The sequence below is a fragment of the Hyphomicrobiales bacterium genome, from assembly GCA_016125495.1.
GTDB lineage: Bacteria > Pseudomonadota > Alphaproteobacteria > Rhizobiales > RI-29 > RI-29.
In genome coordinates, this window is record WGLQ01000020.1 from 1 (window position 1) to 57,671 (window position 57,671).

At 65.1% G+C, this 57,671-nt stretch carries 53 protein-coding genes (1 of these 53 running past the window's edge); 10 read left to right on the forward strand and 43 right to left on the reverse strand.

Annotated features, from left to right (window positions below; genetic code table 11):
• The 14 genes from GC150_14190 to bchF form a co-directional block, all read right to left on the reverse strand.
• The coding region (locus tag GC150_14190) for a 5-aminolevulinate synthase (protein ID MBI1386051.1) at positions 1-174 on the reverse strand (174 nt) is incomplete at its 3' end.
• An 81-nt stretch (positions 175-255) separates the two neighbouring features.
• Complete coding sequence (locus GC150_14195; protein MBI1386052.1) at positions 256-1,242, reverse strand: DUF3623 family protein; 987 nt, start codon at positions 1,240-1,242, stop codon at positions 256-258.
• Positions 1,169-2,236, reverse strand: a complete 1,068-nt coding sequence (gene acsF, locus GC150_14200) for a magnesium-protoporphyrin IX monomethyl ester (oxidative) cyclase (GenBank protein ID MBI1386053.1) — start codon at positions 2,234-2,236, stop codon at positions 1,169-1,171. The genes GC150_14195 and acsF overlap by 74 nt, the downstream gene beginning before the upstream one ends.
• Positions 2,233-2,532 (reverse strand): hypothetical protein, encoded by a 300-nt coding sequence (locus tag GC150_14205; protein ID MBI1386054.1) that lies wholly within the window; start codon positions 2,530-2,532, stop codon positions 2,233-2,235. Before GC150_14205 ends, acsF begins: the two co-directional genes overlap by 4 nt.
• 5 nt (positions 2,533-2,537) lie before the next feature.
• On the reverse strand, positions 2,538-2,996 hold the full coding sequence (locus tag GC150_14210) for a phosphonoacetaldehyde hydrolase (GenBank protein ID MBI1386055.1): 459 nt from the start codon (positions 2,994-2,996) through the stop codon (positions 2,538-2,540).
• A 119-nt stretch (positions 2,997-3,115) separates the two neighbouring features.
• Positions 3,116-3,838, reverse strand: coding sequence for a PH domain-containing protein (locus GC150_14215; GenBank protein MBI1386056.1), 723 nt, complete (start codon positions 3,836-3,838; stop codon positions 3,116-3,118).
• Positions 3,835-4,623 (reverse strand): photosynthetic reaction center subunit H, encoded by a 789-nt coding sequence (gene puhA, locus GC150_14220; protein ID MBI1386057.1) that lies wholly within the window; start codon positions 4,621-4,623, stop codon positions 3,835-3,837. The genes GC150_14215 and puhA overlap by 4 nt, the downstream gene beginning before the upstream one ends.
• Before the next feature lie 36 nt (positions 4,624-4,659).
• Complete coding sequence (locus tag GC150_14225) at positions 4,660-6,093, reverse strand: MFS transporter (GenBank protein MBI1386058.1); 1,434 nt, start codon at positions 6,091-6,093, stop codon at positions 4,660-4,662.
• Positions 6,090-6,800: a magnesium protoporphyrin IX methyltransferase gene (locus GC150_14230; GenBank protein ID MBI1386059.1), complete on the reverse strand. Its 711-nt coding sequence runs from the start codon at positions 6,798-6,800 to the stop codon at positions 6,090-6,092. Before GC150_14230 ends, GC150_14225 begins: the two co-directional genes overlap by 4 nt.
• 11 nt (positions 6,801-6,811) lie before the next feature.
• Positions 6,812-7,711, reverse strand: a complete 900-nt coding sequence (locus GC150_14235; GenBank protein ID MBI1386060.1) for a ferredoxin:protochlorophyllide reductase (ATP-dependent) iron-sulfur ATP-binding protein — start codon at positions 7,709-7,711, stop codon at positions 6,812-6,814.
• Positions 7,712-7,842: 131 nt separating this feature from the next.
• Entirely contained in the window at positions 7,843-11,574 is a 3,732-nt protein-coding gene (locus GC150_14240; GenBank protein ID MBI1386061.1) for a magnesium chelatase subunit H, read from the reverse strand.
• The gene (locus tag GC150_14245; protein ID MBI1386062.1) at positions 11,549-13,129 is read right to left on the reverse strand and encodes a ferredoxin:protochlorophyllide reductase (ATP-dependent) subunit B; all 1,581 of its coding nucleotides are present in this window, start codon (positions 13,127-13,129) and stop codon (positions 11,549-11,551) included. The genes GC150_14240 and GC150_14245 overlap by 26 nt, the downstream gene beginning before the upstream one ends.
• Positions 13,130-13,133: 4 nt before the next feature.
• A complete protein-coding gene (locus GC150_14250) occupies positions 13,134-14,414 on the reverse strand; it encodes a ferredoxin:protochlorophyllide reductase (ATP-dependent) subunit N (protein ID MBI1386063.1) in 1,281 nt (426 codons plus the stop codon).
• Positions 14,411-14,941, reverse strand: a complete 531-nt coding sequence (gene bchF, locus GC150_14255; GenBank protein ID MBI1386064.1) for a 2-vinyl bacteriochlorophyllide hydratase — start codon at positions 14,939-14,941, stop codon at positions 14,411-14,413. Before bchF ends, GC150_14250 begins: the two co-directional genes overlap by 4 nt.
• 215 nt (positions 14,942-15,156) lie before the next feature.
• On the opposite strand from bchF, the gene GC150_14260 reads away from it, so the two are divergent.
• The 6 genes from GC150_14260 to GC150_14285 all read left to right on the forward strand — a co-directional run bounded on the left by GC150_14260 (position 15,157) and on the right by GC150_14285 (position 21,692).
• Positions 15,157-16,146: a hypothetical protein gene (locus GC150_14260; protein ID MBI1386065.1), complete on the forward strand. Its 990-nt coding sequence runs from the start codon at positions 15,157-15,159 to the stop codon at positions 16,144-16,146.
• Positions 16,143-17,564, forward strand: coding sequence for a transcriptional regulator PpsR (ppsR, locus tag GC150_14265; GenBank protein ID MBI1386066.1), 1,422 nt, complete (start codon positions 16,143-16,145; stop codon positions 17,562-17,564). The genes GC150_14260 and ppsR overlap by 4 nt, the downstream gene beginning before the upstream one ends.
• 248 nt (positions 17,565-17,812) lie before the next feature.
• Complete coding sequence (chlG, locus tag GC150_14270; protein ID MBI1386067.1) at positions 17,813-18,769, forward strand: chlorophyll synthase ChlG; 957 nt, start codon at positions 17,813-17,815, stop codon at positions 18,767-18,769.
• Positions 18,766-20,160 (forward strand): MFS transporter, encoded by a 1,395-nt coding sequence (locus GC150_14275; GenBank protein MBI1386068.1) that lies wholly within the window; start codon positions 18,766-18,768, stop codon positions 20,158-20,160. The genes chlG and GC150_14275 overlap by 4 nt, the downstream gene beginning before the upstream one ends.
• A gap of 3 nt (positions 20,161-20,163) precedes the next feature.
• A complete protein-coding gene (locus tag GC150_14280) occupies positions 20,164-21,369 on the forward strand; it encodes a geranylgeranyl diphosphate reductase (GenBank protein MBI1386069.1) in 1,206 nt (401 codons plus the stop codon).
• A 41-nt stretch (positions 21,370-21,410) separates the two neighbouring features.
• Positions 21,411-21,692 (forward strand): hypothetical protein, encoded by a 282-nt coding sequence (locus GC150_14285; GenBank protein MBI1386070.1) that lies wholly within the window; start codon positions 21,411-21,413, stop codon positions 21,690-21,692.
• Between the two features lie 88 nt (positions 21,693-21,780).
• Here the strand turns inward: GC150_14285 and GC150_14290 are convergent, their stop codons facing one another.
• From GC150_14290 to GC150_14315, 6 genes are all read right to left on the reverse strand, one after another.
• A complete protein-coding gene (locus GC150_14290; GenBank protein ID MBI1386071.1) occupies positions 21,781-22,038 on the reverse strand; it encodes a hypothetical protein in 258 nt (85 codons plus the stop codon).
• A gap of 230 nt (positions 22,039-22,268) precedes the next feature.
• Complete coding sequence (locus GC150_14295) at positions 22,269-22,886, reverse strand: response regulator (protein ID MBI1386072.1); 618 nt, start codon at positions 22,884-22,886, stop codon at positions 22,269-22,271.
• The gene (locus GC150_14300; GenBank protein ID MBI1386073.1) at positions 22,870-25,371 is read right to left on the reverse strand and encodes a GAF domain-containing protein; all 2,502 of its coding nucleotides are present in this window, start codon (positions 25,369-25,371) and stop codon (positions 22,870-22,872) included. Before GC150_14300 ends, GC150_14295 begins: the two co-directional genes overlap by 17 nt.
• The gene (locus GC150_14305; GenBank protein ID MBI1386074.1) at positions 25,163-25,867 is read right to left on the reverse strand and encodes a hypothetical protein; all 705 of its coding nucleotides are present in this window, start codon (positions 25,865-25,867) and stop codon (positions 25,163-25,165) included. Before GC150_14305 ends, GC150_14300 begins: the two co-directional genes overlap by 209 nt.
• Positions 25,868-25,922: 55 nt before the next feature.
• A complete protein-coding gene (gene crtI / locus GC150_14310) occupies positions 25,923-27,473 on the reverse strand; it encodes a phytoene desaturase (GenBank protein MBI1386075.1) in 1,551 nt (516 codons plus the stop codon).
• Entirely contained in the window at positions 27,463-28,506 is a 1,044-nt protein-coding gene (locus GC150_14315; GenBank protein MBI1386076.1) for a type 2 isopentenyl-diphosphate Delta-isomerase, read from the reverse strand. The genes crtI and GC150_14315 overlap by 11 nt, the downstream gene beginning before the upstream one ends.
• A 763-nt stretch (positions 28,507-29,269) precedes the next feature.
• Between GC150_14315 and GC150_14320 the strand changes: the two genes are divergently transcribed.
• Positions 29,270-29,548, forward strand: coding sequence for a hypothetical protein (locus GC150_14320; protein MBI1386077.1), 279 nt, complete (start codon positions 29,270-29,272; stop codon positions 29,546-29,548).
• 142 nt (positions 29,549-29,690) lie between these two features.
• Here GC150_14320 and GC150_14325 read toward each other — a convergent pair whose 3' ends face one another.
• Entirely contained in the window at positions 29,691-30,878 is a 1,188-nt protein-coding gene (locus GC150_14325) for a chloromuconate cycloisomerase (protein ID MBI1386078.1), read from the reverse strand.
• Positions 30,879-31,253: 375 nt separating this feature from the next.
• Here GC150_14325 and GC150_14330 point away from each other — a divergent pair, with 375 nt between their 5' ends.
• The gene (locus GC150_14330; GenBank protein MBI1386079.1) at positions 31,254-31,760 is read left to right on the forward strand and encodes a hypothetical protein; all 507 of its coding nucleotides are present in this window, start codon (positions 31,254-31,256) and stop codon (positions 31,758-31,760) included.
• Positions 31,761-32,073: 313 nt separating this feature from the next.
• On the opposite strand, the gene GC150_14335 is transcribed toward GC150_14330, so the two are convergent.
• The 10 genes from GC150_14335 to GC150_14380 all read right to left on the reverse strand — a co-directional run bounded on the left by GC150_14335 (position 32,074) and on the right by GC150_14380 (position 42,341).
• Positions 32,074-32,808: an FCD domain-containing protein gene (locus GC150_14335; GenBank protein MBI1386080.1), complete on the reverse strand. Its 735-nt coding sequence runs from the start codon at positions 32,806-32,808 to the stop codon at positions 32,074-32,076.
• Entirely contained in the window at positions 32,805-33,845 is a 1,041-nt protein-coding gene (locus GC150_14340; protein ID MBI1386081.1) for an ATP-binding cassette domain-containing protein, read from the reverse strand. The genes GC150_14335 and GC150_14340 overlap by 4 nt, the downstream gene beginning before the upstream one ends.
• A complete protein-coding gene (locus GC150_14345) occupies positions 33,842-34,684 on the reverse strand; it encodes an ABC transporter permease subunit (protein MBI1386082.1) in 843 nt (280 codons plus the stop codon). Before GC150_14345 ends, GC150_14340 begins: the two co-directional genes overlap by 4 nt.
• A 3-nt stretch (positions 34,685-34,687) precedes the next feature.
• On the reverse strand, positions 34,688-35,548 hold the full coding sequence (locus GC150_14350) for an ABC transporter permease subunit (GenBank protein ID MBI1386083.1): 861 nt from the start codon (positions 35,546-35,548) through the stop codon (positions 34,688-34,690).
• 74 nt (positions 35,549-35,622) lie between these two features.
• Complete coding sequence (locus tag GC150_14355; protein ID MBI1386084.1) at positions 35,623-36,882, reverse strand: ABC transporter substrate-binding protein; 1,260 nt, start codon at positions 36,880-36,882, stop codon at positions 35,623-35,625.
• A 70-nt stretch (positions 36,883-36,952) separates the two neighbouring features.
• A complete protein-coding gene (gene ilvC / locus GC150_14360) occupies positions 36,953-37,936 on the reverse strand; it encodes a ketol-acid reductoisomerase (protein MBI1386085.1) in 984 nt (327 codons plus the stop codon).
• Positions 37,937-38,294: 358 nt separating this feature from the next.
• Positions 38,295-38,897: an amino acid synthesis family protein gene (locus tag GC150_14365; GenBank protein ID MBI1386086.1), complete on the reverse strand. Its 603-nt coding sequence runs from the start codon at positions 38,895-38,897 to the stop codon at positions 38,295-38,297.
• Positions 38,894-41,056, reverse strand: coding sequence for a cag pathogenicity island protein Cag11 (locus GC150_14370; protein MBI1386087.1), 2,163 nt, complete (start codon positions 41,054-41,056; stop codon positions 38,894-38,896). Before GC150_14370 ends, GC150_14365 begins: the two co-directional genes overlap by 4 nt.
• Positions 41,053-41,874: an alpha/beta fold hydrolase gene (locus GC150_14375; protein ID MBI1386088.1), complete on the reverse strand. Its 822-nt coding sequence runs from the start codon at positions 41,872-41,874 to the stop codon at positions 41,053-41,055. Before GC150_14375 ends, GC150_14370 begins: the two co-directional genes overlap by 4 nt.
• Positions 41,875-41,891: 17 nt before the next feature.
• Positions 41,892-42,341 carry a RidA family protein gene (locus GC150_14380; protein MBI1386089.1) on the reverse strand — a complete coding sequence of 150 codons (450 nt, stop codon included), beginning with the start codon at positions 42,339-42,341 and terminating at the stop codon, positions 41,892-41,894.
• A 169-nt stretch (positions 42,342-42,510) separates the two neighbouring features.
• On the opposite strand from GC150_14380, the gene GC150_14385 reads away from it, so the two are divergent.
• On the forward strand, positions 42,511-43,995 hold the full coding sequence (locus tag GC150_14385) for an aldehyde dehydrogenase family protein (GenBank protein ID MBI1386090.1): 1,485 nt from the start codon (positions 42,511-42,513) through the stop codon (positions 43,993-43,995).
• Here the strand turns inward: GC150_14385 and GC150_14390 are convergent, their stop codons facing one another.
• From GC150_14390 to GC150_14425, 8 genes are all read right to left on the reverse strand, one after another.
• Positions 43,996-45,132, reverse strand: a complete 1,137-nt coding sequence (locus GC150_14390) for a serine hydrolase (protein MBI1386091.1) — start codon at positions 45,130-45,132, stop codon at positions 43,996-43,998.
• Positions 45,133-45,134: 2 nt separating this feature from the next.
• Positions 45,135-47,225, reverse strand: a complete 2,091-nt coding sequence (locus GC150_14395) for a CoA-binding protein (GenBank protein MBI1386092.1) — start codon at positions 47,223-47,225, stop codon at positions 45,135-45,137.
• Between the two features lie 98 nt (positions 47,226-47,323).
• Positions 47,324-48,472, reverse strand: a complete 1,149-nt coding sequence (locus tag GC150_14400; protein MBI1386093.1) for an acyl-CoA dehydrogenase — start codon at positions 48,470-48,472, stop codon at positions 47,324-47,326.
• Between the two features lie 2 nt (positions 48,473-48,474).
• A complete protein-coding gene (locus tag GC150_14405) occupies positions 48,475-49,290 on the reverse strand; it encodes an ABC transporter permease subunit (protein ID MBI1386094.1) in 816 nt (271 codons plus the stop codon).
• Entirely contained in the window at positions 49,287-50,135 is an 849-nt protein-coding gene (locus tag GC150_14410; GenBank protein MBI1386095.1) for an ABC transporter permease subunit, read from the reverse strand. Before GC150_14410 ends, GC150_14405 begins: the two co-directional genes overlap by 4 nt.
• 93 nt (positions 50,136-50,228) lie before the next feature.
• Positions 50,229-51,338: an extracellular solute-binding protein gene (locus GC150_14415; GenBank protein ID MBI1386096.1), complete on the reverse strand. Its 1,110-nt coding sequence runs from the start codon at positions 51,336-51,338 to the stop codon at positions 50,229-50,231.
• 112 nt (positions 51,339-51,450) lie between these two features.
• A complete protein-coding gene (locus GC150_14420; GenBank protein MBI1386097.1) occupies positions 51,451-52,461 on the reverse strand; it encodes an ATP-binding cassette domain-containing protein in 1,011 nt (336 codons plus the stop codon).
• Positions 52,461-53,351 (reverse strand): 3-keto-5-aminohexanoate cleavage protein, encoded by an 891-nt coding sequence (locus GC150_14425; protein MBI1386098.1) that lies wholly within the window; start codon positions 53,349-53,351, stop codon positions 52,461-52,463. The genes GC150_14420 and GC150_14425 overlap by 1 nt, the downstream gene beginning before the upstream one ends.
• Positions 53,352-53,472: 121 nt before the next feature.
• Here GC150_14425 and GC150_14430 point away from each other — a divergent pair, with 121 nt between their 5' ends.
• On the forward strand, positions 53,473-54,501 hold the full coding sequence (locus GC150_14430; protein ID MBI1386099.1) for a helix-turn-helix domain-containing protein: 1,029 nt from the start codon (positions 53,473-53,475) through the stop codon (positions 54,499-54,501).
• 206 nt (positions 54,502-54,707) lie between these two features.
• Here GC150_14430 and GC150_14435 read toward each other — a convergent pair whose 3' ends face one another.
• From GC150_14435 to GC150_14450, 4 genes are all read right to left on the reverse strand, one after another.
• Complete coding sequence (locus tag GC150_14435; protein ID MBI1386100.1) at positions 54,708-55,823, reverse strand: malate dehydrogenase; 1,116 nt, start codon at positions 55,821-55,823, stop codon at positions 54,708-54,710.
• Positions 55,824-55,959: 136 nt separating this feature from the next.
• Positions 55,960-56,853 (reverse strand): SDR family oxidoreductase, encoded by an 894-nt coding sequence (locus GC150_14440; GenBank protein ID MBI1386101.1) that lies wholly within the window; start codon positions 56,851-56,853, stop codon positions 55,960-55,962.
• Positions 56,762-57,589: an SDR family oxidoreductase gene (locus GC150_14445; protein ID MBI1386102.1), complete on the reverse strand. Its 828-nt coding sequence runs from the start codon at positions 57,587-57,589 to the stop codon at positions 56,762-56,764. The genes GC150_14440 and GC150_14445 overlap by 92 nt, the downstream gene beginning before the upstream one ends.
• Positions 57,590-57,602: 13 nt before the next feature.
• Positions 57,603-57,671: the final stretch of a dehydratase gene (locus GC150_14450; GenBank protein MBI1386103.1), read on the reverse strand. The gene runs 366 nt beyond the window's last position; only the last 69 of its 435 coding nucleotides appear in the window; the start codon falls outside the window, past its right edge — the gene reads right to left on this strand; it ends in the stop codon at positions 57,603-57,605.

Sequence of the window (57,671 nt, forward strand, 5' to 3'; positions counted from 1 at the left end):
CATGCCGAGATAATCGTTGGAGCACCAGACGGTGACCTCTCGCGCGCCGTCCGCCCCGTGGTGCCGCGCCGCCGGAAAGGCGCCGCGCTTGCGCTCGAGATCGGCGAAGACGCGGTAGCGACCCTCGCCGCGCAGTTCGTCGAGCCTTGAATTGAAAAAATCGTCGTACCGCATCTCGATCAGCTCCCGATTGATCGCACGTCCTGGCGTCCGGCCGTCGTTGCCATTTTCTTTTCCACCCACGACGTCGCTCCCTCATGCCCTCTTGGCGACTGTCGCCGCGAGGCGGTCGCCGATATGGCGCACCGGTTGGCGAACCGAAGTGGGTAGCCGGTCGCGGGTGCCCGATCGCTGTCCACGGATCGCCCAACGCCAGGGCATGGTTTCGTCGAAGGGCAGCACCATCATCCAGTGCTCGATGATGCCGAGGAGCAGCAGCGTCAGCACGAGCAGTCCACCCGCCAGTTCGAACGGGGACAAGGAGGCGTTGGTCCAAAGCACGAAGATCATCCAGCCTGCCGCCACGCAGGCGAAGCTGACGCTGAAGGGAAAGAGGAAATTCACCGGTGAGCGGCGGAAGTAGGAGGCGAGGAACCCGACACGCGGCGGAAGGAAAGCCTCGGCCAGGTTCCTCACTCCGAGAAAGATGTTGAGCTTCGCGCTGATCCGCATCAACCAAAGGACGATGAATGCGGCAGCGCCGACCTGATTGGGTGCATCCGACGTGAGCAGGATGACAAGGACCAGCGTCGCGACAAGGGCGAGTTCGTGGTAGGCGACGGCCTCGAAGGCTTCGCCGAATCGCCACCAGCCGGTGGCGCCGCTCGAGCAGGCGATGCGGCGCGGACCGGTGACGAGGCCGAGGAGCAGGGCGAGTTCGTGCCAGGCCCAGAGCGTCAGCGCACATGCGAACGAGAGGAAAGCAGCAGCGACGCTGGTCGCCGCCGCGCTCGCCCAGAGGCCGTAGAGCGCGACCGCCGCAAGGACCGTGAGCAGGACCATGGCACCGACCATGGCTATCCCCTCGAGGCGGGCCATGAGAAGGAGTGCGCCGGTCGCGAGCCACCATACGACGACGACGAAGAGTACGGGAAGCGCGATTTCCAACACATCGATCCCCTTTTTCTTCTCTTGTGCACGGCGCCAATCCCGGCCCCGGTGGCACCGCCTACCAGGCGGGCGACAGGCGCGGATTGTCGGGCAGCTTGTTCTGCTTTGTGGGCAGGAAGTAGAGCCGTGCAAAACTGGCGGTGGCCCGGGCCACGAGCCAGTAGTGCCGCAGCCTGCCTGCGATGCCACCCTGCTGCTTGGCGGCCTCCATCGCCTCGGCCACGATGCGCAGCCGTTCCAGTCCGGAGAGGAATCGCGGGTCGTCGATGTCGATCTCGAGTGGAAAAACCTGTCGCGAAATCTCGGAGGTTACGCGGAAGACCTTCATGTCGTATTCGGTCGGGTCGAGGCCGAGGGCCTCGTGGAAGGCGGGGCGGGCGTGGTCACGCACGTACATCGTCGCGAATACCGCCAGCAGGAAGAACCGCACCCAGTAGCGATTGAGGCCGGAAATGAGATGCGGGTTGGCTCGCATGATGAGTGCGAACGCCTCGCCGTGTCGAAACTCGTCGTTACACCACTTCTCGAACCACTTGAAGATCGGGTGGATGCGTCGGTGCGGGTGCGCCTCCAAGTGGCGGAAAATAGTGATGTAGCGGGCATAGCCGATCTTCTCGGAGAGATAGGTCGCATAGTAGATGAATTTCGGCTTGAAGAACGTGTACTTCTTGCGCCGCGTCAGGTAGCCGAGGTCGACGCCGATGCCGAACTCCTTGAGCGCATCGTTGATGAATCCTGCGTGACGGGCCTCGTCGCGGCTCATGAACTTGAACAGTTCACAGACGTCCGGGTTCGTGCCGCGCTTGCGCATTTCCGCGTAGAGGACACAGCCAGAAAACTCCGCGGTGAGCGAGCTGACCAGAAAGTCGATCAGTTCGAGCCGAAGCGCCTCCGGCATCGCCTCGAGGTCGATATCGTCCCATTCCTCGGTCCGTTTGAAGTGACCCTTGTTCGGGTCGCTTCGCATTTCGTCGATGAGGAGGTCCCATTCCGCGCGGATCGAGGAAACGTCGAGCCGGTCCATTTCCTCGAAGTCCGTCGTATAGAATCGCGGCGTGAGGACGGTGTCGCGAACCGCCGCCTCGGTTGTCGCGCCGGGTTTGAGTCCGAGCCGCTCAATGGTCATAATTTCTTCTCCGCTGAAAAGCTGAACTCGCAGAGTTCCATGAACTCGAGGTCGCCGGTCAGGCGCGTCCAGGTACGCTCAAGCCACCCGGCGCGAAAGATGGTGGCGTTGCGTCGAATGACCGCTGTCTTGCCGTAGGGAACGATGATCCGCTCGCCGTGCACGAGAACCTCGTCGCCGGGCTCGAGCGGAACATCGCCATCCAGAACGACATGGGCGTGCAGGCTGTCGAATGTGTTCGACACCTCGACGGTGCATGCGACATCGAAGGTCGTGCCACTGCCGGGCCATCTCATCGTAATCATCCTCCCGTGTCCTCCATGAGCTCGGCGAAGGCGCGTTCGTTCGGAAGTCCGAAGGCGCGCAATTCGATGCTCTCGCCCGTCGCAGGATCGGAAATCGAGAGCCGCCCGTCCTGCCAACGGGTCAATTCGAAGGGCAAACTCGCATCGGCGCCGATCCGCTTGCGCTGGGCGGCGAGACCGCGCATCACGACACGCACGAAGCCACGCTTGCGCGCTGGGATCGTGCGAACTCCCGCGCCCGAGCCGCCTTCCGCCACCAAAATGCCGCCGTCGGCGGTGTCGGTGAAGACGAGAGAACGGGATTGCGCGGGCTGCGAGATCGGCACCGTGGTTCGCCCGTAGCCGGTGAGGCGCGCCGACGATGCGATGACGAGTGCCGCGGCGACCAGCGCGGCACAGCCCCAGAGTGCGAGTATGGGGAACCGCTCCGGCACCGAAGGAGTGGTCGTCGACATTTTCTTCTCCTCCTTGCGTCCAGCCCCGCCATCCCGTCCATTACGGGCGCAGGCCGAACCGCTCTCGTGCTGCCTTGCATGGCGCTGCTTCGGCAACCGCGCCAAGTGGTTCGTGCGTCTCAGGCGCTCATCCGCGATGCACCGGCCTCTGCTCCGATGCCAGCGGTTCGGCTCGACTTGCGCGCGGGCGCCGGCCTCGTACGATCCCCTTGGGCCTCGAGGCGCGCCGGTGTCGTGTTCGCAACGGCGTTCATCGTGATCGGTCTGTGAGCCGCAAGTGCTCCGACGAGCACATCGGCTACCGACTTCCCATCCACGAGACAGCGCAGGGTCGGCTCCGGTCTGGAGAGCTTCCACGGGCGGGCATTCGGCCAGAGGTGAGCATAGGCAATATGAGCGGAGCCATCGAGTGTCAGCGCGATGTCGCCGCTGTCCCCCGACTTGACGGAAAGGGCGACGCCGGTCACGCGCGACAAGGGAAGATTGAAGGCCACTTGCAGCGCAATTCCCGAGCGGATCACGACCCGGTGTGTCGTGATCGAATAGTAGGTCGTGCGAGCATAGCCACCGGCGATTGCCAGCAGAAGGCCAACCGCAAGACTGCCCAGTCCGGCGATCAACGCCACCCCGGCAGCGCTCTCGGCGAGGCCTTCACCCGCCATCGCACCGGAGGCGAGCCGCCAAACCGCAAGGGCAACGAAATAGAGAGCGACGACGCGAACGTGGAAAACCTCCGTCGCCAGACCAAACCAGTTGGGAGCGCCCTGCCAGAGCACTCTCTCTCCTTCGGGCAGGTCCGGCGCGATACCGCGTCTCGGATTGAAATCGAATTCCGAACTCATAGCAGCGGCTCCCGGTTCTGAGGTGAGGAGTAGAGATAGCCGCTCGCGAAATACGCGCTCACCCGCTCTTCCTCGAGCAATGTGATCTCGTCCGGGCTACGGTTGACGGGGGCGGCGGCGAATTGCTCCGCCTTCAGGCAGGTGACTTCGACGCGTTCATTGCGACCGTCGATCCGGGCCAGCGGCATGGGAAGAAGCACATGACGGCCGGCAGCGTCCCCGCCATTGCCGCTCGCTGCGCTGGACAGCTCCACTTCCATGTAGCGGATCAGGTATTCGCTGCGGTCGACCCAGAGATCGACGATCTTTCCGGCGATCGCGCCGTCGACGGCGACAACAGGATAGCCGCGTGGGTCGACATCACGTTCGGCGACGTGGAACTCCTTCAAGGCGCGCAGGGGGCGGATTTTCGGCTCACCGGTGTGGGTCAAGTCGGGCACGTCCGCCCGCTCGGCGTAGGCGGCCGGGCCGACACCGCTCAGCATGAGGTTGTCTCCAGCGGGCTCGAGCGGGGCGCCGGGCCATGGCTCGATAGGATTACCGGAAATGGACCGCAAATCCGCCTTCCGGTTGGGCGCTTGCGCGGTACGCCCGCCAGCCAAGTTGAAGGTCTTGGGCTCCGGGATCCAGATCACGCCATGATTCTTGAACGTGCCACGCTGGTCCAGTTCGAGCGGGTAACCCTCCCGGCGATCCTCGCGACGTAGATAGAAAAGCAATCCCGCAAAGAACAGCCAGAACGCATAGAGCGCGACCAGTGCGAGATCGATGTGCTCGGTCAACATGTTCCATTCTCCTATGCAGACGCAAATTCAGGCCGATCATCCAGGCAGATCCGAGAGACCCACCGCGATGGGGCGCTCACGCAGTCCGGCACGGGTCGGTCCCACCACCGGACCTATGACGACAAGGGTCGCAAACAGCAGCGCTATTTCGAAATGGTACACGACGCTGTAGCCGATCGCGGGACCGGCGAAGGCGGGCCCGAGCTGGCCCGCTTCCGCGATGCCCGAGGTCACGTCGCGCAGCAGGGCGCCAATGGCGATTGCCAGGCCGGCGGCCGTCGCCTGCACGGCGCCCCAGGTGCCGATCACGAGGCCGCAATCGTCATGGTCGGCAAGCGACATGGCGCCGGAGAGCATTCCTACGGAAAACAATCCGCCTCCTATCCCGACGAGCGCGACGCCCGTGCCGAAGAGCACTGTCGAGTCCATCGGTCCCGCGAGGATGACGAGCGAGAACGCGGCAACTCCGATCAGTGCACCGAACGCCGACATTCGGTAGGGATCGAGGCCCCGTCCGAGTGCGCGCGCCGCCCAGGCGAAACCCGCCAGCATTCCCCCCGCGAGCAGCGCGGTCAGCAGCGTCGTCGCACTGACGCTCAACCCAAACACCTCGGCGCCATAGGGCTCGAGCAGGATGTCCTGCATGCTGAATGCCGCCGTTCCGAGGGCAAGGGCGGTCAGCAGTCGAACGACCCTCGCCTTGCAGCGCAGCTTCGACCATGCTGCAGCGAACCGCGGGATATCCGTCCCTGGCAAGCGAGCCGCCGGACTTCGCGGTTCCTGCTTCCAGAGCGCGACGACATTGACGACCATGACGAGAGCCGCCGTGCCTTGGATCACTTGAATCAGGCGGATCTGGGAGAAGTCTGCCAACAGCGCCCCATAGGACAGGGAACCGAAAAACATGCCCAAGAGCAGCATGACATAGAGCAGTGCCACGATGCGTGGTCGGCGCCCGGACGGAGCGAGGTCCGTCGCCAGGGCGAGACCGGCGGTCTGTGTCGTATGGATGCCCGCACCGACGAGGAGAAAAGCAAGGCCGGCCGCCGCGTGGGCAACCCAAACCGGTCCGTTCATGTCACCCGAAAGAACGATGAGCGCGAACGGCATGATCGCGAGGCCGCCGAACTGGAGGAGGGTGCCGAACCAGATGTAGGGTACGCGGCGCCACCCGAGAAATGATCGGTGGTGGTCAGAGCGGAACCCGATGAGGGCACGAAACGGCGCAAGCACGAGGGGCAGACCGATGAGCGTCGCTATGAGCCAGGCTGGCACGTTCAGTTCCACGATCATGACGCGGTTGAGCGTGCCGTTCAGCAGAACGATCGAGATGCCGACGGAAACCTGAAAAAGGGAGAGCCGCAAGATACGCAGTAGCGGAAGCTCGCGCGAGGCAACGTCCGCGAATGGCAGATAGCGGGGAGCAATCTGGAGCCAGAGGTGCCCGAATGACAGGGCAGGCTTGCTCATGACCTTTCGAGCCTCATTGCCTGCGAGATATAGAAGCCGCTCTTGATCCGCGGGCCTGCCGTGACGTGCCAACCCCGCAGACGGGGATCGGCGCAAAGGCGTGCAACGAGGTCGCGCTCGCGCACAGGGACGATTTTGGGAGCACGGTTTGCCGCCGGGAGCAGGCGGCCGACCAGATGCATCGCGAGGAGGGCGGAATTGAGAGGAGCGAACGTGAAGACGATCCGTCGCTTCGCGCAAAGTGAAAGCCTTGCTATGGCCTCCACCACATTCGCCGGATCGTAGTGGATGAGGCTGTCCATGGCGATCACGGCATCGAACCGACCATCGACGTCGAGCATGTCTCCGGTGCGGAATACAAGTCTCGGAGCGCCGAGCCCCAACGCGAGCGCGCGCGCCCGCGCAACATCGACGAGTGTCGCCGACAGATCGACGCCGACGATCTTCGCAGCGATACCGCACCGCGTTGCCGCCTCGATGGCGAGTTCGCCCGGACCGCAGCCAGCATCGAGGATAGAAAGTCCGGCATCATCCGCCGCGGCGAGATCGAGCACGACGTTGCGCATGCGTTCTCGTCCGGCACGTACGGTCGCGCGGATCCGCCCGAGTGGGGCGTCCGATGTCAACCGTGTCCATGCCTCGGAGGCGGTTCGGTCGAAGTAGGTCTCGATCTCGGACCGCCTGCGTTGGTAGCCGGCGTCAGCCATGATTGTCATCCTCAATTGAAGCCCAGCAGATCGAAGATTTCCCGATCCTTCATCGGCTTCGGAATGAGCGGATCTGTGCCGGTCCACAGCAGTTCGGCGAGGCGCAGATATTCATTCTGCACCTCGATGATGCCCGGCTCGTCGTTCATCTCGAAGAGCGTGCGCTTGTTGAGCCGGGAGCGGCGAATCGCATCGAGATCCGGAAAATGCGCGATCCGATTGAAACCGATGCGTTCGCAGTACTTGTCGACTTCGTCGGTATCGCGCGAGCGGTTCGCGATGCAGCCGGCCAAGCGGACCTCGTAGTTGCGGGCCTTGGCTTGAACCGCAGAGACGATCCGATTCATCGCGTAGATGGAGTCGAAATCGTTCGCCGTGACGATGATCGCGCGGTCGGCATGCTGCAGCGGGGCGGCAAAGCCCCCACAGACGACATCGCCGAGGACATCGAAGATTACGACGTCCGACTCCTCGAGGAGATGGTGTTGCTTGAGCAGCTTGACCGTCTGACCGACGACATATCCCCCACAGCCCGTACCGGCTGGCGGACCACCTGCCTCCACACACATCACACCCGCATATCCCTCGTAGACGAAATCCTCCGTCCTTAGCTCCTCGGCGTGAAAATCGACCGCCTCCAGCACATCGATCACGGTCGGCATCAGGCGCTTCGTGAGGGTGAAAGTGGAATCGTGCTTGGGATCGCAGCCGATCTGGAGAACCTTCTTGCCGAGCCGGGCGAATGCGACGGATAAGTTGGATGACGTCGTGCTCTTGCCGATCCCGCCCTTGCCGTAGACGGAAAAGACCTTTGCCGACCCGATGTGGAGGCCAGGGTCCATCGTCACCTGAACGCTTCCCTCGCCATCGTCGCGGCGCCGGTTCAGAACGTTGTGAAGAGTTGCCGTCATGGCAGGCTATTCCTCTCTTGATCGTCCGGGGATCGACCTGGTCTCGGTGGATTGCGCCACGCCGCGACCACCTTTCTCTTGGCTCCGTCTCGACGACGCCGGCGTGGTCATCGAGCTGGCCCGCCGCCGGCTCATGCGGCGCCGGCCAGTGCTCGGCACTCGAATTGGTCCTCGAGGTCCTCGCCAGCGGCCCGCAGCGCCGCCAAGGTGCCCGGATCGGGCGACCAATAATTGCGCTCGTGTGCCTCCAGCAGCCGACTGGCGACACGGATCGAGGCCTTGGGATTGAGGTCCGCCATGCGCTTCCTCATGTCCGGGTCGAGCACGAATGTCTCCGTCAGGCGTTGGTAGACCCATGGTTCGACCGAGCCGGTGGTCGCGGACCAGCCCATCGTATTTGTCACGTGGGCTTCGATTTCTCGAACGCCTTCATAGCCATGCTTGAGCATCCCCTCGTACCATTTGGGATTGAGAGCGCGCGTCCTGGTCTCCAGGGCGACCTGTTCGCCGAGGGTGCGGACTTTCGCCTCCGTACGGGTCTGGTCGCCGATGTAGACGGGAGTCGGCGCGCCGCTCAGCGTGCGGACCGCGCGCCCGATGCCGCCGAGTGTATCGAAATAGTGGTCGATGGTCGTGACGCCGACCTCGATGGATTCGAGGTTCTGGTACGCGAGGTCGACGCGGGACAGGATGCGCTCCAGCAGAGGTCGCTGGGAAATGGTCCGCCCGTCGCGGGCGACGGCAAAGCACTTGCGACTGGAGAACGTGTGCGTCAGTTCGTCTCCATCGACCCAGCAACCGCTCTCGACCATGTGATTGACGTTCGCGCCATACGCACCTTCGGCGTTAGAAAAGACCCGCAGCGCGGCGGTCTCGAGGTCGCAGCCGAGTTCGGCGGCGTCGCGCAAGGCATGCATGCGGATGAAATTATCGGTCTCCGGTTCGTCGGCCAACGCGGCCAACAGGCTCGCCTCGGCCAGCATGCGGGCCTGGAGCGGCAAGAGGTCGCGGAAAATTCCGGAGAGTGTCGCGATCACATCGATCCGCGGGCGCCCAAGTTCAGCAAGAGGCAACAGCTCGGCGCCGACTGCGCGCCCATAGCTGTCGTAGCGGGGGCGGGCGCCAATCAAGGCCAAGGCTTGGGCGATGGGCCCGCCTTGGGACTTCATGTTGTCCGTGCCCCAGAGCACGATCGCGACCATGCGTGGCAGCCGGTGGCCCTCGGCGATGTGGCGGGCCAGCAGACGACGCGCCTGTTCGGCACCATCGGCGACGGAAAACGCACTCGGCATTCTGAACGGATCGAAACCATGGATATTTCGCCCTGTCGGCAAGACATCGGGCGAGCGCAGCAGGTCTCCGCCGACGACCGGACGAATGTAGCGCGCATCGAGTGCATCGCGGATCGCGGTGAGTTCGCTGTCCTCGCAAAGCAGACCGTCGATCCGAGCCAGTTCGGTCAATGCGGCGACGGTTTCGGCATCCTCGCTGCGCCCGGTCAGGACCGCTGCCTGTCGCGGTGGAACTCCGGCCACGATCGCTTCGATCGCCGCAGCGCCGCTGGCAACGGACTGGTTCGCCTCCGCCATTGCCGCGAGGAGATCGGCGCGCTCGGACCGGTCGGGCCCTCGACCCACCACGTGCAGACCATGCGGCACGAGGCTGGTCTCGATCTCGTGGATCCGTTGTGCGAGAGCCTCGATGTCGCAGGCTTGCGTGTCGGCTGTTCCCTCGGCGAGCAGATCGAGCTCACGGACCTGCGTTCGGATGAGCGCTTGGAGATTTTCGCGGGTCGTGTCCTGACCGGGCGGCAGCGCGCGCCACTGGTCGAGCGACACCTTGAGCTCGAGCAGACCCTTGTAGAGTCCAGCCCTGGTAATGGGCGGAGTGAGGTAGCTGATCAACGTTGCGCTGCCACGGCGCTTGGCGAGCGTGCCTTCCGACGGATTGTTGGCTGAATAGAGATTGAAATTCGGCAGGTCGGCTATGAGCCGGTCGGGCCAGCACGTCTGGGAGAGGCCAGCCTGCTTGCCGGGCATGAACTCGAGAGCACCGTGGGTCCCGAAGTGCAAAACCGCGTGCGCCGAGAACTCTTCCCGAATGTAGCGGTAGTAGGCGGAGAAGGCATGCGTCGGCGCGAATCCCTTTTCGAACAGCAGCCGCATCGGGTCGCCTTCGTAGCCGAAGCCCGGCTGAAGGCCCACGAGGATGTTGCCGAACCGGCGACCGAGGACGAAGAGGTTCTTGCCGTCCGTCAGTTGGCGTCCGGGCGCCGGCCCCCATTGCGCCTCGATGTCGCGCAGATGCGGCTCGCGTCGCACGTGGTCCTCGGCGGGAATGTGTGCGTGGACGTTGGCGTCGGCCCCCCAACGTGCGGCGTTGCCCTCGAGGATGGCGGTGCGCAGTGCATCAGCGCTTTCGGGGACCTCGACCGTGTAGCCCGCCCGCGCGAGCATGGCGAGGACGTTGAAAAGGGATTCGTAGACGGCAAGGAACGCAGCCGTTCCGGCCGCACCGGCATTGGGGGGAAAATTGAAGAGCGTGATGGCGAGCCGGCGCTCGGCGCGCGGTGTGCGGCGCAGCTCTACGAGCCTTGCCACCCGGGCCGCGAGCATCGCGACGCGCTCCGGGTTCGGGCGCATACGGCGCCCGGCGGTCGGATCGCCGTCCTCCGAGCGCCCGCCGAAGACGATCGGGGCAATGGCCCCGTCGAGTTCGGGTATCGCGAGCATCATGGTCGATTCGATCGGCATCAGCCCGCTGTCCGAGCGTTGCCAACTCTCGAGCGACTGCAGTTCGAGGCCCTGGGCCGCGAGGTATGGGACGTCGAGGCGGGAGAGGATATCCTCGGCGGCACGCTGGTCGTTGTAGGCCGGTCCACCGACCAGGGAAAACCCGGTGAGCGAAACCAGGGCATCGATGCGCGGCTGCCCGTTGCAGATGAAAAATTTCTCGATCGCCTCCCGGGAATCGAGACCGGATGCAAACACTGGGACAACCTCGAGGCCGCTGTCCTCGAGTGCCCTGATCACGCCATCATAATGGTCCGTATCGCGCGAGAGGACATAGGATCGCATCAACAGGAGGCCGACGCTACCCCGGCAATCGCGGCGCACCGGCAGGTCCTCCCGGCGGGTGGCTATGCGGTCGGGCAAGTCGGGATGGTAGATGCCGCAGTCGGCGTACTCGATCGGGGGGCGGTGCCTGACGAGCGGACGCAGTTGGCGGCGCGGACCGTCCGCATAGCGGCCGACCAGGTAGGCGACGAGTTGAACGATGTTGTCGTCGGAGCCTGCGAGCCAGTACTGCATGGTGAGAAAATAGGAGCGCACGTCCTGCGCGGTGCCCGGGATGAATTTGAGCAGCCGCGGCAGTCGCTTGAGCATCGCCATCTGGCCGGCGCCGGAAGACTTGCGCTCGCTGCTCGAGCCACGCAGGCGCTTGAGAAGCCTGAGGAGCGGCGAACTCGGTGCACTCATGTCGAAGCGCCCGAGGCGCGTGAGGCGGATGATCTCACCGGCGGACATGCAGCCGACGATCGCGTCGCACTGCATGCGACGGCGTTCGAGATCGGGAAGCACTGCCGTGATATGCTCTTCGAGAAAGAGCATCGTTGCGACAATGATATCCGCGCGAGCGATTTCGCGGCGGCAGACTGCGAGTGTCTCGGGCCGGCTCGCCCAGTCGGAGGCGACATGGAGAGAAATGCGGATGCCGGGAATGAAGTCCCTCAACTCGCGCTCGGCCGCCTGCACCGCACCGGCCAAGTGGTGGTCCATGGTGACGATGACGACCCGCACGGGAATGTCGTTGTCGGCCGGTTGCTCGCGAACCGGATCAGCGTGTGTAATGCGCTTTTGCATCGTACAGCGTCTCGACTGAGATTGTGGTCAAGCCCTCCGCGAGGGCATACGCTTCCGTGTTCCGTCGCGCCTTTCCGCGTACGAAGAAGGGGATTTTCCGCAGTTCCTTCTCGGCTTCGCCCGTCCACGTGATGGGGCCGGCCGAATGGGAATGGGCTGGCCCGTCGTCGGGCGCGGCTGCCGCGGCGGTCGCTTGCGCCTCGACGTTCGCGGTCCGCTCTCCCGAAAGATGCGAGGGACCGGCGGCATCGTTGAATTCGAAATCGTCCCGGAACATGCCGAGGAGGTGCTCCTCGAGGCCCATCGCCAGCGGGTGAACCCAGCTGTCGAAGAGGACATTCGCTCCTGCGTAGCCCATCTGAGGTGCGGCATGGGCAGGAAAATCCTGGACGTGCACGGGAGCCGATATGACCGCGCAGGCGATGCCGAGACGCTTGGCGACATGACGCTCCATCTGCGTGCCGAGCACCAGCTCGGGCTGCAATTCGGCGATGCGGCGCTCGACCTCGAGATAATCATCCGTGATCAGGGGCTCGACGCCATGGCGGGCGGCGGCCTCCCGGACCTCGCGTGCGAATTCGCGATTGTAGGCGCCGAGACCGACAACCGAAAAACCCATTTCCTCGGCGGCCACTCGTGCGGCGGCGATGGCGTGCGTGGCGTCGCCGAAGACGAACACACGCTTTCCCGTCAGATAGTTGGAGTCGACCGAGCGCGACCACCAAGGCAGGCGGAGCGCCCCATCCTCAAGCGCCGGCGTCGGATCGACACCAGCTGCGCCCGCGACCTCGACGATGAACTCACGGGTCGCTCCAACCCCAATCGGCACCGTACGGATCGGGGGTTGGCCGAACTTGCGCTCCAGCCAGCGCGCCGTGGTGTCTGCGGTTTCGGGGTAGAGGACGATGTTGAAGTCGGCCTGCGGCAGCCGACGCGCGTCCGAAGGCCGCATTCCGAGCGGAGCTATGACATTGACGCCGACACCGAGCAGGGTAAGGAGCCTTCGGACCTCGGCCACGTCGTCGCGATGGCGAAAGCCGAGCGCGGTCGGCCCCAGGATGTTGCAGGTCGCCGGTTCGCCGTCGGAACGCACGCGCGGCTGCGGACGGTCCTGTCCGCCGAGCATCGTCGAGACGACGCGATAAAACGTCTCCGACGCGCCCCAGCATTCCTTGCGGGTATAGGAAGGCAATTCGAGGGGGATGACCGGAACGGGGAGCGCGAGCGCGGTCGCGAGCCCGCCAGGATCGTCCTGGATCAGTTCGGCGGTGCACGAGGCTCCGACGATCAGAGCCTCGGGGCGATGCCGCTCGTAGGCCTGCGCGACCGCGCGCTTGAATATTTCGGCCGTATCGCTGCCGAGGTCGCGGGCCTGGAAGGTCGTGTAGGTGACGGGCGGGCGCGATGGGCGACGCTCGATCATGGTGAAGAGCAGGTCGGCATAGGTGTCGCCCTGGGGCGCGTGGAGGACGAAGTGTATATCCTCCATTGCCGCCGCGACACGCATCGCACCGACGTGCGGCGGGCCTTCGTATGTCCAGACCGTCAAGCGCATGACCCTAAATCCTGAGGCGCAACTTGCGCACGAGCGGGCGTGCGAACAACTCGGCAAGATCGGCCGCCTGCTCGAAGCCCTGGATCGGCGTGAAGACCAATTCGATCGACCATTTCGTCGTCATTTCTTCCGCCTCGAAGGGGTTGGCGAGCCCGAGGCCGCAGACGACGATGTCCGGCTCGTCAGTTCGACAGCGCGCGATCTGCCGATCGACATCCTGTCCCTCGCTGAGGCGCGTGCCGGCCGGCAGCATGGCCAGTTCGCTCTCCAACAGCTGGCGGTTGAGATAGGGAGTGCCGACCTCCGCGAGCTCCATGCCGAGTTCACGCGAGAGGAAGCGGGCGATCGGGATCTCCAACTGGGAATCCGGAAAGAAAAAGACCCGTCGCCCCTCGAGCTGTTCGCGGTAGCGTTGCGTGGCGCGGATCGCGCGACCGTGCGAGGGCCCGACCACCTGCTCGAAATGTCGGCCACCGACACCCCAGGCATCGGCTGCAGCCAGAAGCCACAGCCTCGTTCCCTCCGCTCCGATCGGAAAGGGCGCCTGCAGTTGGACCGCCCCACGATCGGCGAGCTCCATGGCGGTCCGCCCGAGGTAGGGCTGCGCCAGGAGCAGGCGCGTGTTCGGACCGACGGAGGGCAATTCGCCGGTGCGCTTTGGAGGCAGAAAGGCCACTCGGCGTATTCCGAGGGCTTCGAACAGCCGCGTGAACTGGTCCTCGACGACATCGGCGAGTGCGCCGACGACGAGCAATGCGGGCTCGGCGTCGGCGGGCGCGTCCTCCATCTCCGCGACGAGCGACGCGAGGCAAGCGTCTTCGCCTTCCGTGAAGGTGGTCTCGATGCCGCTGCCGGAGTAACTCAGAACGCGGATGGCAGGTCCGTGGCGGCTCGAGAGGCGGGCTGCGGCACGCCCGAGGTCGAGCTTGATGACCTCGGATGGGCACGAGCCAACGAGAAACAATAGTCTGATGTCGGGTCGGCGGGCGAGGAGTTGAGCGACGATCGAGTCGAGTTCGTCATTGGCGTCGGCGAGCCCTGCGAGATCGCGCTCCTCGATCACGGCGGTCGCAAAGCGCGGCTCGGCAAAGATCATGACGCCAGCGGCCGCCTGCATGAGATGGGCACAGGTGCGCGAACCGACGATGAGGAAGAATGCGTCCTGCATCTTGCGATGGAGCCAGACGATCCCTGTCAGACCACAGAAAACCTCTCTCTGACCGCGTTCGCGCAGGACGGAAGGCTCGGTGCAGGCGGCAGCTCCGATGTCCAGGGTGACGCTCAACGGATCGCCTCCATGCGACTCGAACCGGCGGAAAGAAAATCACCGTCGGGTTCGCTGGAGAGCCGCGCTGCACGCAGTTTTGCAAGGAACTGAAGTGCGTTGATCGCGTATGTCGAATAGGCGGCGAGCGCGAGGTACATGAGGGCCTGCGGCGCCAGAAGCTGGAAGACGAGCGCGACGAGGTAGGACGTGTGCAGCGCCAGAACCAGCATGCTGACGACGTCTTCCCAAAAAAAGGTCTCCGCGAAAAGGTAGCAGTCGAAAACCTCCTTCTCCCAGATGGAGCCGGTTATCATGATGGCATAGAGGGCGAGAGTCTTGGCGACGATGGAAGTGTTCGCAAGGTCTTGCCCGACACCCGTCGCCAGGAAGCGCAGGACGAGGGCAAGGCTCACCAGAAAGACGAGGAACTGGAGTATGGCGAGGATGCCTTGGACCTGCGTCCAGATCGAAGCGTCACGCTTTGCGCGCTGCTCGGGCGAATAGAGTGGGCGCCGTGTCGGAGTATGGTGCGCGTCGGACGGCATGTTCGCTCTGAGCTCGTTCGAGTGACTGGGACGAGCCTAGGTCGAACGAACGACGAGTGTCAATCGCATTTGACACTCTTTGAAATTGACACTTGCAATGAGATGCGGTGAGCCGTACCGTGACTTCATCGGCGCGCGTCTGAAGGAACGCTTGGCGCCCGGAATCCGGTCCGTCGCGAACTTTCTGCGGGCACCCGCGTGCCCAGGAGGCTGGCATGCCCGATCCGTCGGAGCAGAGCGGTGTGTACCTCGAAGATCGAAGCGATGGGCGCGAGGCCGCGACTTCGAGAATAATGGTGCAAGAGGGTGTTGCCTCTATGAGCGGCCGGGCCGGCGCGGCGCCCGAGTGCCGCAAATGCGCCGTCGATATTGGTCCGAGTGCGAAAATCGGCGCGCTGATCACCAACGATATCGTCCCGCGGCTCCGGGACGCGCATGCGCGCAACGCGGGCTCCCTCCACAATGGCGCTTCATCGAAGGTGTTGCGTGCGGGCCCGTCGGCAGCCGGCGGCCGGGTGATGAGCCGGATCGGGCGTGATCGTCTCGAGCGGTTCACGGGGTGTGTTGCGGCCGGCGACGGAAGCGGGGCGCGGGCGGAGATCGCATTCTGGCTGAAGCAGGGGTGTGCGGCGGACGATATCGCCATCGAGGCGCTGGGCTTTGCGGCGACGGTCTTCGGGGATGCCTGGCTTTCGGACCGGATGAACTTTTTCGAAGTCACGGTCCGCATGACGAGTCTGCATCTCCTGCTGCGGGAGCTGCCGTGCATGCCCACGGTTCATACGAACCGGACCCCGCGCTCCATCCTGCTGGCCTCCGTTCCGGGCGAGGGGCATGTTCTCGGCGTCGACATCGTCGCCTCGCTCTTTTCGCGGGCGGGATGGCAGGTTGCGCATCTTGCCGGCACCGCGACCGACGCGGAGCTGATCGCAGAGGTGGCGGCTGTCGGCTACACCGCAATCGGACTATCCGCCAGTACGCCGGAACTCCTCGCCGGGTTGACACGACTCTTGGTCGATCTAAAACGATACGCGGCAAATCCGGAGATGAGCATCATGATCGGCGGGCTGGCGGTGCGCGAGCGATCCGATGTGGCCTTCGCTGTGGGGGCTGACGCGGCCATCGCCGACGGCCGGCTCGCGGTTGCCAGCGCCAATGCCCTTGCGGACGAGCGCGCCGATCCGCGTGCCGGATGTCCAACATGACGCAACCAACGACCACGAAGAATTTCAGATCGGCCAAGCGGTTGCTCGGAGTCGTCGACGTCGATGGCGCCGCAACGGCGATCGCGGCGGCCTCGGACCTCGCCCTTATTCTGGACGCCAAGGGAACCATTCGTGACGTCGCCTTCCAGGGCGAAGGCTTTGCGCGCGATGGGTGCGCGGGCTGGGTCGGGCGCCCTTGGGGCGAGACCGTGACCGATGAGAGCCTACCCAAAATACGGGCCCTCATGGACGAGGCGAATGTCCGGCACGCGACCCAGTGGCGGCAGGTGACACATCCATGCCCGGACGGCTCGCAGTTCCCCATCCAGTACTCGACCTTGCGCATCGGCAGCAACGGCAACATCGTCGCGCTCGGGCGTGATCTGCGCACCATGGCGATGATGCAGCAGCAGCTCGTGGAGGCGCAGCAGTCGTTGGCCCGAGACTATGCTCGATTGAGGCAGATGGAATCGCGCTACCGGCTGCTGTTTCAGATCGCCAGCGAGGCTGTCGTCGTCATCGACCCTCAGAGCTTGCGCGTTCTGGAGGCCAATCCGGCGGCGACGGCACTGCTCGAGCGCCCGATCGACCGGTTGGTCGGCAAGCGGGTCGTCGACTGGTTCGACAAGGAGGACGCGCGCAAGCTTGCCGACGTCCTCAGTGGCGTCAGGCACAGTGGCAACCCGCAGACCGTTACCGTTACGCTCGCCAGCAAACCCATCGATCTCAACGTTTCCGCCTCACTCTTTCGTGGCGACAATACCTTGCATCTGCTGGTTCGCCTGACGACCGCCAGCGAGTTCACGGCAGGTCAGCCGGATGATAAATCGGCCCTCCTGGACATCGTCGCCAGGCTCCCGGACGGGTTCGTGATCACGGATGCCAAGGGCGAAATTCAGAGTGCGAACTCGTCGTTCCTCGATATGGCGCAGATCGCCAACGAGGACAGGGCGCGCGGGCAGAACCTCGAACAATTCATCGGGCGCTCTGGTGTCGAGTTCGGTGTGCTGATGGCCAACCTGCGCGACAGTGGCAGCGTTCGGCACATGCCGACGGTGCTGCGCGGCGCGCTGGGCATGACGGAGGAAGTCGCGATTTCGGCGGTCCGCGTGGGCGACGGGGCAAAATCCGTCTACGGCTTCACGGTGCGAGCAACAGGCCCGAGGCCGAGCACCGGACCCGCCTCGGCGAGTGCGTTGCCGCGCAGCACGGACAGCATGTTGGAACTGGTCGGCCGGGTGCCGATGAAGGACCTCGTGCGCGAGGCGACCGACATGGTGGAGCGACTCTGTATCGAAGCGGCGCTCGACCTGACGGATGACAATCGCGCTTCGGCCGCCGAAGTCCTCGGGCTCAGCCGCCAGAGCCTCTATGCCAAGCTGCGCCGCTACGGCCTCGGCGATCTCGACGAAGAGTAGGACACGGCCGGCCGGTTCCGGCGCCCCCCCCCCATCGCGAACTGGAAGCAAAGCACGGGCATCGCCTGCTTGCCGATCCGGACCGAGCGCGCACGCAACAGCGGATTGGCGCGACCCTCGATGGGCCGACGGTTCCACAGGCCCCATCCGGCGGCACCTTCAAGCCGTGCGCACGCCACCACCTCTGGCGTCGCGACAATATGTCAATTTTGATTGACATATTGGGGTGTCAATTTCATTCTGCGGCCATGAGCGAATTCGTTGTTACTCGAGCATCGCCGCGTGTCGCCGCACCGCCTGAAGGTCGGGTGTCGTCGCACCGTCAGACCCCCGCGCTCACAACCGTGATCGAACTCTTCAAACCGATAACCTGGTTTGCCCCCATGTGGGCATTCATGTGCGGTGTCGTCTCCTCGGGCGCTTCCTTTGCCGAGGCATGGCCACTGGCTCTCCTCGGCATTCTGCTCGCTGGCCCGCTCCTGTGTGCCACGAGCCAGGCTGCGAACGACTGGTACGATCGCCATGTCGATGCCATCAACGAGCCGCATCGACCGATCCCCTCGGGTCGGATGCCGGGCCGTTGGGGGCTCTGGATCGCGCTCATCTGGAGTGGCCTGTCGCTCGCGCTCGGCGCTGCTCTCGGCATCTGGGTATTCGTTGCCACCGCGATCGGCCTCGCGCTCGCTTGGGCCTACAGCGCGCCCCCCTTCCGGCTGAAGCGCAACGGCTGGTGGGGCAACGCGGCGGTCGGTGCCTGCTACGAAGGGCTGCCGTGGTTCACCGGCGCTGCAGCCGTCTCCGCCAGCATCCCCGACGAGCGCATCGTGGCCGTTGCCATCCTCTACAGCATCGGCGCGCACGGCATCATGACGCTGAACGATTTCAAATCGATCGATGGTGACACCGCTTGCGGCGTGAAGTCGCTGCCGGTGCAGCTCGGGGTCGACAACGCGGCGCGGTTGGCATGCTGGGTCATGGCCCTGCCGCAGGTCGTCGTGATCGCTCTGCTGATCGACTGGGGCCTCGGTTGGCACGGCTTGGCGGTCGCGGCACTCTTGGGCGCACAGGTTGTCTGCATGTATCGGATGGTCGGTCGGCCTGTCGATCTCGCTCCCTGGTACAATGCGACGGGCACCAGCTTCTACGTTGTCGGAATGCTCGCGACCGCGCTTGCCCTCCGTTCGATCGTCGGAGCGGGCGGATGACCGGCGAAATACTCCCCCACCTCGGATCGGGCCATCGTGGCCTTACCTGGCTCGGAATCATGAGGGTCGGGCTTGTTCAGGCGTCCCTCGGATCGATCGTCGTGCTCACCACATCGACGCTGAACAGGGTCATGGTGGTCGAACTCGGTCTTGCCGCGACCATACCCGGCGCCCTCGTCGGCCTGCACTATGGAGTGCAGCTCTCGCGGCCACGCTGGGGGTTCGGCTCGGACATCGGTGGATGGCGAACGCCCTGGATCATCTGCGGAATGGCGCTATTGGCATTCGGAGCATTGCTGGCGGCGCTCTCGACGATGTTGATCGGCTCGAGCCTTCCTGCGGGGCTCGCGCTCGCGACAGTCAGCTTCGTCATCATAGGCGTTGGCGTTGGAGCGGCGGGGACCTCGCTGCTGGCGATGCTCGCGGTCGAGGCTGCGCCGGAGCGCCGGGCCCCCGCCGCCACCATCGTCTGGCTGATGATGATTGCCGGATTCATCGTGACAGCGGTGACGGCCGGCAGTCTGCTCGATCCTTTCAGTCTTCCACGCCTCGTGGCGGTCACGGCTGGCGTCGGGGCAACCGCCTTCCTGGTGTCGGTTGCCGCGCTGCATGGTCTCGAGCGACGCTCGGTGCAGCGGTCCGCCACCGCAGCCTTCGTGCCCCAGAGCACACCTGCCGCCCAGCGCGAACCGTTCCTACCGGCGCTCCTCGAAATCTGGGCGGAACCCAAAGCACGACGCTTTGCAATTTTCGTCTTCGTCTCGATGCTTGCTTACAGCGCGCAGGATCTCATCCTCGAGCCTTTCGCCGGGCTCGCCTTTGCGATGACGCCCGGCGAAACGACGAAGCTGGCCGGCACCCAGCATGCCGGTGTCTTCGTTGGCATGGCGATCGTCGGATTGATCGGCGGCGCCTTCGGTGTTCGGGACGCGCGAACGCTGCGAGGCTGGACGATCGGCGGCTGCCTTGGCTCGGCGCTGGCGCTGTTCGGCCTCGCACTTGCCGGTCATGCCCAAGGGGATTGGCCGCTCTCGGCCAACGTCTTCTGCCTCGGTGTCGCCAATGGCGTCTTTGCCGTTTCGGCGATCGGCTCGATGATGGGGCTCGCCGGCGAGGGGCGACGCGCGCGCGAGGGAACGCGCATGGGCATTTGGGGCGCGGCGCAGGCGATCGCATTCGGAATTGGTGGTCTCCTCGGAACGGTGCTCGTCGATGTGGTCGGATCGTTTGGCGTCGCACCGAACGCGGCCTACGCGGTCGTCTTTGCATTGGAGGCCGGGACGTTCGTTGTCGCGGCGGTCCTGGCGGCGCACATCGAGGCGGTCGGGGTGCCTGAGCAAGGGCTCGTACTCGCCCGCAATTCGCCTGGCATGCGATCGATGAGGGAGTAGGTCATGGTGAGCCGCGAAACGCTCTATGATGCCATTGTCGTCGGCGGCGGCCCCGCCGGAGCGACCGCGGCCGAAACTCTCGCGCGCAATGGACGCCGCGTCGCGCTCCTGGATCGGCAGGGGCGCATCAAGCCGTGCGGGGGAGCCGTTCCTCCTCGCCTCCTCGAGCAATTCACCATCCCCGAGGAACTGGTGGTCGCGCGGATCGGAACGGCGCGGGTCATCGCCCCCTCGTCGGCGTCGGTGGACATGGTCATCGACGGAGGTTCAGTCGGAATGGTCGATCGCGAACATTTCGATGCCTATCTACGCGATCGGGCGGCGCGAAGTGGAGCGGTTCGGCTCACGGGCCGGTTCCGCGAACTCGCGCAGTTGGAGGATGGCACCGCCGAAGTCGTCTACGAGGGGCTCGGCAACGAGACATCGGGAGCCCTCCACCGGGTGCGAGCGCGCTGCATCATCGGAGCGGACGGGGCGCGATCCGCGGTGGCCGCGCAGGCCATGCCGGCTCAAGGCAATCCACCTTGCGTCTTTGCCTATCATGAAGTGATCGAGGCTCCGTCCGCCGGGAGTGGGGCGTTCTATGGCGCCGAACGGTGCGACGTCTACTACCAAGGGCATCTCTCACCGGACTTTTATGCCTGGGTTTTCCCGCACGGCGCGACGGCGAGCGTCGGGGTCGGCAGCGCACAAAAGGGCTTTTCCTTGCGCGGCGCGGTTCGCGAATTGCGCGCGACATCGGGTCTCGACGCGTCGATCACGGTGCGGCGTGAAGGGGCGCCGATACCGCTCAGACCGCTCAGGCGCTGGGACAACAGGCGTAATGTGGTTCTCGCGGGTGATGCGGCGGGCGTCGTTGCGCCTGCCTCCGGCGAGGGCATCTACTACGCGATGCTAACGGGCCAGTTCGCCGCAGAGGCCGCCGAGGCTTTCCTCGAAACAGGCAGGCCTCAGGCACTCGCCATGGCCCGCAAGCGCTTCATGCGCGAGCACGGACGCGTGTTCTGGATCCTCGGGATCCTGCAGCACTTCTGGTATCGCAATGACCGACGTCGCGAACGCTTCGTGGCGATATGCCGTGATCCGGACGTGCAGCGCCTGACGTGGCAGTCGTACATGCACAAGAAGCTCTCGAGGGCGAACCCGCTTGCTCATGTCCGCATCTTCCTGAACGATCTCGCACACCTCCTGGGAATGCGGCCGATATGACCCCGCGCAATGCGTCGCCCCTTGAAAGCCGAGAGGGATGAATGCCAGAGGCCTTGCCATCGACCTGGATCGTCGATTTGATCCTCATGTTGATGCTCGCAGAGCTGGTGGCCCTGACGGTCGCGAGACAGCTCTGGGGACGCGGGCCAAAATTCGCCGACGTCGCGCCCAACCTCGCGGCAGGGGCAGCCCTGGCGGCAGCGCTGCGAGCCGAACTCGCGGGGGAGCATTGGTCGTGGATGGTGGCTTGCCTTACGGCGAGCCTCGGGTTCCACCTCATCGACATCACCCTGCGGATGCGGACGACGGCGAGAGAGCCCTGACCGGCGTTCTCGATCAATTCTTGGAATTCAGGCGCGTGCCAGGGCGCGGCACGGGAAGCGTCTGAGACAACCGGCTTTCGGCGCCAGGTCACGCTTCGTGCGATTTCCTGCGCGAGCCTCCATGTTCTCCGTTCGAAGGAGCGATCGAACCGATATCGCGGTCCGTTATCATCCGGTACGTGCGTCCGATGTCGTCGAGCAGACCCCGCCGCACCAGCTGGCGCGCCGCCTCGTGGGTACTTTCGATGGCATTGGCCACCCGCCAACCTTCCAGCGCCGCCATTTCCTTGTCGGTGAAATTCACGATGACGCAGTTCTTGTTGACCGGCGAGCCCTCGTCTTGCATCGCACCCTCCCTTGCCACGCAATGGAGCTTATCGTCGCTCCTGACGCGCGGACTTCGGTGGTGGATCGGGAGAGGTCCATGCCAACTACCCGAGGAACACTGCCAAATGACGACGAGGCCACCCTTTCCACCGAACCAACGACATTAAAGCGTGCGTCGCCTCCAGCGTCTATAAGTGGAAAATACGTATCCTGGAGCCTCCGGAGCTAATCCACGATCAGAACTCGGACTCACTTGCCGATCTTGAGCATCATCCGCACAATGTCAGAGAGGCGCGACGCGCCCATCTTTTCGCGAATGTGCGCCCTGTGAATCTCGACTGTCCTCTGGCTCAAACCGAGTTCTCCCGCGATCTCCCGATTGCTGCGACCGAGGATGAGGTGGTCGACCACTTCGCGCTCGCGATCGGTGAGGCTTTCATAGCGACGAAGGATGTTTTCGACCGGCTCCGGTGCAATGCTGCGCTTGCAGGCCACCTGGAGGGCCGAATCGAGAGCGCGCAGGAGTTGATCCTCGGATCCGGGCTTCTCGATGAAGTCGATCGCTCCGGCGCGCATTGCTTCTACCGCCGAGCTGATATCGCCATGCCCCGTCAGGATGATCAGCGGGATGTCCGGCGCGTTGCGTCGCAAGTGACGCTGCAAATCCAGCCCCGACATCCCCGGCATGCGCAGATCGAGAAGCACGCACTGGTGGCCCGCCCCCGAATGCTGGGCCAGGAAGTGCTCGGCCGACTCGAAGGATGATACGGAATAGCCATGCGCGAGGAGCAGAGCGCACATGGATTTGCGGACAGCCGCGTTGTCGTCGACGACGTTGACGTGGAGGTCCCTAGCGGCTTGTGCCATCACCCGCCTCCATGATGGGTAATGAGAACACGAACTTGGCACCGGACTGCGTCGGCTCCAGCCAGATGCGACCGGAGTGGGCCTCTATGATGGTCCGGCACAGCGACAGCCCGATCCCCATTCCGAACTTCGATCTGCTCTGGAACGGTTCGAAAAGCACGTCGCGGATCTCGGGGTCGACGCCACAGCCGGTGTCACTCACCGAAACACACACCTGGTCGCGCGCAGCCCAGGCCGCAATCACGAGCTTTCGCTGGGGCGAGTCCTCCATCGCAGTGATGCTGTTGTGTACGAGGTTGAGCACCACTTGTCCGATCTGAACCGGGTCGGCCAGAACGCGCGGCAGGTTTGCGTCGAACGCCAACTCGAGCGTCGGGGGCGGCCCCTTGCCCGAGTTGAGACCGGCACCGAGCCCCTGGCGAATGGCGACGTCGAGATCAATATAGTCACAAACCAGTTCACCGCTCGCGATGAAGTCACGCAGCCGGCGGACCAGCTCGGCAGCCCGCGCCGCCTCGGAGACGGTCTCGGAGATCAGATCATCGAGCAGGTCCGGAACCGCGTGCCCGGACGCCCGCAGCATCTGGCGACAGGCATTGACGTAGTTGGTGACGGCGGCCAGCGGCTGAGTGAGTTCGTGGGCAAGTGCAGAGGCCAACTCGCCGAGGGCGCCTTCGCGCGCGGCATCGAGCAGTTCGAGACGCAAGCGCGCCTCGTGGGCCTGGGCTTCCTTCTGCGCTCGAACGGCCTCGCGCTCTCGTTCCAGACTGTTGAGCGCGAAAAGGGCGCGCCGGAGAATGCGGAGGGCCTCCTTGTCCTGCGGCGTGAACGGGCGACTGCGCCCAACGCGCTCCTCGCGCCAGAGAGCGAACGAACCGCGCGGAGAAAGCCGGATGGTGCCGTCGGCTAGGCGCTGCTCGAGCTTCTCCGGCTTGCCGGCCCACCGGATCGTCTCCTCGAAGTGGTCGCGGGTCAGCAGCATGAAGTCGGCCCGGTCCTCAGACAGCTCGAGCAATGCCGCCCCGGCTGCGGCCTTCCACTGTTCCGGGTCGAGAGCGATGTCATCCGAAAGATGGTCCGTCACGAAAACCCCGTTCGTGCAGCGCTGGATCAGTTCATCACAGTTGAACAGGGGGACGGGCACGTTGCCACGCACCATCGTCCTCTCACCGACCCGCAGGACGAGGCCGGACGCGCCGATCAGGTTGCGAACCATGAGCGAACACCTCTCGACGGCACCGCCGAGGCCGTTGTAGCGGCGCGCGGCCTGCTCGAGCGAGAAGGCGACGCGTTCTGCCAGCACACTCTGACGCAGCTTGGTGCGGTTCTCGATGCTCTGGAGCAGGGTCGAGATCATCACTCCGAGAAGCTCGCAAAGCCTGAGGCGGCTCGATGGCACCTGGTGCGGGCTGTAATGGTGGCAGGCGATCAGCCCCCAGAGGCCGGCGTTGCTCACGAGCGAGATCGAAAGGCTGGCCGCCACGCCCATGTTCCGCAGGTACTGAACGTGCACCGGGGCGACGGCACGCAACTTGGCATGGGTGAGGTCGAGGGGCATCCCGCTCTCGGCATCGACCGCGACGCCTTGCTCCGAGACGATGGCGATCGGTCGCGCATCGATGTCGGGAATCGTACGGATGACATTCAGGAGAAAATGGCGTCGCGCCGGATCGGGGATGTCGGAGGCCGGATAGTGCATGCCGAAGAAACTGTCCGGTCGACCCGTTGCCTCGGCGATGACCTGGCCGTGCTGGTCCTCGGCGAAGCGGTAAACCATGACGCGATCGAAGCCCGTGACCTCACGGATGAGGCTGGCACTGATGCGTGCCAGTTCCTCGATACGGTCGGCCCTTGACAACTTGCTGATGATCCGGCGTCGCAGTTCCTCCTCATAGTACAGTCCGATCGGAGCAGGGTCGGGGCGCATGAATTCGAGGATCACGAAACCGCGGTGGCGGTGCGCGAGGCATTCGAGTGGAGTTTCTTGTAAGGCGTTGGTGACCTTGATGAAGACCGGGTTGTAGGCATGTGGTGTACCCGGCTCCAATGGAAACGCCGAGATCATCGCCCAAGTGGACTCACCGAGGACTTGCGCCAACGGGCGCGAAAAAACTTCCTCGAGGCTCACCGGAAGATAATCTCCGATGTTCCGGCTGGCATAGACCACCTCGAGGTCGCCTTCGCGTGCTGCGAGAAGGGCTCCTTGCGGTTGGACGTGGCCGATGAGATGGATCGGCTCGGTGTCGCAGGCGTATAAGTCGACGGGCTGCATTTCATCACCACCCGGGCAGTCGTGTCGAACCGCATCCGGTCGCGGTGGCCGCAAGAGAGCCGAGACCATGGCTTTCACCCGCTGGTGCGAGCAAGTGCTCCGCCAGCGTCGAAAACGTCCGGCAGGCGGCGGTGACCGCCGAAAGCCGGCCGTCGTCGTCGAGGGCAACGCGGTCCAAAAGTGCGACCGTTGCCTTCCAACGCTGCGGACCATGGCTTCGGCACCATGCCCAATAAGATTCCGGCGCGAACTCGGCAGAAAAGAACTTCCGGCAGTTGGGCTCGAGCACAGCGCCTCCGAGGACCGACCCCTCGACGACATAGAGAACTCCGATGAGCGCGCCGAGATCGTCGATGGCGGGCAATTCCGGCTCCCGTCGGGTCGCCGATCCGAAGATGTAAGTGGCATCGTCTCGGGCGGTGAGTGACGCGAGGTCGCCAGCCAGCAGCTCGGCTCGGGGGGCATAGTCGAACGGGGCGATCAACGCGTCCGAGGATGCGCAGGCCTCCACGACAAGGCGATCGAGTGCTCGGTAGTAGGTCAGGAAGCGTGCCGTGAGGTCGATGAACGTGGAGCGATCGATGCTCGCCTCTCCGAGCTTGGCGAGCGCAGGAAGACTATCGAGCCGCTCGTGCAGGGCGCGCGTCTCCTCACGCAGGACGTGGCGCAATCTGGGGGCCGGCTCCAAAGTCAGAGGCACATCATCCATGGCTGCCTACCTCGCGCGAACATGTCCTCGAGCGTCTGCCGTCTCAGCGGTTCCGTCAATGGCTGCATGACCGGTCGACGAGGTCCTTGGCGCACGGGATGAGGCGGTCGAGGACCTTGGCCGAACAGAGCACGCCGGGCATTCCGGCGCCCGGGTGCGTGCCCGCGCCGACGAGATATAATCCTCGAGGCCCCTCGGCGCGATTGTGGAAGCGAAACCAGGCGGACTGGGTGAAGTGGGGAGCCAGTGAGAAGCCAGTGCCCTGGAAGCTCAGGTAGCGCTCAGCGAAATCCTCGGGTGTCATGTAGAAATCTCCCGTGATCGACTCGCGAAGTCCCGGCAGGATCGTACCGTCGAGAGCCGACACGATGCGCTCGCGCAGGCGCGGCCCCTCGCGCGACCAGTCGATGCCGGCCCCGAGGTGCGGAACCGGACAGAGCACATAGAAACTGTCGCACCCTGGCGGAGCGAAACTGGGATCGGTCGCCGTCGGGCGATGGAGGTAGAGCGAAAAATCGTCGGCCAGCACCTGGCGTCGGTAGATGTCGTCGAGCAGACCGCGAAAGCGCTCCCCCATCCAGATCGTATGGTGTGCAACGTCCGGGTAGGTTCGCCGGGTTCCGAAATAGAGCACGAAAAGCCCCATCGAGAGGCGCGCGAAGCGCTGCTTGAGGCGGGCGCTCGTTCGCGTCTCGCCGCTCGCCAGCATGGTTCCAAAGAGGTGCATCGGGTCGGCATTCGAGACGATGATGTCGGCCTCGAGCGTGCTGGCATTGTCGAGGGTGACGCCCGTCACCCGGCCATCGGAGACGAGGATGCGTGTGACGGTCCGCCCGAGGCGAAGTCGCGCGCCCCGTTCCGCAAGGAGGTCGACGAGGGCCCGCACGATCGCCCCGGTGCCGCCCATGGCGAATTTGATCCCGTCGCGGCGCTCGAGGAAGTGGATCAGCCCGTAGATGCTCGTCGTCTGGAACGGACTTCCGCCGACGAGCAGGGGTTGGATGGAAAATGCCTCGCGCAGCCGCGGGTTGCGAAGGTAGCGGCAGACCATGCGCCAGACGGTGTCGTGGGCGCGCAGGCGCAAGAGCCGACCCGTCTGCCCGAGCATGGCACGGACGTCGTGGAACGGGACGTCGGAGAGGTCCTCGAAACCGGCTTCGTAGAGCTTGCGGGAATGCTCGAGGAGGCGCAGATAACCGTCCGCGTCGGCAGGCTCGAAACGCCTGATCTCGGCGAGTGTGTCCTCGACGGTGCCGCCGTAGTTGAAAACCGAGCCATCGGGGAACCGGAACCGGTACCAGGGGTCGAGCGGTACGAGCCTGACCCGGTCAGCCATGCGCACGCCCATCAGCTCGAACAGTTCCTCGAAGAGTGCCGGCGCGGTGATGACCGTCGGTCCGGCGTCGTGCCGAAAGCCGTCCCGCTCGAAGACCTGGGCCCGGCCACCCGGCTCTTGCTGGCGCTCGACCAAGGTGACGCGGTAGCCCTTCGCGAGCAGGCGGATGGCGGCGGCCAGACCTCCGAAGCCGGCGCCGATGACGACCGCGCGCGGCCCCGTGGCCGAGCCTTGGCGTGCATGCTCCTCTGCGACGACATCAAGTGACACGGTGGGGCTCCAGCAGTTGCGCCGTGCCGAGCGCCCTCAGATCACGGCTCGCCGTGCAGAAGCACACGATGCGCAGTTGTTCGATGACCACCTCGAGCTGTTCGACGAGGCGTTGCGGTCCCTCGACGGCTCCCGCGAGCAGGGCGGCGGCCTGGCCAGCGAGATCGGCCCCGAGCCGGAGCGCCTTGGCCGCGTCGATGCCCGTACGTATGCCGCCCGATGCGATGATCGTGGCCTCGGGGCATGCCGCGCGCACGGCGAGCACCGAGTCCGCGGTCGGGATGCCCCAGTCGCGGAAGGCGATGGCGATGGCACGCGCACGGCTGTCGCGTGCCCGTTCGGCTTCGACCGCGGCCCAGCTCGTGCCGCCCGCGCCAGCCACGTCGAGGATCGAGACGCCCGCATCCACGAGCTGGCGGGCGACCGGGCCTGACAGGCCGTTCCCAACCTCTTTGACCACGAGTGGCACGTCCAGGCCGCGCGCCAGTCGCTCGATCTGCCCGAGGACGCCGCCCCAGTTGCGATCTCCACCGCGCTGAACCGCCTCTTGCAGCGGATTGAGGTGGACGATCAACGCATCGGCCTCGATGGACCCGACCGCGCGTTTGGCGCGTTCGAGCGGGTCGGGCCACTGGATGAGCTGGGCGGCGCCGATGTTGGCGAGAATTGGCACGTCCGGAGCGAGCCGGCGCAACGATGCATCGAGGCCGGGCATCGCTCGGGTCCCATCGAGTGCAACACGCTGCGAGCCGACGCCGAAGGCCACCCCGACCGCGTTTGCGGCCTCGGCGATGGCTTGGTTGATGTGCTCCGAGAGATGCGGCCCACCGGTCATCGAGCTGACGAGGAGCGGGGCGGCGAGGCGGCGCCCGAGGAACGTCGTCGAAAGATCGATCTGGTCGAGATGGAGTTCCGGCAAGGCCACGTGCGCGAACGAGACGCTTTCCAAGCCGGTCGTGACCCGACGCGCCTGCACGTCGCCCTTCAATACGGCTTCGATATGCTCGGCCTTGCGTTCCAGTATTTCGTCCATATGGGTTCTCGCACGGGCACGGCCGAGCGGTCGATTCCGCTGGTCGTCCGGCCCCTCAACACACTACGTGATCGTCTCGGCCGCAGATCAAGTTTTTCACGGACCTGCGAGGACCACGCGGCAGACGACGGAAACCGAGGCGCTCGAGCCCGCGCCGCGACCGAGGCGCGTGGTGCCGCCTGCCTGACGTGGTCTTGCTTCAGCAGTGCCCTCAGGTGCATGGGATTGGCCCTCGATTTCACGCACGCCCCCGCCTCCGCCTCCTAATCCACGTCCTCGGGTCGCGAACTTCGATTTCCGACGACCGGCTGCCGCCGCACGATGCCACAACGTCGAGCCATCTCCCCACCGACTAGGCTTCCTGTGGCGCCCCGGCCGACCCTGAAATACCATTCCACCGGGACCACGCGATGGGGACCAGGCGACCCCAGGTTCGCGCCTCGCATGGTCGCGAACGAGAAATAGGTTGTTTCTCCGATGGTCTATCCCGGATCCGAGAAAGAGCACGTACTTCGCCGCACCGGCACCTCGCCGGCCGGTCGGCGCTCGCCGACAGATGAGCCGGCCGGAGGGGCGTCGCCCCGCCGGTTCGCTGGTTGGCGGCTCCGAACTGGCGCGGCGGGTGTAATCGTGCTCGCACTGCTCGGCGTCTCGTTCGCCGCTCCCATCCTTACCCAGTCCGCCAGCGCGCGCAAAGTGGAAGGACGCTGAAGGGCGGCATCGATTTTCTCTCGCCGATGGTGAGCCCGCCGGGCCGATCCCGGTGACCATCACCATCGATGGCGAGGAGCACCTCATCGACGCCGTTACAAACTACCTCGGCCTCTACGAGACACGCGAGTTCCCGCTCGCGCCCAACCAACCGCCCGTTGGCCGACTGATGGCGGGAAAAGGCGGCCGTGTCGCATATCCGGGTCGCGCGGTGAATTTTCATCTCGAAGGCTCGCGGCGCATCATCGAGACGATGCTGGCAGGATGCGACCTGTCGTTGGCCGCCCGGGCGCCCTGGATCGAGGGCAGCACGAGCCCTCCCGCACAGTGATAGCGGCCACGACGCCGTGGCCGTTCCGCAGACCCCTCTCGCCGACAGCCCGCGCGGCCGGGCCTTGCGGCCTCGGCTGGTGCAGCCGCGGCGCGAGAGCGCCCATGACGCCAAGCAATTCAGGGGACCATACGTGGCCAGCTCAATCGAGTGGCAGACGGCGCAACCGTCCGGGTGCCATTGGATCGTGGTATTTGTTGTATGGCCCCTGGTCGAGATAGAGCTCGTGCGCATGCGCAAGCTTGGCAGGCGAGAGCGTGATCCCGAGCCCCGGTCCGGTCGGGACCGGCAAGATATTGTTTTTCGGGCGAAACGGGCCTTCCTCGATCACATCGATCGGTTGCCAGCGAAAGAGCGACTGACTCGGGTAGCGAATCCAGGGGGTCGCGGCGGAGAGATGCAAATAGGCGGTGGAGCCAATGCCGCTGTCGCCGGAATAGCACCAGAAATCGACCGCCATCGCTTGGCAAGCGGCAACGAAGGCCTGTGTCGCACGAAACCCGCCATGGCCCGCAATGCCGGTCACCAGCGTATCCGGCACACCGAGCCCGACAACTTTCGGCAGGTCGATGTTGTGAGACGAAAAACGCAGGCGCGTGTGCGGGCGCAGCCTGGCGAGTTCCTCGTAAGTGCCAACCGGGTCCTCCCAGTTCGCGACGCCGAGCTCTTCGAATGCTGGCGCAATCTCGCGGGCCGTGGCGAGCGAATGGCCGTGATTGGAATCGATCCGGATCGTCACGCCGTCGCCAAGCCGCTTGCGGATCGCCTCGATCATCGCAATCGAGGCCTTCGGGTCCGGGCAATGCGCCGTCTTGCCCTCGAACACCGTCGCCCCGTGCTCATCCTGCATCCGCTGGCAATAGTCCGCGACGTCCGCGGGCGTCGATTCCCCGCCAACCGCACCGATCTTCGGGCGGTAGGCGAAGTACTCGCTGAATGCGACCTCGGAACGGGCCATACCGCCGAGCAGCTTCCAAACCGGCTGGTCCCACGCCTTGCCACGCAAATCCCAGAGCGCCATCTCGAGGCCGCCGAAGGCGTCGATCACCCCGCGATCGACAATCGACTGAACACCTTGTTGCGATGGCAGGCACTTGAATTCGGCTCCGACGATGTCGAGCGCGTCGTGACCGACCAGAGCATCGGCAAAGGCGCCGTTGATGAGCCTGGCCGCCCCTGCCCCGGGCGCCTCGCCGATGCCGGTCAACCCGTCCTCGGTCGTCACCTGGACGATGCTCTGCGTGAACCCCGGCAAGGTGCCGTAGGACCACCAATAGGGCGCCTCGAGCGGAATGTTGACGGGCGTTGCCGCGATTTTGGTGATTTTCACGGCGTTGCCTTTGCGCGCTCAGAGCCGACGTTCCAGGCTTGCGAGCCGACCTCCACACTGGTGGACCGCCGCTCGATGGCAGGATCGCGCGCTCAGGCCGGCAGATCAAGTTTTTTTCTCTCCAAGCGCGCTCCGCGATCGATGAGGTGGGCGGCGGGGCCGCTTGGACTTGATCTATATCAAGGCGCTGGCCCGGTGCGAGGCACTACGAACGTCCCCAAGCGTGGACAAAACCGATCCCAGGCAAGGAGAACGACACGATGAAAGTGCCAAGTTCCGTCATGATTGCCGCATGTCTGCTGCTGGCCTTCCAGGCACCCACCGCGAGCGCATTGACCTTGAAGGGCGGTGCCAAGGCCTGTGTCGCGGCGTGCGATGCCGAGCTTGCGGTCTGCATGGCCAGCGCCACCAATCAATCCGCCAAGAAGGCCTGCGAGGATGCAGCCAACGCCTGCAAGGCGCGCTGCCAGACTCGGCTCGTCGAATAGGGGGGAGAGGCAGATGATCTTACTTCGAATGACTGCGGCGCTGGTTCTCGCGCTGGTGATCGCGGCGCTCCCCCTGACCCCAGCCGAGGCAGGCGGTCGCACCATCAAGCGCGGCAACTCGTTCGAGTTCCAGCTCGAGGGCAATCCCTCGACGGGCTACGTTTGGCGGCTCAACGTCGTCAAGTCGTCCGGAATGGAGGCGATAGAGCTGGTTTCGATCGGCTACCGCACGAGTTCCAGGAGCGGTTCAGGCAAGGTCGTGGTCGGCGCGCCGGCACCCTTCTACTTCCAGGTCACCTGCGTGAAGGAGGGATTTGCCAATCTGATCTTCGACTATGTCGGTCCGAGCGGATCGGTCGCCAGGTCGCACGAGACCTGGATCCGCTGCGACTAGAATTCCGGTTCCGACACCTGCCTGCCCATCGCCGCGAATTCGAGAGCAGGTGTCGGAGCCGAGGGTGAACTCGTAATTTCCCGGCTTTGATTTCCATTTTGCGCCTGACGTTTGGCTCCCTCGCAAGCCGCAACCGGGTCCAGAACGTTGGGCAGGCCAGACGATTTTGCCGCGCAACACCGCGCCTCGATAACTCTTCCCCGATGGGTTCGCAATTGCGGCAATCGATGGGACGAGCCTCTCGATCTCAGCCTCCACATCGGGTCGAAAGACGCGCGCAGCCGGTCGGCCGCAGACTTGCGCCCGTGCCCCATCAGGACGTGCCGGCGGTCGCCATGGCTCTCGATAGGCGGGCGATGGCCGCATCCATGTGAGCTGCGATGGCCTTGCGGTATGCACGCCTGTCGCGGGCCTCGAGAGCGGCGCAGATCGCACGATGCTCCTCGATGGTCTGGAGTGAATCTTCTCGCTGGAATTTCCCGCGAACCCGCGACACCAGCAGCAGCGTGTTGACGCGGCCGTAGGTGTCGATGAGCAACCGGTGACGGCTCGCAGCGAGGATGGTCGCGTGCATCCGGTCGTCGAGGGTGATGAATTCGCGCACGATCTCTTGATAGTCGCCCTCGGTCAGGAGCGCTTCCATGCGCCCGGTGAGGGCAGCGACCTCGGCGACTTCGTCATCCTCGATCCGATCGATGATGAAATCGGCGGCGCCGACCTCGAGCATGCGGCGTACCTCGAAGGCCTCTCGTACTTCGCGCTCGTCGACGGAGCTGACGAAGGTTCCGCTGCGCGGGCGCACGGTGAGAAGGCCTTCGCTCTCCAGTCGCTGGACCGCCTCGTTGAGCGGGGTTTTGCTGACGCCCAGCTCGCGCGCGAGCTGGTTGAGGTCGAAGCGTTCGTCCGCCTGGAAATACCCTTCGACAATCAACGCCTTGATCTGCTCGTAGACGCGGTCCCGAATGCTGCGGACCTCGATCTTTCGGGGCGGTGATTTGCTTGTTTCGAACATGGTCGGCCCTATGGTGCTCGACGGCTGGAAGGTCATTGCGAGGTCATCGTCCAGATGGCGCCCGCCGGCAATCTTACGCGCACGCGGGCGCCGACGACCAGATTACCCGAGGCATTGCGCGGAAAAAGCCCCTCGAGCGTCGTGCCGTAGAGGTCGAAGCGGGCGCGAACGTGCTCGCCGAGATAGATGCGCGCCGTGACGGTGGCATCGAAGGCGTTCGGCCCGTCGCCGAGCGCCACCTCGCCGGGGCGGATGGTCAGGATGGCCGAACCCTCCCTCACTTCGCCCTGCTCGACGGCAAGCCGCCCGAAGTCGGTGCTCGCCATTCCGCCCGTAATCCGCGCCGGCCACAGGTTGCGAGCCCCGAAAAACCGCGCGATCCGGGACGAGGCTGGCCGCTCGTAGAAGATGTGCGGGGCATCCATCTGGTGAATGTCGCCGTCGAACATGACGGCAATGGTGTCGGCCAGAACGACAGCCTCGTCCTGATCGTGCGTGACGACCAGTGTGGTGATGCCCATGCGACGCTGAATGCTGCATATGAGTTCGCGCATCTCCTCGCGCAAGTGCGCATCGAGCGCGCTCAAGGGCTCGTCGAGCAGCAGCACGCGCGGCTCGATGACGAGGGCGCGGGCCAGCGCGACACGCTGCTGCTGGCCACCGGACAGCGCGCCCGGACGTCGGTCCTCGAAGCCTTCGAGCTGCACGAGCGCCAGCATCTCGCGGACCTTGCGGGTCCGCGTCGCGCGATCGATCCCGCGCTGCCTGAGGCCGAAGGCGACGTTTTCGCCGACGGACATATAGGGAAAGAGCAGCGGCTTCTGGAACACCATCGCGCAGTCGCGGCGCTCGGCGGCAAGCGGTAGAACGCTCTCGCCGTCGAAGCGGATGTCGCCACCGTCGGGGCGCAACAGACCGGCGATCAACTTCATGGTCGTCGTCTTGCCGCAGCCGGACGGGCCGAGAAGTGCGGTCAGCCGTCCGGGCGCCAGCTCCATGTCGATGCCGTTGACGGCCGCTGCCCGCTGGCCCTCGTAACGCATCGCCAGCTTCTCGATCACGACATGCGTCATGCCCCGCCAAGCCCCCCGATCGACTGGTTGCGCCCGGTCAGATAACGCGCGGTCAGGATCAGCATGAGCACTCCGGGACCGATGAAGACGATGGCGATGGCGCCGGAAATGGCGAAGTCGCCGCTGCGCACGAAAGCATAGAGCAGCAGCGGCAAGGTCTGCACCTGGCCGCCGCCGATCAGAAGAGTGACGACATACTGGCTCCAGGAGATCAGAAAGGCAAAGAGGCCCGCGACCACGACGCCGGGAAAGATCGAGGGCAGCATGACGCGCCAGATGGTCGTCAGCGGCCCGGCGCCGAGGGTGCGGGCCTGCTCCTCGTACTCGGGATCGTAATTCGCGAAGACACCGGCAAGGATCATCGTAACATAGGGCGTCACCGGGATGAGGTGCACCAGAATGACGCCGGCCATGGTGTCAGCGAGGCCGAGCCGGATGAAAACCACGTGGATGCCAAGGACGACGGCGAGCGGTGGCACGATGGTCGGTGCGAGCACCAGGAACTCGACCAAGCGCTTGCCGCGGAAGTCGTAGAGTCCGATGGCGCGGCCAGCGGGGATGCCGATCAGGAGTGATATGGCGACGGTTCCACCGGCGATCACGGCGGAGTTCCAGAGCGCCGGCAGGATCGCGGCCGTGGGCGAAAAGACATAGGCCCAGGCCCGCGTCGACCAGACCGATGGCAGAAGTGATGGAAAGAACCAGTTGAAGGCGCCGGACCAGATGGCGAGCGGCAACAGCGGCAGGACCAGGAAGATCATCAGGGCGGAAAGGAACACCCAGCGGCGGAATTGCGGTCCGCCGAGGAATGCAAAGATCGTGTTCGGCCGCTCCCGCATCGCTCAGGTCCTGCCCAGGCGACGCGAGAGCGCCATGTAGCCGAGGATGAGAACCGTACTGACGGCCGCGATCACGATGCCCATCGCCATCGCTTCCGGTCGCAGGCCGAGATCGACGTCCGTATAGCGCTGATAGGCGAGGACGGGCAGCACGGTCGGAAACGTCTTGCCGAGCAGGTAGGGCACCTCGAAGGCGCCGAAAGTGAAGGCGAATGCGACGATCTGGGCGCGCATCACACCGGGCGCGATGAGCGGCAGAACGACCTGCGTCAGCCGCCGCCACCGGTTGGCGCCGAGCGATTGCGCAACCGCCTCGTAGTCGGCCCCGACCGATTGCAGGATCGCGAGCGTGATGAGGCCGATGAATGGAGTTTCCTTCCAGACGTACTGGACGATGACCCCGAGATACCAGTCGTCGTAGACCATCGCGGGAAAGTCGCTCGGACGCTCGATCAGCCCGCCGAAGTAGCCGAGGCGGGCGAGAAATCCGCTTTGCGACAGCAGGAGGAGGATGGCGACGGCGCCGACGACGTGGGGGATCGTCAGGTTCAGCTGAAAGAGGAATGTGACGATGCGCTTGCCCTTGAACGTCTCGCGCAGGACCAGCGCGCTCGCCACCGCGAGCACCGTCGCGATCGCGGTCGAGACGACCGAGATGTAGAGGGAAAGCGCCAGCGCGGTCCAGAACTCGTCGTTTGCAAAGACCCGGGCGTAGGCATCGAGGCTCGGGTCGTCGAGGCCGATGACCGGCATGTAGTTGAAACTGCGAAGGAGTCCGAGCAGGAGCCCGCCAACGAAGAGGGTCCCGATCACCAGCATGACGGGCAGGAGGAGGATGAACGCCTTCTTTTCCTGACCTGTCATGCGTTTCCCATGGGCTGCGAAAGGGCGGAGCGGCGGCACGCCGGGTCATCATGGACGCGCCGCCGCAAATCTCGTCACTTCTTGAGAACTTCCTCGCGCCAGCCGTCCTCGAGGGGCTTGATCCATTCCGAATTCGGCTGCGGCAGGGCGCCACGGGCCAGAGCGGCATCATCGACCACGGCAGGATGACGCGGCAAGTTCGCGAATTTCGTTGCCCATTCCGCCGGCACACGCGTCAGGTCGAGAGCGGTCCGCACACCCCAGACCTCCGGGCGCGATTTCTCGTATTGCGCCTCGGGCGAGATGAGGAAATTGGCGAGAACGATCGCAGCAGCCTTGTTGGCAGAGTTGAAGGGGATGGCGACGTAGTGCACATCACCCACCGTGCCGCCGTCGAGCACGTAGCTGCCCGTGGTCGGCGGGAACGTGCCGCTCTCGATGTCGGAGCCGACCGAATCGGGATGCGTTGCGAGCGTGAAGTCGACCTCGCCGTTGGCGAAGAGCTGGTGCATGGCGGCGCGGTCGGTCGGGTAGGTCTCGCCCTTGCGCCAAAGGGAGGGCTCGAGTTCGCGCAGCGTCGTCCAGACCTTGGGCGCGACACCGTCGAACACGGTCTGGTCGAAACCACCGATGAATGGTTTATACTCCCCAGCCTCGTGATAGAGCACGTGCTTGACGAAGAACATGCCGGTGAAATCGGGCAGCGCGGGATATGTGAACCGCCCCGGATTGGCCTTGGCCCAGGCGAGCAGACCCTCGAGGCTGGTCGGGGGGTTCGGCGTGCGGGCCTTGTCGTAGACGACCACCATCTGCGCCCGGCCCCACGGCGTCTCGCAGCCATCGACCGGAATGCCGAAGTCGAAGGCGATGGTGGGGTCCTGCCAGTTGATATTCGCGTTGTTCGGCATTTTCTCCATGTAGCCGCAGGTCAGCATGCCGGCCTGCTTCATGGTCTGGAAGTTGCGGCCGTTGATCCAGATCATGTCGACCGAGCCACCACTCGTGACGCCCGCCTCCTTTTCGCCGAGCACCTTGTTGACGGCGTCGACAGTGCTGTCGATGGCGACGCGATTGACGGTGATGCCATAGCGCTGCTGCATCTGCGGGTTCACCCAGTCCGACACGTAGGCATTGATCTTGGCGGACCCGCCCCACATGTACCAGTTCACGGTCTTGCCCTTGCCGGCGGCGACCAACTGGTCCCAGTTCATGGCGGCGACGTCGTCGGCTTGCGCCAATGGCGCGGTCGCGATCCCTGCGATGATCGCGCCAGCCGTCGCGATGGAGGTCAAGGCGGCTCGCGCCCCCCTGCCAGACAGGCTCGTGCTCGGCATGCTCAATTCCTCCCATTATCGCGGCCGGAACCTCTGTCCGGCTTTCGGATAGGCGACAAGCCCGGGCGCCTCAGACGCGTCCGAGCAACTTGTAGAGTTTCTGTTCCTCCACAACCATCGGGTGGGCGAGCGCCGCGCGGTGCGCCGCCTCCAGCGTCTTTGCTCCGCCCGCCTGCTCGGCCGCCCAGGCCCTGGCAAATGTTCCGTCCGCGATCTCGCGGACGATCTTGCGGAGCTTGTCCTTTTCCGCCTCGTCCTCATCCGGCGCGAGGCGTGCGGTCACCTCCTGGCCGTATTGGCTCGTGCGCGAGTGCAGCGTGATCTGATGGAAGAGGCCGATGTCTCGGTAGGCGCGCGCCGTCTCTATGCCCTCACCGGAGGCATAGAGTTCGAGAAGGACCGCCTCCGAACCGCAACCCGCCTCGGTCAACACCTCGTAGGCGCGCCGAACCGCATAGAGGAAGCCCCACTGCTCGGCGAAGAGGTCTATGATCGTCTCCTCCCGGAAACTGGACATGACAACGCCCATTCGCGTCGAGCCGATCGCCTTCGAGAGGGCGATGGTGCGGGCGAGCGCCTTTCCGGAGGCATCCTGCTCGACGCCGATGAGGCTTGGGAACCCGACGCCGGAGACGAACGTGTCGCGCACACCCTTGCCGATCATGCGTGGGGCGACCAGCACCACGTCGGCGTCGGCGGGTGGCGTGATGTGCTTGAAGAAGATATTGTAACCGCTGGCGAAAACGAGAACCACCCCGGGCTTCAGGTGCGGTGCGATCTCAGCCCGATAAATCTCCGGCATCACCTCGTCGGGCAAGAGGAGAAAGAGGACGTCGGCGCGCGCGGCGGCCTCGGCCAGGGGATGCACCGCAAAACCGTCCTCCCGGCATTGCTCGGCCGAGGCATCCGAGCGCGAGCCGACGATGACCTCGATCCCGCTGTCGCGCATGTTGAGCGCCTGGGCCCGGCCCTGATTGCCGTAGCCGAAGATGCAGACCGTTCTCCCCTCGAGGAGCGAAAGATCGCCGTCCTCGTCGAAGTACCACTGTGCCATCGCCATCTCCTGACCACTATCACGCTCTCTTTTGAAAAATCTAAAATGTTAGTCGAGTTGCGTCAACACCCCGCAGAACGCCTCTCGTTCGCTCCAGGCGACCGCATGGGCAGGGGCGCGCATGCGGGGCGCATCGGACGACGATTGCGTCGATCCGGCGCGATATGTCGGGTGTGGGTGGGATGACGCGACGACTGCCGAGATCGACACGGAGACGTGACGAGGAGTGTAGCGGGCTTGTGGGCGGCGGCTTTTTTTTTTCTCGCGACCCGACGCCCCGCGAGATGGTATCGGCGGGGGTGTGCCGGCCGGGCGATGGGCGATGCCCGACCGGCGTTCGCGCAAGATTCCCAACGGCTCAGACGCCGGCGGGGTTCTCCACATCGGCACCGATCTCGGCGAGGTCCTGGTAACGGTCGCCGATGCGGTGGTGGGGACGCCCTCCGGTTGCTCCGCCGAGTGCCACGATCAGTTCGTCGTGCCCGGGGGCATCGTGGATCGACATCTGGATGGTGAGGTAATGCGAACGACGGCCGGTATCGTTCTTGTCCATGAGAGGGATTTGCAGCTGGGTGTTGGCCGGCCCTCGTGAATTCGTGAAGCCGAGATAGCTCTTGGCGCCGACGGCGCGGCGGTAGAAATTGCCGAACTGGAGCGTATGGATGAGGGCGGAGGCGTGCTCGAGTTCGCAGTGCGTGCCGGCCATGCAGGCCTTGCCATAGGCCTCGATCCGGTCACTGCCGCCGGCGAGAGAGACGATCCGATCCGTCAGCAGCTTGCCCATCCCGGGTGCGATCGCCCGGATCTCGGGGCGCAGATCCTCGACATAACCTCTCCCCGCCCAGGGATTGCGCAACACGGCCGCGACCGCGATGAGGCGGAGCGGAGGGCTCGCGGCCCGCTCACCCTCCATATGGATTTCCTCGTCGTACACGACGAGCTTTCGCAGGTTCGGCGTCATATCACTCTCCGCTTGTGGTCGGGCCCCGTCGGCTTGACGATGCCCTCGGTCTCATCACCCATGTAGACCGCGAACTCGCCCTGGCGGGCCTCGTCGCAGTAGCGCTGCAGCATCGAGCGCATGGCCGGGTCGTGGATGCGATCGAATGGGATGTCGTCGAGCGCGAAGAACCGCGTGCCGGCGGGCGGCTCCCCTGAGGCGCGACCACGGTAGTAGATGGCGAACGAACCGGTGGGCTTGTCCTCGTAGACCGCATAGACGAAGTCGATCGCCGTCTCGAAGCCCGGCTGCCCATAGCACCGCGCAAGGTCATCCAGCCGGGATTGCCCACCGTCGCGGCCGACACTCGGGACGGTGACCGCACCGTGCTCACCGGACGTCTCGAGCAGGATCGCGCCTTCCCTTTCGTAGATCGCACCGACCACGGTGCCGCTGCGCCGCGCGACGGCGTCGACGAGCGGCTCCTCCACGCCGAGCGTGAAATATCGTCCCCGATAATAGCCGAGCGGTCGGCCATCGCTTCTCCCGATGGCGGTCACCCGGCCGATCAGAATGACGTGGTCGCCCGCTTCCATGCGGGAATGCCGGCTGCACTCGAGAAAGGCGAGTGCTCCCTCGAGAAGGGGAACACCGCTGCTTCCGGCGCGCCAGGGGGCGATCTCGAACTTGTCGGGGCGCTTGGTGGCAAAAAGGCCGGAGATGTCCTTCTGGTCGTCGGCAAGGATGTTTATCGCGAAGTTCCGCGCCGAGCAGAAGACGTGGCGGCTGGCAGCATTGCCGGCCACGCAAACGAGGACGAGGGGCGGATCGAGCGAAACCGAGGTGAAGGAGTTCGCCGTGAACCCACGCGGGGTTCCATCCGCCTCGAGGGCGGTGATCACGGTCACCCCTGTCATGAACTGTCCGAGCACATCGCGCAAGGCGCGCTGATCGAGGGCGCCGTGCGGTGCCTCTGCGGGCTCGGTTGACGCGGAAAGATAATAATCGTTGTCGGCCCCCAGGCGCGGCGGGCCGGCGGGAGGCGGTGCCGGCGTCTTCTGGAAGTGCACGGGGTTGGCGGCGACACGCCAGGGCCGCGCGCCCGGTTCCGGATGCGCAAGTTCCGCGATCATGGCGCGGGCGGCAACGTGCGGATCGGCAAGGATGTCGGCGGCGTCGTTGACAGGGCCGTAGGGCAGCAGCCCGCCGAGGATCGCAGTCAGTTCCGCCTTGGTGTGCCGCCCGGTCCATTCGGCAACCGCCGCGTTGACGCGTTCGGCGTTCTCGCGCCGCCCGGTCTTGTCGGCGAGGCCCTCGTCGGCCGCCAGATCCGGACGCGACATGGCCTTCGTCAGGCGGCGCCAGAATTCGTCGTCCACCACACCGATCGAAACCCAGCCGTCGCTCGCGGGAAAAAGCCCGAATGGCGCCAGCAGCGGATGCCCATTGCCGACGGGCACCGGCGTCAGCCCCTCGATGTCCTGCTGGTAGACGATGCGCTCGCAGAGGCTGAGAACGGCATCGTACATGGCGAGGTCGATGAACTGGCCCTCACCGGTCAATTCGGCATGACGGATCGCCGCGACGATGGCGAACGACATCATCATGCCCGAAAAGACGTCGCCGACGCCGGGGCCGGACTTCAGCGGCGAGGCGGCATCCGGTCCGGTGATCGACATGAGGCCGCCCATCGCCTGGGCGACGACATCGTAGGACGGCCAATCGTTGTATGGGCTCTTGCCGCTGCGCGGATCGCCAAAGCCACGGATCGCGGCATAGACGAGGCGGGGGTTGACGCGCGCGAGGGCTTCGTAGGAGAGCCCCAGCCGCTCCATCACGCCCGGACGAAAATTTTCCACCAGGACGTCGGCGTCGCGTACGAGGGCAACCAGCGCGTCACGTCCCTCGGGCGACTTGAGGTCGAGCCGCACGCTCTTCTTTCCGCGATTGAGGGAGATGAAGTATCCGGCCCACTCACGTGCAGGATCATCGTCCCTATAGGGACCGTTGGTGCGGCTCGTGTCGCCCTCGGCGCCCTCGATCTTGACGACCTCGGCGCCATGGTCGCAGAGCATCATCGTGCAGTAGGGACCGGACAGCATCCGCGTCAGATCGAGCACGCGCACGCCCGCGAGAATGCCTCCCGTCCGCTGCGGCGCAGCGCCATCCCTTCCGGTCATCCCTCTGCCCCCGGCCGAACGTCATCGAGGAAGGCCAGCAACTCCGCGTTGAAGCGCGCCGGCGCCTCCATCATCGCCATGTGCCGCAGGCCGTCGAGGATCACTGTCCGCGCTCCCGCGATCTCACCCGCGATCGCCACCGACATGGCCGGCGAATTGCCATGATCCTCGCTTCCCGTCATCACCAGTGTCGGGCAAGAGATGGGGGGCTGGGGGGCGACGAGTTCGTCGACTCCCTCGACCAGGACCTGGTAGTTGAGAGGATAAATTTCCGGGTCGTTCTCGAGTATCCAGCGGCGCACCAGGTCCATCGTATCGCCGTGGTCGCGCCGGAAATCGTCCCCGAACCACCTCGTGAGCGCTGCCTCGACCGTCGCGGACGGTCCCCGGGCGCGGGCCTGCTCGACGCGCGCCGCGATCGCCGCGTGGGCCGCCGGGTCGCGGCGGTGCGCGGAATGGAGGATGGCCAGGGCCCAGAGACGTTCGGAATGGTCCATGGCGAAGCGGCGTGCGATCATGCCGCCGAGGGAGAAGCCCGCGACCGCGGCACGGGCAATGCCGATATCATCGAGGAGACCGGACAACTGCGAGGAAAAAACCGCGAGCGACGGGCGGGCGCCTGACGGCGGACTCTCGCCATGCCCGGCGAGATCGTAGGTCAGAACGCGGAACCTGGCGGCCAGGCATGGCACCTGCTCGCGCCACATGCCACGGTTGAGGCCGAGGCCGTGCACCAATGCAACCACGGGGCCGCTGCCCCCTGTCAATTGGTAGGCGGTGCCGTCCCGTGCCCTGCCAGACCTCGCGTTCATCGCCATGTGCTGCCCGCCGATGCTCAGCCGCCGAGAGGTTTATAGGCGACGACCTCGACCTCCACGCGGACGTCGACGAGGAGTTCGCCGACAACGGCCGAGCGGGCCGGGGGCTCGCTCGGGAAATACTCCCCATAGATCCTGTCGAAGCCGGGAAAGTCGCCGCGCTCGCGAAGCCATACCATGGCCTTGACGACGTCGCGGTAAGTGCAGCCGGCGAGCGCCAAAGTTCGGCCGATCTCGTCCAGCACGACGCGCGTCTGCTCCTCGATGCTGCCGGTCGTCATGACGGCGCCGTCCTTCATGGGGATCTGACCGGTCAGGAAGACGAAATCGCCAGCGCGAACGGCGCGCGACAGCGAGAGGGTGCGCCCGCCGATGACGATCGGATCACCGATCACGCGCTTTGCGTTCGCGGTGCGCGCGCCCGATCGGGCATCGTCGTGTTGGTGGCCGGTGGCTGGATCACTCATTCTTACAACCCGCTATAATCGGTCGCAGCCTAGCCGACGGACAGGCGCTCCGATTGTTCCAAAATAGTCACACGTTGGCGAAAAGTTTCGACTGCGTCCCCAGGGCTCATGGGTAAGCTGTCCATCATCCGATCACCCCGGCGAGCACGCCAAGCCAAGGACCAGGCCGATGAGCGACCTCCAGCGATATCAGATGCTGATCGACGGCGAATGGGTGGGCGCGAGCGACGGGCGCACATTCGAGAGCGTCAATCCCACCACGGGCGAGCCCTGGGCGCTCATTCCGGAGGCGACGGCCGAGGACGTCGATCGCGCGGTCAAGGCCGCCTGGCGCGCCTTCTCGCAAGGCCCGTGGTCCCGCACGCTGGCGAGCGAGCGGGGCCGCATGCTGCGCCGGCTGGCGGATCTGCTCGCCGAGAAATCGGAAGCACTCGGGCGCATCGAGACCATCGATACCGGCAAAATGCTGAAGGAGACGCGCTGGCAGGCCAAGTACATCGCCGAGTTCTTCAACTTCTATGCCGGCTGCGCCGACAAGGTGCATGGCGAGACGCTGCCGATCGACAAACCGGACATGGTGACGATGACGATGCGCGAGCCGCTCGGCGTCGTGGCGGCCATCGTGCCATGGAACTCCCAGATGTTCCTGGTCGCGGTCAAGATCGGACCGGCGCTCGCGGCCGGCAACACCGTCGTGCTCAAGACATCCGAGCATGCTGCCGCGCCGCTGCTCGAATTCGGCCGGTTGATCGAGCAGGCCGGCTTTCCGCCAGGGGTCGTCAACATCGTCACCGGCCACGGCGATCCGTGCGGGCGCACACTCACTTCGCATCCGCTGGTCGCGCGCATCAGCTTCACGGGCGGACCGGGGGCGGCGCGGCACGTGCTGCACAACTCGGCGGAGAATTTCGCCGAGGTCTCGCTCGAACTCGGCGGCAAGTCGCCGTTCATCGTGTTCGACGATGCCAATATCGAGAGCGCGGTCAACGGCTCGGTCGCCGGCATTTTCGGGGCGAGCGGGCAGAGCTGTGTCGCAGGCTCGCGCCTCTATCTGCACGAGCGGATCGCGGATGAATTCCTCGAGAGGATGATCGCCATCACGCGCAACATCCGGATCGGCGATCCGCTGGCCGAGGAGACCCAGATGGGTCCGCTCGCCACGACCGCGCAAATCGAGCGGATCGAAATGGAGGTCGCCCTCGCGCAGGAGCAGGGCGGCAGCCTGCTGCACGGCGGCAAGCGCCCGCAGTCGATGCCCCGTGGCTGGTTCTACGAGCCGACCATCATCTCCTGCCCCGATCAGAAGATGAAAATCGTCGACACGGAACTGTTCGGACCCGTGCTGAGCGTGCTGACGTTCCGAGACGAGGACGAAGTGGTGGATCTGGCCAACGACACCAGGCATGGCCTGGCGGCGGGAATATTCACGGGCAATGGCGCGCGCAGCCTGCGCGTCAGCAAGCGACTGCGCGCCGGGATCGTCTGGGTGAACACGTACCGCGTCGTCTCGCCGATCGCCGAATTCGGTGGCTGCAAGGATTCGGGCTACGGGCGCGAAAGCGGCATGCAGGCGATCTACGACTACACGCGCCCAAAGACGGTGTGGATCAATATTTCCGACCAGCCGCTCGGCAACCCGTTCGTGATGCGCTGATCAGAGGCGGGCGATGGCGGCGAGGGCATCGATCAATGATGCCGAGTAGGCCATGTCATAGCCCGCCTCGTTCTCGAGCACGCCGAGAAAGAGCGCGACCGTGCCGGTCTCCATGTCGACGAGGAGAAATTGCCCACCATACCCTCCATGACCGATCCAGCGGCCGTCGGTGAAGAGGTGACTGGAATAGCGCAGCCCCTGGCGCGGCGGAGCAAAGGCGGGCGCCGCCCGCGTACGCGCACGGGAAATGAAACCGGCATCTCCAACCGAGGGAACGCCTAGGCCGTCGCCGGAGCGCGCAAAGAGAAGACCGAAGCGGGCGACATCGCGCGCCGTCAGGCAGCCGCCACCCGAGAGCGCCGGAAATCCCTCGCGGTCGGTGCTCAAATGAAAGCATCCCTCATAGCCGGCCGCTTCCACGATGCGGCGCAGGCGCTCGCGCAGACCGCCACCGGTGACCTCGTCGACGAGCCAGGCGAGAACATCCGTATTGGCCGACTTGTAGGCGACCTCGAGGCGCGGCACGACGCTCTCGGCGCCCGTGATCGACGCGAGGTATGTACGAAGGGACGGCTCATCCCGACCCGCTGGCGGAAGCCGCCAGCCGAGTGACACCTCGTAGGCGTAGGCGTCGCAGAAGGGGTCCTCATAATCCTCCGTGAAGTCGTTCGCGACGGCCATGTCGAGCAGCATCTGGACGCTCGCGCGCCGGTAGCCGCTAGCGACGTCGGGTAAATAGGCACCCACGGGCCGTTGGGGATCGATCACACCCTCGGCGATGAGTTCCCCGAGAAGCAGGTTGGCGTGCATCTTGGTGATCGACTGGATCGAGTGGGGCTGGTCAGGAGCAAAATCGGGGGCATAGCACTCGTGGAGGATCGCGTCGTGCCGCGCCACGACGAGGGCCGAAAGGGTTGGCAGTTCCTCGAGGCGGCGCACCTCGGGATGGCTGGCGATCGCCCCGTCCGTTGTCTTGCGCAACTGGAGCACGCTGGCCGCCCGCATCTGGATCGACTGGCGGAACAGGCGGTGCGCGTTGTGAAAGCCGTGGCGGCGATGTGCCGGCTGGTTCCAGCGCTGCTTGTTGCCGTCGCCGACGGCGAGGTCCGGGTTGGCTGTTCGCTCCGGACAAGCCACGGTCAGGCACGCAAATGGATGAGCGCGTCCACCGCACAGACGCGATCGGCGTGGACGAACAGCGGATTGATTTCGATCTCGGCGAGGCGTTCGGCATTCTGGCGAGCGAATTGCGCGATGCCGGCGATCTCTCGGGCGATCGCCATCAGGTCAGCGGTCGGGCGGCCACGAAAGCCGCCGAGCAGCCGCGACGCTCGGAGTCCGGCAATCGCATCCGCTATGTCGGTCGGCGAGGACGGCAGCAGCAGCGTCACGCTGTCGCCGATCAACTCGACCAGAACGCCGCCGCTTCCGATCGTCATCGCCTGGCCGAACGCGGCGTCCGAGCGAACGCTGACGATCAGTTCGGCGAGCGGCTCGGGCTCCATGCGCTCCACCAGGAACCGGTCCGTCAGGCTGGCCGGACGGCGCTCGCGGACGCTCGCCTTCATCGCATCGACCGCCGCCGAAACGGCTTCGCCGGTCCGCAGCCCCAGAGCCACGGCTCCGAGTTCTGTCTTGTGGAGGATATCGGCGCCGAGCATCTTCAAGGCAACCGGAAAGCCGAGGGTGCCGGCGGCGGCGCTGGCCTGTTCACCGCTCGAAACCACGCCCCGTGGAACGCAGACGTCCGCCTCTGCCAGCATCGCCTTGGCGTCAGCCTCGTCGATCGCAACGAGCCCCGAGCAGGGCGAGGAGGCAAGGAGCGGCGCCGGCCGTTGCTCGCAGAGGCGCGCGCGCGCCGCGCGCCAGCGAACGGCCGCCGCGATCGCCCGCAAGGCCGCTCCGATCCCCTGCATCGGCGCGATGCCGCGCGCACGGAAATGGCGGCGCGTCGCCGGATCGATGTTTTCCGGCAGTGTGCTGCAGATGATTCCCGGAACGCCAGCCGCCCGAACAGCATCGGCGAACGCGTCGCCATCGGCAAGGTAGAAGGAGCGCGATTCGTCCAATCCCGCGGCGGGATAATCCTGGACCAGGAGCGCGACATCGCAGCCCCCCTCCAGCGCCGCCCTGAAGACGGGGCCGGTGCGCTCCGGCTGCCCCCAGATCGGTGTCGTATAATCGAGCGGATTGGAGACCGTCGCGATCGGAGGGAGAAGTGCGGCGAGCCTCTCGCGTATTGCCGGGGCGTGCTCCGGATAGGCGAGACCATGATCGTCACCGAGATCGGCGAGCATGGTCGCCCCGCCACCCGAACAGGTGAAGCCGGCGATCCGCGGCCCGCGCGGCGCCCCCGCGACGCAGAGCAACTTCAGGGTCTCGAGCAGATCATCGGGCTCGCGGACACGGATCACGCCACAGCGCTGGAACAACGCATCGTAGAGATCGTCCTCTCCCGAAAGCGAGCCAGTGTGGCTGGACGTCAGCGCCCCGCCGATCGCGGAGGAACCGGTTTTCAGTGCGACGATGGGCTTGCCGAGCGCGGCGGCCCTGACGGCGATTTCGGCGAACCGACGCACGTCGCGCAGGCCCTCGATGTGCAGGCCGACCGCACACACCTCCTCCTTCTCACACAGAACCTCGAGCAAATCCTCGATGGTGACGACCGCCTGGTTGCCGATGGAAATCATGTGGGTGAGCGGCGCCGAGCGCTGGCTCATCGTCAGGTCCGAGGAGAGCATGCCGCTCTGGGTGATGATCGCGGCGCCGTGGCCGGGTGTCTCGCCGCCGTGTGCGAACGGCCAGAGCGCGGTTCGCGTCAGGTAGTTTATGACCCCATAGCAGTTCGGACCAATGAGGGCCATGTCGCCCGCCGCTTCGACCAGCGCACGCTCGGCGGCGATGCCCTCGCTACCCGCCTCTCCGAAACCGGCCGTGTAGCAAACGATCCCTCCCGTGCCTCGACGCGAGAGAGCCGCCACGGTATCGATCGCCTGCGGCACCGGGACGGCGAGAAACACGGCATCCGGAGCCTCAGGCAGGGCATCGATGGAGGGGAAACATTCGATCCCCGCGAGCTGCTCGCGCTTGGGATTGACCGGCCAGAGGGCCCCCCCGAAGCCGATGCGGCGGGCCTCGCCGATGGCGACAGCCGCATCGCGTCCGCCGATGAAGGCGATGTGCCGGGGCGCGAGAAGCCGCTCGAGGTTCGTCCGGCGACGGATGGTCATGGAGGTGTTCGCGAACGCATGGTCAGACGGGCCGGCGGCGGTCACCGCAGGCAAGCATCCGGGCTCGCAAACGGCATGCTCGACGGTCATCGACCGGCTCATGCGCCGAGGGGGCGCAATGCCGCGCGCGAGATGATGTGTCGCTGAATCTCGGACGTCCCGTCCCAAATCCGCTCGAGGCGGGAATCGCGCCAGAGACGCTGCACCGGAATTTCCTCCATGAGACCCATTCCGCCGAAGATCTGCACCGTGTCGTCGGCCACCCGGTTCAACATCTCCGAGCAATAGACCTTGACCATCGCGGCATCGGCATCCGTCATGATACCCGCTTCGGCGCGACGCACGGCGTCCGCGACGAGGAGATCGCCGGTGCGCAACCCGATGGCCATGTCCGCGAGCTTGAAACCGACACCCTGGAAGCGCCCGATCGGCTGACCGAACTGACGCCGGCTGGCTGCCCACTCCGTGGCCATCTGCGTCAGGCGCTCGGCCTTGCCGCAACAGCTCGCACCGACCCAGATCCGCCCCATGCCGAGCCACTTGCCGGCAAGTTCGAGACCTTGTCCCTCCTCTCCGAGGATCTGTCCGGGCCCGAGCCGAACATTGTCGAATGCGAGCTGGAAGGTCTTGTAGCCTCGATAGCTGACGCAGCGCGTACCTTCACGGATCGAAAACCCGGGCTCCCCGACGTCGACCAGGAAGGCCGTGATCCGCCTGCGGCTGCCGCGCGGGGTCTCGTCGGTCCCGGTCGCGGCAAAAACGATGGCAAAGTCCGGCATGCAGGGGCCGGAAATGAAATGCTTCGAGCCCTCGAGGATCCAGTCGCTCCCGTCGCGCCTGGCATTCGAGCGCATACCCATCACGTCGGAGCCGGCTTCCGGCTCGGTCAGCGCGAACAACTCGCGTTTTTCCCCGCTGACGCACGGCAGCAGATAGCGCGCCACCTGATCGTCGCGGCAGGCGAGGAGAATTTCCGTCGGCCGCGCGATCCAGGAGTGCAGCGCGTGGCTCGTCTTGCCGTACTCGCGCTCCATCATCGCAAGAGCGGTCTTGCCGAGGCCGCCACCTCCGACCTCCTCGGGCAGGTTCGCGGCAAAGAGGCCGAGCGCCTTGGAGCGCTGCTCGATCTGGCGGCCGAGTTCCTCGGGCACGTAGCCGAGGCGGTCGACCTCGTCCTCGTGTGGAATGAGCTCGGCGTTCATGAAGGCTTGGATGGTGCCGAGCAGGAGTTCGTTCTCGTGGGACATCGTCACTGGTCGTTGCTCCGTTCGTCAATGCGGCCCGCCGCGCGCCTTCGCTGCGCGATGTCGTAGATGAAATAGGCCACCAGTGTTGCCGCGATCAGCACCACGGCAGCGGCGGCGACGGTCGGGTCGGTGTTCTCCCGGATGCCGTTCCACATGCGCCGCGGGAGCGTGTAGACGGAGAATTTCGAGATGAACAGCGCGACCACGACCTCGTCCCAAGAGAGGATGAAGGCAAAGATCGCGCCGCCGTAAATGCCGGGCCGGATCGAGGGAAGAATGACGCGCCAGAGCGTCGTGGGCATGGAGGCGCCGAGGTTGCGCGAAGCCTGCTCGAGCCTCGGATCGAAATTGGCGAGCGAGGCGGAGACGGTAATCAACACCATCGGCGCGGCGAGGATCGTATGGGCCAGGATCAACCCGGCATAGCTGTCCAGCAACTTCAACGGTATCCACAGCCGGTAAAACGCCATCGCCGAGATGATCGGCGGAATGATGAGCGGCAGGAGGAGGAAGGCCCGGACCACTTCGCTCGCGCGGCTCGATATGCGCCAGAGCCCGATGGCCGCGAGCGTGCCGACGAGCGTTGCGAGGATAGTGGCACAAGTGGCGATCACCGCACTCTGCCAGAAGCTCGACAGCCAGGCCGGGCTGGTGAAGAGGTGAATGAAATGGCGCAGGGAATACTCGCCCTGCGGCATCGAGAGGAACGCCTTCGGCGTCAGTGAAACAGGAATGGCAACGAGTGCGGGCGCGACGAGGAACAGCAGGATGAGCCACGCCGCGAGCCGATTGACCCTTTCCGCAAGGCCGCGCCTCATCGCCCGCCCCCGCCGAACAACGCGCCGAGCTTCATGAAACGGTTCATGAGGGCGAGCAGGACGAGCACTCCCGCCAGCATCAATGTCGCGAGCATCGCCGCCGTGCCCCAGCGCAAGGTCACCAGGATCTGGACGGAAATGTACTCGGCGACCATGAGGACCTTGCCACCGCCCAGAATGGCCGGCGTCACATAGAACCCGAGACTGATGATGAAGACGAGTAACGAGGCCGCGAAGATTCCCGGCATGGACAGAGGCAGGAAAATGCGCAGGAACGTCTGACGGTTGCTCGCGCCGAGACTGCGGGAGGCATCGAGAACCCGGCGGTCGAGGCCCTGCATGTTGGTCAGCAATGGCAGCACCGCATAGGGGATCATGTATTGCACCATGCCGATCAGAACGCCGAGTTCATTCCGCATGAAGGCGATCGGGGCATCGGTCAGGCCTGTCGCCTGAAGCGCATTGTTGACGACACCGTTGTGACCGAGCAGCATGAGCCACGAAAAGGTGCGCACGAGAACCGAAATCCAGAAGGAAATCAGCACCAGTGTCAGCATCCAGCGTTGCTCGCGCGCGAGGGCGTGAACGATGGCGTAGGCGAGTGCATAGCCGAGGAAAACGCTGATGACGGTCGTCAGGAGGCAAATGCGCAGCGTGGTCCAGACGATGCGGGCGAGCGAGTCGCTGGTCGCGAGCTTTGCATAGTTCCCGAGGCCGGGCTGTGGGTCCGTGAAACTCAGCCAGAGGATGTTGGCGATCGGCGCGAGATACAGAAACGCGACCGCGGCCAGGAATGGCAGCACCAATAGCCAGTAGGTGTTCGCACTGCGCAGGACCACGGGCATCGGCTCGGTGGGTGACGGGGCTTCGTTGGCAGGCCGGCGAGGCCAGGTTCACCCGCGCGGCGACATGGGCTCGCCGCGCGGGTCGCACTGTTCTCAGCTGATCGCTTCCAGATAGGCGTTGACGGCATCACCGCCGTGGTCGGCCCACCAGACGGGATCGTTGAAGACCACATTGGCGATGTTCTTGGCGGAGGTGATCGCGTAGTCCTGCTGTTCGGCGGGAATCTGCGCGAAGGCCTCGGGGTTGGTCGGCGTCATGCCGAGGCAGTCGAGCAGCGTCAGCTGCGGCCCGATGTCCTGCGCCGTGCGGATGAATTTCATCACGTTTTCCCGTCCGGCCGGGTTGCCACGCGGCACGAGATAGGCTCCCGGCATCGCGAGGGCCTCGTTCATGACGAGCTTGTAGCGCCCGTTGGTGTCGGCCTCGAGATTCTTTCCGCGGTTCTGCCAGATCATGCCCATCGACACCTCGCCATTGACGATCATCGAGTGGGCCTCGGAGCCGGAGCCCCAATAGATGCTGTCGTCCTTGATCGACTTGATCTTGGCGATCGCCCGCGGCACGTCGCATGGATAGAGGTTCGCCTTGGCGACACCGTCGGCAAGGAGCGCGCCCTCGATCGCGCCGTTCGCCCACTTGTAGAGAGAGCGCTTGCCGGGGAACTTGGCGGTGTCGAAGAAGTCCGCCCAGGAGTTCGGCGGGTTGGAGCCATAGGCCTGCGTGTCGTACATGAAGGCGTAGCCGTAGAAGATGATGGAAACGCCGTGGTCCCAGGCGAACCCGTCGATCACCTTCGACTTGTCGACGACGGAATAGTCGATCGCCTCGAGATGGCCGGAGCGGCCTAGAGCGATGGCATCGAAGGCATCGGCGTCGCAGACGTCGGCGGTCACGTTGCCGGAATCGACCATCTCCTTGATCTTGCCCTGCAGCGGGCCCGAGGTGTCGAAGCGCAGGGGCATACCGGTCGCGGCCGTGAACGGCTCACCGATCGCCTTGCCGTGGCAGACCTCCGAGGTGCCGCCCCAATTCCACAGGACGATCTCGTTGGCGGCCGCATGAGCGTCACCGGACGCGACCGACATTCCGGCGACGCCGGCCATGCCGCAGAGCACGAGGAAGCTTCGCCGGTCGAGCCGGCCGGACTTGAAGTCGTGGGCCGCCTGGTAGACGGCCTCCCGCAGGAACTGTTGATCTCTCATTTATTTCCTCCACTGCACCTTGCTGACCGATCATCACTGCGCTTGGCGGGTCGGTGCGATCCGACCTCTCTTTCGTGGCGGAACGGGCGTCCGCCTGAAGCCGGGTGGCCGCTCACGTATCGGCGACACGGACCGCAGCCGTTTCCTTCCACGACAAATTGACACTCTGACCGGCGGCGAACCTGTGCGGGGTGCGCCAGGCATCGCTGACGACCTCGAGATTTCCGGCGCCTTCGGTGTCGACGACGAACATGAGGCTCGAGCCGAGATAGGTGATCGAGCGGATCGTGCCACGCTGGCGCAAAGCACCTTCGCCCATGCCGGCCGGCGCGATGTCGATCTTTTCCGGTCGTAGCGCGAACACCTGCCCGCCCGAACGCAGAAAATTGCTCCGCCCGAGGAAGTTGGCCGCGAAGACCGACGCCGGCCGCTCGTAGAGCTCCTCCGGCGTGCCGGTCTGCACGATCTCGCCGTGGTTCATGATCACCACACGGTCGGACATGGAGAGCGCCTCCTCCTGGTCGTGCGTGACGTAGATGAAGGTCGTGCCGACACTCGTGTGGATGTCCTTGAGCTGGGCCTGCACCTCGACGCGCAATTTCTTGTCGAGGGCGCCGAGCGGTTCGTCGAGAAGGAGGACTTTGGGCGAAAAGCACAGCGCCCGGGCGAGGGCGACGCGCTGCTGCTGGCCACCCGAAAGCTGGCGCGGCAGCCGCGCGCCGAAGTCCCGCAGCTGAACGAGTTCGAGCATCTCGTCGACGCGGCGCTCGACGTCGGGGCGCGGGGTGCCGCGCACGGAGAGGGCATAGCCCACGTTCTGGCGCACATTCATGTGAGGGAACAGCGCATAGCCCTGGAAGACCATGCCGAAGTGCCGCTTTTCAGCCGGCACCGTGGCAATGGAGGTCCCGTCCACGAGGATGTCGCCGGCCGTGACGTCCTCGAAGCCGGCGATCATCATGAGCAGTGTCGTCTTGCCGGAGCCGGACGGGCCGAGCAGCGTCAGGAATTCGCCGGCCTCGATGCCGAGATCGACGTTGGCGACCGCCAGCGTTCTGGCGAAGCGCTTTGATACGCCGACGAGCCGAAGCCCTGCTCCACGCTGTGCGGCAACCGCCACCATTATGCTCCCGGTGTACGCAGATGGAGCTTGGCACGCGCCTCGGCCGGGGTCAGCACGCGCGCGCCCATGCGCTCGATGATGCCGACAACGCGCTCGACCAGCTGGCCGTTGCTCGCCAGGACGCCGCGGTCGAGATAGATATTGTCCTCCAGCCCGACCCGCACGTTGCCCCCCATCGCAACGGCAGCGGCGGCCATCGGCATCTGCATGCGCGAAATGCCGAAGCTCGCCCAACTCGCGCCGGCAGGAAGCTGGTCCTTCATAGCCTTCATGTTGTCGACCGACTGGTCGGCGCCCCAGGGGATGCCGAGGCAGATCTGGAACATGGGTGGGTCGGCCACGAGACCTTCATTTATCAGGTGCTTTGCGAGCCGGATGTGGCCAAGGTCGAACACTTCGAGTTCCGGCTTGACGCCCCATTCCTTCACCAGCGCTGCCATTCGGCGGAGATAGGGCGGTGTCGACATGTAGACGTAGTTGCCGTCGCCGAAGTTCATCGAGCCGCAGTCGAGACTGCAGATTTCGGGGCGCAGCATCTCGACGTGCGCGAGGCGCTCCTCCGGCCCGATCATGTCGGTGCCGGGGCCGTATTTCGTCGGATCCGTCTCGTCGATCATCCAGTCGCCGCCCATCCCAGCGGTCAGATTGACGACGACGTCCGTGCCGCTCGAGCGCACCATGTCGACGACCTGGCGGAAGAGCTCCGGATCGCGCGAGCCCTTGCCGGTGGCGGGGTCGCGCACGTGAATGTGGGCAATGGCGGCCCCGGCGCTGGCGGCCTCGATGGCCGAATCCGCGATCTGACGGGGGGTCACCGGGACTCCCGGATGCCGCCCGACCGTGTCGCCCGCGCCGGTAACGGCACACGTCACAACCACCTCGAAGTTCACCGCAACCCCCGTAGCAAACACGCGATGACACAATCATTTGCCAACGGCGGGGACGCGATTATAGACTTTACGTCATCCAGGATTGATTTTTCGACGCACCTGGTCAGAGTTGGAGCGGTTCATGGGCAGGCGGGTCACACGGGTCTGCATCGTCGTCGTGCCGCGATTCAACATGCTGACGCTGACGTCGTTCCTCGAGCCGATGCGGATCGCCAACTACCTGTCCCCCGAACCGCTCTATGCCTGGGAGTTTCGCTCCGTCGAGGCCGGCCGGGTGCCATCGAGCAACGGCATGTCACTGGATTGCCTCGCGATCGGCGAGCGCGGCGCAGAGCCCGCCAACCTCGTCGCGGTGTTCGGCAGCTGGGGCGCGGAGCACTTCGAGAGCGCGCCCCTTTCGCGATGGCTGCGCGAGCAGAAGCGGGCCGGGGCGACATTCGTTGCGGTCGAACTCGGCGTCTATCTGCTGGCTCGAGCCGGTCTTCTCGAGGGCCAGACGGTCACGACGCACTGGTCGTGCCTGCCGGGATTCGCCGAGATGTTCCCGGACGTGGCGGTGCGCGAGCAGCTTTTCGTGGCCGACAGCAAGGTGCTGTCGTGCGCGGGCGGCTCGGCCGGCCTCGATCTCTCGCTCGAGCTGATGGCCCGCGAGCACGACGAGCAACTCGCGCTCGAGGTGGCGGCGCAGATCCTGCACCATCCGCGCAGACCCGCCAACAGCGCCCAGCGCCACGCCCTCAGCATGTCCGTGCACGCCGACGTGCGCGCGGCGATCGCGCTGCTGGAAGCCAATATCGAGGAGCCGAGACCGGTGCCGCGGCTCTGCCGGGAACTGGGGGTCTCGCAAAGGAAGCTCGAGCGGCTCTTCAAGAGCCACACCGGCTGCACCGTCGTGCAGTTCGCCAACCTGCTGCGTCTGCAGAAGGCACGCGTGCTGCTGATCAGCACCTCGATGTCGATCCGCGACGTTTCGGCCGCCTGCGGCTTCAACTCGCTGTCCTATTTCTCCATGTGTTTCCGGCGCACGTTCGGGCGCAAGCCGAGCGAATACCGCCTCGCCTGGCCCGAGCAGGACCCGGCGCCGTCCTGGCCGGGGACGGTCTACGCGTTCAAACAGGGCCATCAGGGGCAGAAGGGGAAGGCGGGGTGAGGGGCGGGGCAGGTTGATCGGCGGTGAGGGTGACCTGCCCGTATCGTTCGTCCTGCCTCGGGTAGCATCCGAACCCAGATGAGCCGCTTTCCGTCCTTGGATCACCGGGAGCTGAAAACTCCTCCGGTTGATGCCCGTTCGGAGCGCGCTCCGACCGGATGGATACCTTGGGCCTTCGGACATCCTTCCAATGGCGGCTGATACGGTCACTGTGAATTCGAGCCCGCGACCATTTCGTCCAGCCGTTCCCTGCCAATTCCGACATGATCTGCCGTCTTCATCAGGTCGAGCCAGACGCCCTCGGCAACCGGAATACCCGATATCGAGCGCTCCCTTTTCAGGCGTCGCTCTTTTTCTCCCGGCACGAGAACCTCGCCATCCGGTTCGAGCGGAGAGGAACTCTTGAAGAACTCGATATAGGAATTGATTTCCCTATCGAGCCAATCGTCGGAATGGAAGCGGTCGACCGACAGATAGATCGACAGCATGCCATTGCAAAGAGGCCGTCGACCGGGCTCGTTGAGGGCACCGGCGGTGCCTGATCCGGTCAATGCCCCGGCGAACATCTCGACGAAGAAGTTGAGACCCGATCCCTTGTGCAATCCGAAGGCCGTCAAGGCCCCGCCGCCGGCACCGGGGCGCGGATAGAGACCAGCCTGGCCGTCGCCGTAAATGGTCTTCGGGTCGCCCGAAAGCACTCCGTCGGGTCCGATGAAGGCATCGTCGCCGACGGGAGCCCCACCCCGCAGCGCGACCAGCGCCTTGCCCTCGGCCACCTTCGAGGTGGCGAAGTCGAGGACGATCGGATCTTCATCGTGCAAGGGAACGCCGCAGCAGATCGGCGAGGTGCCGCCGCGCGCCTGCCTGCCGCCGAACGGTGCAACGAGAAGGCTGCCGCGCACGTTCACGAAATGGATGCTCGCGAGACCCGCATGGGCTGCCCGCTCGGCCCAGTCCGAAATGCATCCCAGATGCCCGGAGTTGCGAAGCGCTGTGACCGCTATGCCATGTCGAGCGGCCAATGCGATCCCATAGTCGACCGTCTGCTCGCCGATCGTCTGCCCGAACCCGTAGTTTCCATCGACGACCGCGAGCACCTCGTTTTCGCTGACGATCGTGATCGACTGATTGGCCTTGAGGACACCATCGTCGAGCCATTGCACGTAGCGTGCGGCTCGCGCGATGCCGTGGCTCGGGTGTCCTCGCAAATCGGCATCGACGAGATGCTGCGCAATCCGGCCAGCCTCCGCGTCGCAGCAGCCTGCGTGTACGAAAATGTCGCAAACGAGCCGACGTGCGACATTGGCGTCCACGGTTCTCATTCGCGCGAGGTTGCCTGCATCCGACAAGGCCTTCTCCATCCTGACTTGTATCGCCGCACCCGCCGGAATCCGGCAAACGTCCGTGATCAGCCGCCTCTATCGGAACCGGTTCGCCGAGATCGGACACGATCCCCGGTCACGACTTGACGAAAATCTCCCTGGCACCACTGACATTCAGGATCGCCCCGGTCACGTAGCTGGCTTTCTGCGAGCACAGCCAGAGCGCAGCGTCGGCCACGTCGTCAACTTCGCCGATGCGACCCAACGGCACGGCCGTGCGGCCCAGTTCCTCGATCTGCTCGGGGCTGACCTCCCCCTCCCATATTTCCGTCCTGATAATGCCTGGACGCAATCCGCACACGCGAATTCCTTCGCGAGCGACCTCTTTGGCGACGGCAAGCGTCAGGGTATCGATTCCACCTTTCGTCCCGGCATAGATCGCATCCCCCGGCATGCCCCCGTACGCGCCGGCGATAGAGGAAATATTGAGGATGACGCCGCCCTGCCCGCCGCGCGCCGTCGACATCATGCCAATGGCCTCGCGCATGCACCAGATCGTGCCGAGAAGGTTGGTCTCGACGATCTTGCGGACGGTTTCGATTTCCATGTCTGCAATCGGGGAGAGAGTGGATATGCCAGCATTGTTGACGAGCACGCGCGGAGGCCCCAATTCCGCAGCGACCGAACGGAACAGGCGTTCGGCATCGCCAGGCTGGCGGACATCGGCCTGGATCGCGACCGCAGCGCCGCCCGCCGCCTTGATCTCTTCCACCAGCGCCGTGGCGCGATCGGCGGAAGCTGCATAATTCACGCAGACCCCGTATCCCTCGGCCGCCGCGCGTCTGGCGATGCCGGCACCGATCCCCCGGCTCGCTCCGGTCACGATCATCGTCGGCCTGCTGGTCATGGCAAACTCCAATGGATGGCGCTGGATGGGTTCATTCGACGGCTCCACCGGTAACCTGGAGGACTTGCCCGGAGATATAATCGGACTCCGGCGTGCAGAGCAGGTAGACCGCTCCAGCGGCATCGTCCGGGGTCCCGACCCGACCGAGAGGAATGCTGGGCACGTAGGCTTCGACCAGCTCCTTCGGGATGCCGGTCCTGATCTCGCGCCCCTCGATCTCGAGCGTATGCGGCTCCGTCTCGTAGGTCGCCGTCAGGCGCGTGTCGATGTGCCCGAACGCGACACAATTGACGTTGACTTTGTAGCGCCCCCACTCCTTGGCCATGGTCTTGGTAAGGCCAATGATTCCTGCTTTCGCGGAGGAGTAGTTGGCCTGTCCAGGCAATCCCACGATGCCTGTGATTGAGGAAACGTTCACCACCTTGCGATGGACGCATAATCCTTGCTCGGCTTCCTCCCGGGTCGCACTTCGGATGTAGGGCGCCGCGGCACGCAGGATGCGGAACGGAGCAACGAGATGGACGTCGAGCATCGCCTGGAACTGCTCGTCCGTCATTTTCTGAATGACGCTGTCCCACGTGTAGCCAGCATTGTTCACGATGACGTCGATGCGTCCGAACCTCTCGATTGCCTGATCGACGAACCGTTGCGCAAAGCCCGATTCGGTCACGTTTCCGACACAGGCGGCCGCCTGTCCTCCGTTCGCCTCCAACCTGGCAACAGCGTCTTGCGCAGGCTCCGGGTCCAGGTCGTTGACGACGACCCGTGCGCCTTCCCGCGCCAGCTTCTGCGAGATGGCAAGGCCGATGCCGCGCCCCGCGCCGGTTACCAGCGCCACCTTGCCGTCGAGATTGCCCATGCTTTTTTATTCCCTATTTTTTTGAGCTGTCGCCCAGCTCGATCAGGGCTTCTGCGCGCACCTTCTCGCCGCCCCCGCGTGT

Excerpts from the sequence above, each read along its gene's own strand:
- acsF (MBI1386053.1), bottom strand. The coding sequence starts at position 2,236 with ATGACCATTGAGCGGCTCGGACTCAAACCCGGCGCGACAACCGAGGCG.
- GC150_14205 (MBI1386054.1), bottom strand. The coding sequence starts at position 2,532 with ATGAGATGGCCCGGCAGTGGCACGACCTTCGATGTCGCATGCACCGTC.
- GC150_14210 (MBI1386055.1), bottom strand. The coding sequence starts at position 2,996 with ATGTCGACGACCACTCCTTCGGTGCCGGAGCGGTTCCCCATACTCGCA.
- GC150_14215 (MBI1386056.1), bottom strand. The coding sequence starts at position 3,838 with ATGAGTTCGGAATTCGATTTCAATCCGAGACGCGGTATCGCGCCGGAC.
- puhA (MBI1386057.1), bottom strand. The coding sequence starts at position 4,623 with ATGTTGACCGAGCACATCGATCTCGCACTGGTCGCGCTCTATGCGTTC.
- GC150_14225 (MBI1386058.1), bottom strand. The coding sequence starts at position 6,093 with ATGAGCAAGCCTGCCCTGTCATTCGGGCACCTCTGGCTCCAGATTGCT.
- GC150_14230 (MBI1386059.1), bottom strand. The coding sequence starts at position 6,800 with ATGGCTGACGCCGGCTACCAACGCAGGCGGTCCGAGATCGAGACCTAC.
- GC150_14235 (MBI1386060.1), bottom strand. The coding sequence starts at position 7,711 with ATGACGGCAACTCTTCACAACGTTCTGAACCGGCGCCGCGACGATGGC.
- GC150_14240 (MBI1386061.1), bottom strand. The coding sequence starts at position 11,574 with ATGCAAAAGCGCATTACACACGCTGATCCGGTTCGCGAGCAACCGGCC.
- GC150_14245 (MBI1386062.1), bottom strand. The coding sequence starts at position 13,129 with ATGCGCTTGACGGTCTGGACATACGAAGGCCCGCCGCACGTCGGTGCG.
- bchF (MBI1386064.1), bottom strand. The coding sequence starts at position 14,941 with ATGCCGTCCGACGCGCACCATACTCCGACACGGCGCCCACTCTATTCG.
- GC150_14260 (MBI1386065.1), top strand. The coding sequence starts at position 15,157 with ATGCCCGATCCGTCGGAGCAGAGCGGTGTGTACCTCGAAGATCGAAGC.
- ppsR (MBI1386066.1), top strand. The coding sequence starts at position 16,143 with ATGACGCAACCAACGACCACGAAGAATTTCAGATCGGCCAAGCGGTTG.
- chlG (MBI1386067.1), top strand. The coding sequence starts at position 17,813 with ATGAGCGAATTCGTTGTTACTCGAGCATCGCCGCGTGTCGCCGCACCG.
- GC150_14275 (MBI1386068.1), top strand. The coding sequence starts at position 18,766 with ATGACCGGCGAAATACTCCCCCACCTCGGATCGGGCCATCGTGGCCTT.
- GC150_14280 (MBI1386069.1), top strand. The coding sequence starts at position 20,164 with ATGGTGAGCCGCGAAACGCTCTATGATGCCATTGTCGTCGGCGGCGGC.
- GC150_14285 (MBI1386070.1), top strand. The coding sequence starts at position 21,411 with ATGCCAGAGGCCTTGCCATCGACCTGGATCGTCGATTTGATCCTCATG.
- GC150_14290 (MBI1386071.1), bottom strand. The coding sequence starts at position 22,038 with ATGCAAGACGAGGGCTCGCCGGTCAACAAGAACTGCGTCATCGTGAAT.
- GC150_14295 (MBI1386072.1), bottom strand. The coding sequence starts at position 22,886 with ATGGCACAAGCCGCTAGGGACCTCCACGTCAACGTCGTCGACGACAAC.
- GC150_14300 (MBI1386073.1), bottom strand. The coding sequence starts at position 25,371 with ATGGTCCGCAGCGTTGGAAGGCAACGGTCGCACTTTTGGACCGCGTTG.
- GC150_14305 (MBI1386074.1), bottom strand. The coding sequence starts at position 25,867 with ATGGATGATGTGCCTCTGACTTTGGAGCCGGCCCCCAGATTGCGCCAC.
- GC150_14315 (MBI1386076.1), bottom strand. The coding sequence starts at position 28,506 with ATGGACGAAATACTGGAACGCAAGGCCGAGCATATCGAAGCCGTATTG.
- GC150_14330 (MBI1386079.1), top strand. The coding sequence starts at position 31,254 with ATGCCGAGCTTGCGGTCTGCATGGCCAGCGCCACCAATCAATCCGCCA.
- GC150_14335 (MBI1386080.1), bottom strand. The coding sequence starts at position 32,808 with ATGACCTTCCAGCCGTCGAGCACCATAGGGCCGACCATGTTCGAAACA.
- GC150_14340 (MBI1386081.1), bottom strand. The coding sequence starts at position 33,845 with ATGACGCATGTCGTGATCGAGAAGCTGGCGATGCGTTACGAGGGCCAG.
- GC150_14345 (MBI1386082.1), bottom strand. The coding sequence starts at position 34,684 with ATGCGGGAGCGGCCGAACACGATCTTTGCATTCCTCGGCGGACCGCAA.
- GC150_14350 (MBI1386083.1), bottom strand. The coding sequence starts at position 35,548 with ATGACAGGTCAGGAAAAGAAGGCGTTCATCCTCCTCCTGCCCGTCATG.
- GC150_14355 (MBI1386084.1), bottom strand. The coding sequence starts at position 36,882 with ATGCCGAGCACGAGCCTGTCTGGCAGGGGGGCGCGAGCCGCCTTGACC.
- ilvC (MBI1386085.1), bottom strand. The coding sequence starts at position 37,936 with ATGGCACAGTGGTACTTCGACGAGGACGGCGATCTTTCGCTCCTCGAG.
- GC150_14365 (MBI1386086.1), bottom strand. The coding sequence starts at position 38,897 with ATGACGCCGAACCTGCGAAAGCTCGTCGTGTACGACGAGGAAATCCAT.
- GC150_14370 (MBI1386087.1), bottom strand. The coding sequence starts at position 41,056 with ATGACCGGAAGGGATGGCGCTGCGCCGCAGCGGACGGGAGGCATTCTC.
- GC150_14375 (MBI1386088.1), bottom strand. The coding sequence starts at position 41,874 with ATGGCGATGAACGCGAGGTCTGGCAGGGCACGGGACGGCACCGCCTAC.
- GC150_14380 (MBI1386089.1), bottom strand. The coding sequence starts at position 42,341 with ATGAGTGATCCAGCCACCGGCCACCAACACGACGATGCCCGATCGGGC.
- GC150_14385 (MBI1386090.1), top strand. The coding sequence starts at position 42,511 with ATGAGCGACCTCCAGCGATATCAGATGCTGATCGACGGCGAATGGGTG.
- GC150_14395 (MBI1386092.1), bottom strand. The coding sequence starts at position 47,225 with ATGACCATCCGTCGCCGGACGAACCTCGAGCGGCTTCTCGCGCCCCGG.
- GC150_14400 (MBI1386093.1), bottom strand. The coding sequence starts at position 48,472 with ATGTCCCACGAGAACGAACTCCTGCTCGGCACCATCCAAGCCTTCATG.
- GC150_14405 (MBI1386094.1), bottom strand. The coding sequence starts at position 49,290 with ATGAGGCGCGGCCTTGCGGAAAGGGTCAATCGGCTCGCGGCGTGGCTC.
- GC150_14410 (MBI1386095.1), bottom strand. The coding sequence starts at position 50,135 with ATGCCCGTGGTCCTGCGCAGTGCGAACACCTACTGGCTATTGGTGCTG.
- GC150_14415 (MBI1386096.1), bottom strand. The coding sequence starts at position 51,338 with ATGAGAGATCAACAGTTCCTGCGGGAGGCCGTCTACCAGGCGGCCCAC.
- GC150_14420 (MBI1386097.1), bottom strand. The coding sequence starts at position 52,461 with ATGGTGGCGGTTGCCGCACAGCGTGGAGCAGGGCTTCGGCTCGTCGGC.
- GC150_14430 (MBI1386099.1), top strand. The coding sequence starts at position 53,473 with ATGGGCAGGCGGGTCACACGGGTCTGCATCGTCGTCGTGCCGCGATTC.
- GC150_14435 (MBI1386100.1), bottom strand. The coding sequence starts at position 55,823 with ATGAGAACCGTGGACGCCAATGTCGCACGTCGGCTCGTTTGCGACATT.
- GC150_14440 (MBI1386101.1), bottom strand. The coding sequence starts at position 56,853 with ATGCCGCTGGAGCGGTCTACCTGCTCTGCACGCCGGAGTCCGATTATA.
- GC150_14445 (MBI1386102.1), bottom strand. The coding sequence starts at position 57,589 with ATGGGCAATCTCGACGGCAAGGTGGCGCTGGTAACCGGCGCGGGGCGC.